This window comes from Pseudomonas sp. NPDC090752, from assembly GCF_055584805.1.
The window spans coordinates 1-57,406 of the sequence record NZ_JBVJLI010000024.1; the positions used below are offsets into that span (position 1 = coordinate 1).

Below are 57,406 nucleotides of genomic sequence, written 5' to 3' on the forward strand. Positions count from 1 at the left end.
CGCGCTCACGGCCCATCCATGGGCCGAAGCGCTTGACGGGCTCCTGCCCGTCACCTCCCTCCGCAAGACCTCCGTTCGGCCTCCTGAAGTCGCAATTTGCGTCGTCTGAACTATCGCGCGCTTAAAAGCAAAAAGCCGAGCAAGAGCAAGAGCAGGAGCAAGAGCAAGAGCAAGAGCAGCTACGTTCAGGGGCGGCGGCCTATTTCCGCTACCTGCGCAGTCCATGGCCTGACCTGCTCACTCAGCGACAACCCCAACCCCGGCCGGGTCGGTACCAGCATCCGCCCATCACGGGTTTCCAGCCGTTCATTGAACAGCGGTTCCAACCACTCGAAATGCTCGACCCAAGGCTCGGTCGGATAGGTCGCGGCGAGGTGCACATGCAACTCCATGGCAAAGTGCGGAGCAATCATCACGCCCGCCTGCTCGGCCAGCGCTGCCACTTTCAGGTACGGCGTGATACCACCCACCCGCGGCGCATCCGGCATCAGGTAGTCGGCACCGCGCAATCTGATGAACTCTGCATGCTCAGCCACGCTGGTCAGCATCTCGCCCGTGGCGATCGGCGTATCGAACTGTTGTGCCAGCGCCGCATGGCCCTCCGCGTCATAGCAGTCCAGCGGCTCCTCGATCCACACCAGGTTGAATTCCTCGAAACGTCGGCACATTCGCTGGGCAGTCGGGCGGTCCCATTGCTGGTTGGCATCGACCATCAGCGGGAAGCTGTCACCCAAGTGTTTGCGCACCGTGCTGACCCGATGCAAATCGACCGCGCAATCGGGCTGGCCGACCTTGAGCTTGATGCCGCCAATCCCCTTCTCGCGGGACAGGTCCGTGTTCTTCAGCAACTGCTCCAGCGGCGTGTGCAGGAAACCGCCCGAGGTGTTGTAGCACCGCACCGAATCACGCTGCGCACCGAGTAACCGCGCCAGCGACAGGTTGGCGCGCTTGGCCTTGAGATCCCAGAGGGCCACGTCGAACGCACCAATGGCCTGGGTCGACAAGCCACTGCGGCCGACCGAGGCACCTGCCCAGCACAGTTTGGTCCAGAGCTTGGCGATATCGCTGGGGTTCTCACCGATCAAGGCCGGGGCGATCTCCTTGGCATGGGCGAACTGGCCCGGGCCACCCGCGCGTTTGGAGTAACTGAATCCCAGGCCTTTGTGGCCATCCTCGGTCTCGATCTCGGCAAACAGAATGGCGATCTCGGTCATCGGCTTTTGCCGACCGGTGAGTACCTTGGCGTCGCTGATCGGGTTGGCCAGCGGCAGGAACACCGAGGACACCTTCACATAAGCAATGCGGTCATTGTCGGCGGATGGGCGTTGTTGTTCTTGTACGAGCATGGAACTCTCCTGATGGACGAATTGGCAATTCGGCGCTACGAGCGGGTGGCAGCTGCCGGGGTGGATTCGGTAAGCGCGAGCGGGTCCTGCAAGCCGTCGACCTCGAGGCGCTTGAGCGGCCCGACGATGACCAGGTAGGCAAAGGCGCCGAGCAGGCCCATGGCAGCGACGTAGACCAGTGCGGCGTCGAACGAGCCCTGGGTGACCAGCAGGCCAATGGCAATCGGGGTGACGATGCTGGCGATGTTGCCGCAGAAGTTGAACATCGCACCGCTGATGCCCATGGCGCGCTTGGGCGATACATCACCGACGATGCACCAGCCCAGGTTGCCGACACCCTTGGCGAAGAAAGCGATCGACATCACCAGGATCACCAGCGCGATCGACTGGGTGTAGTTGGCCACCACGATGCTGCTCGACAGCAGCAGGCCACAGATGATCGGGGTCTTGCGTGCGGCGGTGAGGCTGAAGCCCTTCTTCAGCATCCAGTCTGACCAGACGCCGCCGATCATCCCTCCCAGGCACCCGGCAATCGGCGGAATCGCCGCCACCAGGCCGACCTTGAGCAAGGTCATGCCCTTGGCCTCGATCAGGTAGGTGGGGAACCAGGTGAGGAAAAACCAGGTGATCGAGGTGAGGCAGAACTGCCCCAGGTAGATGCCGACCATCATGCGATTGCCGGCAATGCCGCGCAGACGCGCCCAGCTGAACGGGGTCTTGATGTCGCCCATATCGGGCAGGCCACCACCGGCCTCGATATAAGCCAGTTCGGCCTGATTGACGCGCTTGTCACGGCGCGGCTCATGCACGCACTTGAACCACAGCAAGCCAATCAAGACGCCGGCCCCGCCGGTCCAGAAGAACACATGCTGCCAGCCGAAGCTGTTCAACAGTAGCACCATCAGCGGGGTGAATGCGGCCAGGGCGAAATACTGGGCCGATTGGAAGATTGCCGTGGCCAGGCCGCGCTCGTGCCGCGGAAACCACATCACCGTCAGGCGGTTGTTGGCCGGGAACGCCGGTGACTCGGCGACGCCCATCATGAAGCGCAATACGAACAGCGCCAGAAACGCCGAGCTGAACAAGTCGACGAAACCCTGCAAAAAGGTAAAGGTCGACCAGATGATCAGGCTCATGCCCAGCACCAGGCGCGAACCGAAGCGGTCGAGGATCACCCCGCCCGGCAGCTGCATCGCGGTATAGGCCCAACCGAAGGCGGAGAAGGCAATGCCCATGGTCACTGCGTCGAAACCGAGATCGGCGCGCATGGCGGGTGCGGCGATCGACAGCGTGGCGCGGTCGACGTAGTTGAACACGGTGACGATGAAGATCATCGCCAGGATCAGGTAGCGGACGTTGGTCCGCCCTACCTCGTTCGTTGAAGTGATCACTGTTGTTTTCCTTGTTGTGATGTTCGGCATCGAATCTGACCGAGGCAATGATTGCGCAATCATCACAAGGTCAAAAAAACAGCCATCAGCAATAAGGCAGCAGTTGGCTGTGCACTTGATCTTACAATGATTGCGCAATCATTCAAGCGTCAGTTTGTCGGCCAGGTAAAAAATCTCAGGTGCTCTGACGATCGATCAGTGTGAAGCCGGTGTCGACCCGCACCGGGTCCGCGCTGCCCGCGGGATAGCGAAAGCGTTGGAGCAGTGCTTGGGCGATTTCCTCGCCAATGCGCGTCCCGTCGACGCGCACGGTAGACAAAGGAGGATGCACCTGCGCTGCGCTGCTCAGGTCACCGAAGCCCATGACGGCCAGGTCCTCGGGAACACGTAGGCCGCGACTGGCCGCTTCGGCCAGCACACCCTGGGCGATGGTATCGGAGCTGCACACTACCACTTCAGGCAGGTGGCCCTGGTCGAGCAATTGGCGCAGGCCAGCGCGTCCGACTTCGAGCGTCGCCGGCGGGGTCAGAATTTGCGTGGGGATGCCGTCGCAGCCATGCCTGGCCAGTTCCGCCACCAGGCTGTTGCAGCGGCGCAGCCCGCGAGGGTCGCCAATGCTGACCACGGCATAGCGCTGGTAGCCCTTGCCCAGCAGATGCCGGGCGATGGCCTCGCCGACCGCTTCATGGGAAAAACCCACCAGCATGTCCAGCGGATCCTCGCTGAGATCCCACGACTCCACCACCGGGATACCCGATTGCGCCAGGCGCTGGCGACTGGCTTCAGTGTGCAGGGTGCCAGTCAGGACGATGCCGTCAGGGCGCCTGCCGAGCAGGGCCTCGATGAGCTTTTCTTCCTGTTCGGCGGAGTAGCCAGTCAGGCCCAGCAGGGTCTGGTAGCCCGCGGCAGTCAGGCGATCCATCAGCGCCTGCACGGTGTCGGCGAAGATCGAGTTGGCGATGGTGGGCAACAGGATCGCCACCAGCCGGCTTTTGTTGCTGGCCAGGCTGCCGGCGAGCATGTTGGACACGTAGCCGACCTCGCGCACGGCGGCCAGCACCTTCTCCCGCGCGGCCTTGCTGACCACCTCGGGCCGGTGCAAGGCACGCGATACGGTGATCGGCGAGACACCCGCGACCTTGGCCACATCAATCAGGGTCGGGCTGGACTTGTGGTTGGCATCCTGCGACGAGGAAGTACCGGGCTTTTTCGGCATGCTGTTTCCAGGTAGTGGGCGTTGGGGCAGCGGTAGAATTTAGCAAAGATCCGCTATCCTCAGCACTCCTGCATCCTGGACGCCCTCATGGAACTGCACATCCGCCTGGAAGGCCGCAAAGGCTTGGCCGACCAGCTCTACCAACAGCTGCGTGCCGGCATCGACAGCGGCCATCTGGCCGCCGGCACTCAATTGCCCCCTACCCGCTTGCTCGCCGAACAACTGGGCGTATCGCGCAAGACCGTAGCCGAAGCCTATTCGCGCCTGACCTACGACAACCTGCTCAGCGGCGTAGTCGGCCGTGGCACCTTCATTACCCCTCGCCAGCCGGTGCGCAATGACGAGGCGCAAACCGTGCCGCTGGCCGCCGCCGCGTCGCTGGACCGCTGGCAGCAACGCGCCACGGTACTGGCCAGGCGCACGCAGGAAGCCCCGTCACGCTATGACTTCGTCGGCGGTGCCTCGATCAAGTCGCAATTCCCGTTCGACCATTGGCGCAGTTGCCTGAACTACGCCCTGCGCCGCAGCCAGCGACACCCCGAACGGCAGTTCCCGGCCCAGGGCCTGCCCGAGCTGCGTGAAGCCATCGCTCACCACATCGCCTTCGCCCGGGGCGTGCATTGCAGCGCTGCGGATATCCTGGTGTGCAATGGTGCCCAGCAGGCCTTGGACCTGATCGCCCGGGTGTTGATCGAGCCCGGCTGCCCGGTGGCCATGGAAGACCCTGGATACCCACCCGCCCGCCAGCTGTTTCTGGCACTGGGCGCACGCCTGCAGTCGGTACCGGTGGATGAGCAAGGCCTGTGCGTCGAGCAGATCGCCGACGGCACCCGGCTGATCTATGTGACACCCTCGCACCAGTTCCCGCTCGGCATGCCGATGAGCGAAGCGCGCCGCCAGGCGCTGCTGGCCAGGGCCGCCGAGCTCGGGGCGCTGATCATCGAAGACGACTACGACTGTGAATTCCGCTACCAGGGCCCGGCCTCAGACGCCCTGCAGCGCCTCGACCGGCATGGCCTGGTGGCCTATGTCGGTACCTTCTCCAAAACCTTGCTGGCGGAACTGCGCCTGGGTTATGCAGTGCTGCCCCCGGCCGTGCTGAACGCCGCCTGCGTGGCCAAGCATCTGAGCGACTGGCACAGCCCGACGCTGCTGCAGTGGGCCCTTGCGCGGTTCATCAGCGAAGGGCACTTGAGCAAGCACATCCGCCGCTGCCATGACATCTACGGCGCCCGCCGCGCGCGTATCCTGGCGCGGCTGGAAGGCGACCTCGCGCCATGGTTCAGCGTGGTGCCGGCCAGTGCGGGCTTTCACCTCAGCGCACTGGCGCAGCCAGGCGTCGACATCGAGCTGTTGGCCAGCCTCGCCCGCAAGGTGGAAGTCGGCCTCTACTCGCTGGCACCGTTTTTCAGCGAGGCACCTGTGCGCCCAGGGCTGGTGTTCGGCTTTGGCGCCATCGAACTGCTGGACATCGACCCGGCACTGGACCGCGTGCGCGATACCCTGCAGCGCCTTAGCTGACAGTCGCCGCCTGGCCCGCTTGCCGTGGCCGGGCGATGGCAGCGGCATAACCCCGTGGCGCGAAGCGCGTGGTAACCAGTAGCATGGCCAGCACAGTGATGGTCAAGAGCGTCCACGACGCCTGGAAGTCACCCGTGACATCGCGCAGCCAACCGGTAACATACGGCACGGTGCCCGTGATGATGAAGCCGATCCCCTGTACGAAGGCTGCCAGGCTGCCCGCTTCGCCGGGAGTTTTCAGATGCTCCAGGGTCAAGGTCAGGCTCAGGCTGAAGCACGCCCCCAGGCCAAGACCGATCATCGCTACCCACACGCCCATGGCCAGCGACGGCGCCAGCAGCAAGCCGAGAAAACCTGCCAATTGGATCGACAACGCCAGCCACAAGCCAGGGCGGCGGTCGGCCAAGCGTCGCAGCAACAAGGGCAGACCCAGCGCGCCAGCCACCTGGAAAATAGTCATCAGGCCGACCAGGTCGCCACCGCCCTGGGCCGTGCCGCCATGCTCCAGATGGTAGGCTGGCAGCCAGGCCACCATGCTGGTGTAGCCACCATTGATCAGGCCGAAATACAGCGCCAGCAACCAGGCTCGGCGCGTACCGAACCAATGCCCCTCGGCAGCCCCCGCCAATTTCGGCACCGCGTCACGCGGGCGCAGCACGGCCCAGGCGAGCACCGCCAGCAGTGCCGGTATCGCCCACAGTCCGAGGCCGGCCTGCCAATGGCCGAAATACCCGCTCATATGTGGCCCGAGTACCGCAGCCAGGCCGCCACCGCTCATCAAGGCCGCCGAGTAAAGGCCCATGGTCCCAGCCAGGCGGGTGGGGAACCAACGATTGACCAACCCCGGCATCATGCCTTGCACCACCGCCACGCCCAGCCCCGCCAGTACCGCACTGGCGATCAGCGCCCAGGCGCTGTCCAATTGCAGCCGCCACAGGCACGCCAGGGCAATGGCCGCGAGGCCACCGAGCATGCCGCCATGCTCACTGAGCCAGCGACGCAGCCAGGGCTGCAGCAAGGGCACCAGGCCCATGCACAACACCGGTAACGCGGTCAGTAGCGCGGCCTGTTGGTAACCCAGGCCGGTACTGGCGCGCATGGGTTCGAGCAACGGACCGATGCTGGTCAGGATCGGCCGCAGGTTCAGCGCCAGCAGCATTACCAGCAACAGATTCAACGCGCCCCTCATGGTCGGCTCGCCGGCTTGCATTGCTTGAAGCGTTCGTTACACATCGATCAGCTCTCATGTTCAAGACCGCACCATTATCCCGCCTCGCCAGGCCGGGCTGAAATGAAGAGATTGGATGCTTGCCAGTGGGCACCTGAATGATGCAATTGGCCTCCCGGCAATGTGCAGCATTGGCTATCGGGCAAAGCGGCTGGCGGCGCTAAGGTAGCGCCATGTCCACCCCACCTTCTTTGGAGATCGCCATGCACAACCGTATCGAATGGGCCAAGCACTCACCTGAGGCCTACAAAGCCATGGTCGGCCTGGAACAGGCTCTGGCCAAGAGCGGCCTGGAAAATTCCCTGCTGGAACTGGTGCGCCTGCGCGCTTCGCAAATCAACGGCTGCGCGTATTGCGTGAACATGCACGCCAACGATGCACGCAAGGCTGGCGAAACCGAAGCGCGCCTGCAGACGCTGAGCGTGTGGCAGGAAACCCAGTACTTCACGCCCCGTGAGCGTGCAGCGCTGGCGTGGGTCGAGAGCCTCACCCGCCTGCCCGAGCGTGGCGCGCCGCAGCCAGAGTACGAAGCGCTGCAGGCGCATTTCGAGCCAGCTGAAGTTGTCAACCTGACCCTGGCCATCGCCACCATCAATGCCTGGAACCGGTTTGGGGTAGGGTTTGCCATGGTGCCGGCATGAAGCAGTAGCGGAAAAGATCCCACAAAACTTGGTGATCTTTCTGACTGCACGCTGCAGGCGGCCTCACTAGCATCGGTTTTCATTCAAAAACCGTGAGCTACTTCTAATGCCACTCACCCGCCTGACCTCGCCTGCTTGCGTCCTGTTATGCACCACGCTGTTATCGAGCCCCTTGTTGCAAGCCCAGCCCCTGACCCGTGACAACGGCGCGCCCGTAGGTGAAAACCAGCATTCGCAGACCGCGGGCGCGGCGGGGCCAGCCCTGCTGCAGGATGTGCAACTGATTCAGAAACTCCAGCGCTTCGACCGCGAGCGCGTTCCGGAGCGTGTGGTGCATGCCCGCGGCACCGGTGCCCACGGTGAATTTACCGCTTCTGAAGACCTTTCCGCACTGACCGTGACGCCGCTGTTCACCCCGGGGCAGAAAACGCCGGTGTTCGTCCGTTTCTCCTCAGTGGTGCATGGCCTGCACTCGCCCGAAACGTTGCGTGACCCGCGTGGTTTCGCCACACGTTTCTACTCCAGCACCGGCAACTGGGACCTGGTTGGCAACAACTTCCCGACCTTCTTCATTCGCGACGCGATCAAATTCCCGGACATGGTGCACGCGTTCAAGCCCGACCCGCGCAGCAACCTGGGTAACGATGCCAGACGTTTCGATCTGTTTTCACACATGCCGGAAGCCACGCGTACCCTGACGCTGCTCTACTCCAACGAGGGGACGCCAAAGAGCTATCGGCACATGGACGGCAATAGCGTCCACGCCTACAAGTTCGTCAACAAAAAAGGCGAAGCCACTTACGTGAAGTTCCACTGGAAGAGCCTGCAGGGCCAGGAAAACCTTGATCCCAAGGCTGTCGAGCAGATCCAGGGCAAGAATTTCAGCCATATGACCGAGGACTTGGTCAGTTCCATCCGTCGAGGTGACTACCCCAAGTGGGACCTTTACATTCAAACCTTGCGCCCGGATCAGCTGACAACGTTCGATTTCGACCCACTGGATGCCACCAAGATCTGGCCTGACGTGCCCAAGCGCCGGGTCGGCCAGATGGTCCTCAACCGCAACGTTGGCAACTTCTTCCAGGAAACCGAGCAGGTCGCCCTGGCGCCTTCGAACCTTGTCCCAGGGATCGAGCCATCTGAGGACCGCTTGCTACAAGGCCGGCTGTTCTCCTACGCCGATACCCAGATGTACCGGGTAGGTGCCAATGTCAACAACCTACCCATCAACCAACCGCGGGCGGCTGTCAACAATGGCAACCAGGACGGCGCCCTCAACCCCAACCGAACCCGCAGCATGGTCAACTATGAGCCCAGCCGCGTGGAGCCACGCTCCAGCACCGAATCGGCACGCTACAGCCAATTGCCGTTGGGCGGGACCACCCAGCAGCAGGGGATTGCCAAGCAACAGAACTTCAAGCAGGCCGGTGAGTTGTACCGCGCCTACAGCAAGCGCGAGCAACGCGACCTGGTGAACAGCTTTGGTCAGGCGCTCGCGGCAGCCGACGATGAAAGCAAGCACATCATCCTGTCATTCCTGTACAAGGCTGATGCCCAGTATGGCGCGGGGGTAGCCAAGGTAGCCAAGGGCGACTTGACGCGGGTCAAAGCCTTGGCTGCAAAACTGGAGGACTGAGTGCTGAGTGGCTATCGGGCGATTATCTTCGCCCGATAGCTTCCCGGGCTCTGCCCCGTCCATTTCTTGAAAGCCCGGTGAAATGCACTGGGTTCTTGAAAGCCGGCCTGCTCGGCAATCTCAGCCACGCTCATCACGCCCTCACGCAAGCGCTCGAAGGCCATCGCCCGGCGCACTTCGTCCTTGATCTGCTGATACGAACGCCCTTCGCGCTCCAACTGCCGGCGAAAGGTGCTGGCGCTGACGCCGTGCAGCTTCGCCAAGGCCTCCAGGGTCGGCCATTGCCCGTAGCGACGCGCGCGCAAATGGCGGTAGACACCGGCCACCACGCCATGCTGGTTGCGAAACCGGATCACCAGCCCCTGCGGCGCACTGCGCAGAAACGTCTTCAGGCTGCTGAGGCTCTGCACCACCGGCAAGCGCAAACAGGCGCTATCGAACTCAACCTCCGTGCGACCACTGCCCAGGCGAACGTCGGGCCCCCACAGCAGCATGTCGTCTTCCTGGGCCGGACGTGCCAGGGCAAGCTCGGTACGGTCGATGGCAATGCGTCGTCCAGCCAGCCAGCAAAGCAGACCAATCACCAGCACCAGATAGGTTTCTTCGGCGTAGACTCGGGTCAAGGGGTCGGCGATTTCCGACTGCACGCTTATCACGGCGCGGCCACCACGCACCGTCAGGCTGCCGCGCAGGTCGCGCAGAAACAGGCTGAAATTGCCCATGCATTGGCGTAGGGCCCTGTCCAGGTTCGGTTCCTGGATCAGGCCACGGCAGATCAGCGCGAAGCTGCCCAGTGGCATGCCATGGCTATCCAGGCAAAAGAATTCGTCATCCAGCAGATGAATAAGCGCCAGCCACAGCTGAGCGAAGGCCTTGGCCGGCACGCGGGCCTGCGGCTGCCCGAGCAGCGCCGGGTCGATACCGACCTTGCGCAAGTGCTCATCACGCACGTCGGGCCTGCCACGCAGGGCATGCAGCATGGCATTGAGAAAGTACACGGCGACCGTATCGCTCTCGCGCATGGCGTCATTCGCTGTCTATGCTGAGTGGCAAAAAGTGCCAGGTTGACTGAACAGATCCGGCATAGGCTGCAACAGAGCCTTTGCCTAGACTCGGACCCCATCCGGGATCGCCGGCCATTCTCGCAGAGCATGGCCCGCTCCCGCCATGCCTTAGCAATCGGAGCCATCATGAGCAGCACAGAAATCTACGTCGTCAGTGCCGTCCGTTCCGCCATCGGTGGTTTTGGCGGTTCGCTCAAGGACCTGCCCCTGGCCGACCTCGCCACTGCCCTTACCCGCGCCGCCATCGAGCGTTCGGGCGTGGCTGCCGAACAGATCGGCCACGTGGTCATGGGCAGCGTCATTCCCACCGAGCCACGCGATGCCTACCTGGCCCGGGTGGCGGCGATGAACGCCGGGATCCCCAAGGAAACTCCGGCGTTCAACGTCAACCGCCTGTGCGGTTCGGGCTTGCAGGCCATCGTATCGGCCACCCAGTGCCTGTTGCTTGGTGACACCGACGTGGCCCTGGCGGCCGGTGCCGAATCCATGAGCCGCGGCCCGTACCTGCTGCCGCAAGCGCGCTGGGGCGCACGCATGGGCGACCTGCAGGGCATCGACTATACCGTCGGCGTTCTGCAAGACCCGTTTGAACATTTCCACATGGGCATCACAGCGGAAAATGTCGCCGCCGAGCACGGCATCACCCGCGAAATGCAGGATGAACTGGCCCTGACCAGCCAGCGCCGCGCCGCTCGCGCCCAGGCCGAAGGCCGTTTCGACGGTCAGATCGTGCCGCTGCAATTGAAAACCCGCAAAGGCACCATCGAGTTCGCGGTGGACGAACACGTGCGCGGTGATGTGACGGCCGAACAACTGGCCGGCATGAAGACCGTGTTCAAGAAAGACGGCACCGTCACTGCCGGCAACGCCAGCGGCATCAATGACGGTGCTGCCGGCCTGGTGCTGGCCACCGGTGACGCCGTGCGCCGCCTGGGCCTCAAGCCGCTGGCACGCTTGGTAGGCTATGCCCACGCCGGGGTCGAGCCGCACCTGATGGGCCTGGGGCCAATCCCGGCCACACGCAAAGTGCTGGAAAAAACCGGCCTGAAGGTCAGCGACCTCGATGTGATCGAGTCCAATGAAGCCTTCGCCGCCCAGGCCTGCGCCGTGGCCCGGGCCCTGGACTTCGACCCGGAGAAGGTCAACCCGAACGGCTCGGGCATCTCCCTGGGCCACCCGGTCGGCGCTACCGGGGCGATCATCGCCACCAAGGCCATTCATGAGCTGCAGCGCATCCAGGGCCGCTACGCGCTGGCCACCATGTGCATCGGCGGCGGCCAAGGCATCGCCGTGGTCTTCGAGCGCGTTTGAGGGGATCAGCGACATGAGCATTGAACAGATCGCCGTGATCGGCGCCGGCACCATGGGCAACGGCATCGCGCAAGTGTGCGCGGTGGCGGGCTATCAGGTGCTTCTGGTGGACGTTTCCGATGCTGCGCTGGAGCGCGGCGTGGCCACCCTGAACAAAAATCTGGAGCGTCAGGTCAACAAGGGCACGCTCGACAGCGAACGTGCCGAGGCTGCGAAATCACGTATCCGCACCAGCACCGACTACACCCAGTTCAACACCGCGCAGTTGGTAATCGAGGCGGCCACCGAAAACCTGCAACTCAAACAGCGCATCCTGCAGCAGGTGGCGGCCAATGTTGCAACTGACTGCCTGATCGCCACCAACACCTCGTCGCTGTCAGTCACACAGTTGGCGGCCAGCATCGCGCACCCCGAGCGGTTCATTGGCGTGCACTTCTTCAACCCAGTGCCAATGATGGCCCTGGTCGAGATCATCCGTGGCCTGCAGACCAGCGACAGCACCTACGCCCAGGCGCTGCTGGTCACCGAAAAGCTCGGCAAGACCCCGATCACCGCCGGCAACCGCCCAGGCTTCGTGGTCAACCGCATCCTCGTGCCGATGATCAATGAAGCGATCTTCGTGCGCCAGGAAGGCCTGGCCAGTGCCGAGGACATCGACACCGGCATGCGCCTGGGCTGCAACCAGCCGATCGGCCCGCTGGCCCTGGCCGACCTGATCGGCCTGGACACCTTGCTGGCGATCATGGACGCCTTCCACGAGGGCTTCAACGACAGCAAGTACCGCCCTGCTCCGCTGCTCAAGGAAATGGTCGCGGCGGGTTGGCTGGGGCGCAAGAGCGGCCGTGGTTTCTTCACTTACTGAGGGGCTAACAGCATGCCGTCGGTCAATGCTGAAGTGCGCTGCGCCAACTTCGAAGAGCGACGTGACCGTGCCATGGCGCTGTTCGCCGAAAAAGGCTTCGGCCAGGTCAGCATGCGCGAACTGGCGGCGCATGTGGGGTTGACGGCGGGGTCGCTGTATCACCATTTTCCCAGCAAGCAGGACTTGCTGTACGACTTGATCGAAGAGTTGTACGAGGAATTGCAGGCAACCCTGGACCTGGGCCGCCGCGCCATGGCCCGTGGCAGCTCGGCATTGTCGTGCCTGATCGCGGCCCATTGGCAGTTGCACGCCGAGCGGCCGCTGCAGTTTCGTTTGGCAGAGCGCGATTTCTGTTGCCTGAGCGAAGATCAGCAGGCGCGCCTGGCGTCGTTGCGCAAGCATTACGAAACGGGATTGCTGCGGTTGATTGCTCCGCAGGCGACATTACCGAGCCAGACGTTGCTAGCCACCACGCAGGTGCTGGCGACGTTGCTGAACCGGTTGCCGGGGATGCTTGACGCAGTGCCTGCGGAGCAAGGGGTGAAGTTGATGGAGGATATGCTAGTGGGTGGCATCGAGCGCGCGTTGCGCTAGGGCATTCTGGCATTTTGCGGGTCATTTGATTGGGTAGGCCAATAGGCGTTCCCACCTTGAGGACGCGCCTATCGCCTGGTTTACTACAGGAAGACCATCGGGTGGCTGGCCCGGTTCGTCTATCGCAGGAGGGATTTGGGTTTCAACGCATCCTTCTCCCTCTGACTTACATACGCCTTCGGGTTGGCGCCCAGAACGCTGTTGTTATCCGTGAGACTCACGGCGACGTAATGCCTTTCGCCATTAAAGGTAACTTCATAGATCGGTCGTCCCTGCTTCCTTGCAGTTTGACCTTGCATACCCACGATCTGACCGTTGACCACAGCCTGCATCACCAACTTGAGGATATCTTGATCAGTATTAATCCCGTCCTTTTGAAAATCTTCACGGTGTTCCTTGAGTATGTGCTTGAGGCCTTGATCGCCGGTGCGCTGGTTGATTAAACCCAATTCCAAGAAAACGATTTCTGATTTCCCTGTCTTCTCGTTAGGCCGTTGGCCAATGGCCTTAATTTGCTCCGAGCCCTTCACATCGGTAGGCAACCTTGATCTCAACCTGTCAAAAACCTCTGGATTGTGATCGGGTGTACCAAATTCTCTAACAGGTGCGACCGGCGCCTTTCTAACTTGCGGCTTTTGTTTCGACGACTTGACGGGAGTCAACTCAGCCTGCAACTCTTTGTCCCTCTGTTTTTTTGCCTTGCGCGCCTCATTGCGTTTGCGGTTGCGGGCACTCGCGGCAAACTTGCTCACCACCTCATCCTCGGAGTCGGAGGCGGGTGACTCTGCTGCGGGGGCCTGATCGACAGAGCTTTTAGAGCCTGGACTCGTCGCAGATGAAATGGACGGTTGCGGGGAGGCATCAGGCTCAACCTCGCTCTGCACCGGTTGCGCTGCCGGTGCCTCCGGGGCGGACTGGGATTCGCCCAAACCTAACATTGAAGCCATGCGGCTCAACATCAACCCCTGCTCGTCCACCATCGTCATCGGGTTATTGCGTACCATCGAGAACAGGTTCAAGCCATCCACCGCTCCTGCTGGGTCCGCACTCAACCAACGGCCTAGCCAAGGCTGATAATAGCGGTACCCGTAGTAGTACAAACCGGTGGTGTCACGCTCTTTACCAGAGTAACGAACGAACTTGTAGGCCCCTTGCACTTCGCTTTCAGCCTTCCAGACCGCGGTTCCCCCATAGGGGTAGTACATCTCCTGACTGATGACAGCACCGCTGCCATCGACCTCCAGGCAGCCGCTGTTGAACGGGTCGGCATAGCTGTAACGCAACTGCCCGTCCGGCAGCGTCGGCGGTTTGCCTGCCGTCCAGTGCAGGGCTCGTACCTGGGCGTGCCCGTCAGCGCCGGCGTTCACCACCTCCAGCGCCTGCGCCAGCGTGTCGCCCTGCAGGGTACAGCGCAGCTCCAAGCCTGGCAGGTACTGCACACGTTGCGTGCGCTGGCTGCTTGCGGTTTTGCTGGTACTGACCTTGAGCTGGCGCTGGCTACTGATGTCGTAGCGGTAGTGTTCACAATCGTCCGCCGCGGCCTCGCGCATCACCGGGGTAACCGTGTGCAATTCACCGCTGGGTGTCCACGTCAGCTGCTGGCCCGGCAAAAAGGTCTTTTGCTGCCCACTGGCGTCGAACAAGGCCTCGACGGCAGCCGGGTCCCGTGTAAGGGAACTCTCCACCGCCCGATTGCTGCGGTCACTGACGGTGATGTCGGTGGTGTAGTTGTGATTGCTGGCCGGCGCTTCGTGGCGGATGCGTGTCAGGTTGCCCGCCATGTCGTAGCTGTACGTGCGGCTGTAACGGGTGTAGGTGACATTGTCCAGGTTCGCCAGGACAGGCAGCTTGACGCCTTGCTGACCGGCATTGGCCATCTCTCGCCCACTGGCGCTGACCAGCTGGTACAAGCTGTCGTATACGTAGGTGCATTGCGGTTCGACTTTCTGGTTACGCCAGAAGCGGGTTTGCTCAGCCTCGTCGCGCACACTCACCACGTTGCCGACCCGGTCGTAGGCATAGCGAAGATCCTGAAGTACCCTGGCGCCCTTCGCATGCCCTGAGGGTCGCTCGGTGCGAACGGCAGCCAGGCGCTGGTTGCGCGGGTCGTAGCGATAGAGGGTGATCAGGCCATTGCCATGCACTTCACGCTGTTTTTGACCGGCCGCCGAATAGCTCAGGCTGTCGAGAACGACCTGCTCACGCCCGCCTGCCAGCGTTATCCAACTGCCCGTGAGCTGGCCCAAAACATCATACACTTGGCGACGCCGGTGCCCGGCAGCATCGCGCAAGGTGAGCAACGCACCGGTTGCATCCACCGTGCTCAACGTCAGGCTGGCCTCGGTATGCGATTGAAGCTGAGCCTCCCACTGGTCAGGTTGGTCACCGCCCCAGTCGGCCTTCGCCTGCAGGTCGTCGGCCCTGGCCAGCAAGCGTTGCGCGGTCGAAATGGGCACACCCGTCAAGCTGACGCTATGGGTGCTCATCAAGCCGGCCGTGTGGTAGTGCAAGTGCGCTTGGCCGGCCAGGTTGTGAGCTTTTTCAGCCGCGCTGTTTCCGGCGTAGACCAGCCTCTTCAATCGACGAGGCGCAAGGCCGTTGACCTGCTCGCTATGGCCCAACAGGCGCCCAGGCAGGGTGGCATTTTCGTAGTGCCAGGTACGGGTGATCGCCTCGCTGCGATCGTACTCACCGTCCTCATCAATCGCGATACGGGTCACGGCCAACAGCGGCCGCCCGGCAGCGTCGGCAAGGTTGATCGACACGCCCGCGTCGACACTTTGGGTGCACACTTGACTACCCGCCAAGTCGCTCAGCCAGGTGAAGTTGACTCTGCTGCGGGCATGCAGGCGCGGGTCGCTGCTATGGACCAGCAAGCCCCTGGCGTCATGGTGCTGGCGAGTGATCCGTGGCGCTGTCAACGACGGGCTGTCCGGGTGGCGGTGGTAGCTGATGCTCCGGGCAACCAGGCCACGATTGTCCACCACGGTGACGGTGGGTGTATTGCGGTGCAGTGCGTTATCAGTAGGAGCAGGCATCGCGTGCCTCCTGTGCTTGAAGTCTGCATAGAGGGGCCCGCCATGGCATGCATTGGTTCTGCATGCCATGGCAGAAGCATTCAGGCCATGTCGTTCTCGTCTTCAGCAACGGTGAACCAGGGGAAGTACTGGGTGCGCCGCTGCCAGCCTGACGCGGTAACTACCCGATGAACACGCCCGACGGGGTCGTACAAATGGGTATCGGCGAACAACCCGGCGCGGGCACTGTCGTCGTGGACATGACGCCAGTCATCGAGGTAGTACGGCAACCAGGTACGCACGGGCTGGCCTTTGTTGTCGTATTCGGTCTTACCGGAGACAGCCCAGCGCTGCTGCACGTGCCGCACCAGCGCTGCGCCCGTCGCGTCGTGCTCAAGGCTGCCCGTGGCAGTGCGCACAAACGCTTCACCGGGGGCTCCCAGCACGGAGGTTTGCAGCAGACGACCCGCGCCGTCGCTGTGGGTCACGCTCAAGCGCAGCTGCTGGTCAGGGTCGTCGTCGTAGCGGTCAGTCTGCAAACTGATGATATGCGGCGGCTCGCGTCCTTCGAGGTAGTGTTCGGCAGGCAGGTTGCCGGCCTTGACTAGGCGGCGTAGCGCCAGTTCGCCCATCCGCGACGCCAAGGGACGCCCTTGCCGATCGCGCGCGTAGGGCATCCAGCAATCGCTCACCACGCGATGCGCCGTGGCGACCGGAACCTCGCCACCTTTGAGTGCCAGGATGTCCGCCATGCTTGCCGGCAGAGTGAATGCCCTGCCGCTGCGGTAGCCGACTGGCTGGCCCTGCTCGGTACCCAGAAAATGGGTTTGCCTCACCCGCCCAAAAACGTCGAGGTCTACCTGACTCACGTTGTCGTTGGGATCGGTCAAAGTTACCGGCGTCAGAAACCGCCAATCATGTTGCAAGGTGGTTTCCAGGCCGGCGGCATCCGTCAGTTTGCGCACCTGGACTGCGTGAGGGCTCCAGTCGACAACAAGCGCGCCCATCAGCTCATTGGCACGCACTGTGGCAAGGCGATGGAACTGCTTCGGCCCGTGATAGCTCGCCAGCTCCTGACGGCTGACGAATACACGTTTGCCATCTTCTGGCAGGGCAACCAGATGATAGCCAGCGTCGGTGTGCCAATGCGCCAGCTCCTGCGGCGCGAGGTGATCCTCCAGTGCCGTCAGCATCGCGGGCTCAAGCATGGCGATTTCGCGGTAACTCACCAGCGCCTGGCGGCTGGGTAGCGGGATCGGCCGACCCTGCGCATCACACCACTGCACGCGTTGATAACCCGTCAACGTCGCGTCATCCAGGCTATCCAGCGGGCTGCCCAGCGCCAGCAGAGACTCGACAGAGAACCCACCATGCGGCACCACATTGTCTGGCACCGCCAGCACATCGCTGCGGGTCGCATCGATCAGCCCACAACGGTGTTCGTGCCCCCGCTCCAAGTGCCGTACTCGAAGGCGCCACAGCTGCAGCCAGAGGGTATCCTGCTGGGGGTCGCGAGCATCGGCCTCCAGCCCTTGGGGCAGGGTGTCGGGGTAAGGTGAGGGGAAAACAGCGCCACGGCGCGGGTAATGCACTTTCGCGCGTTGAAGGATATGGCCGTGCTTGTCTTGGTGCAGCACCAGCGATTGCGTGATGACGGGGTCCTCGGCGATGCGTTCGGTCGTGAACTCAATCGTCTCCACTGCCGTGACCAAGGCGGCCGGCCTGTCTGCGTGCGCCGTCTCATAAACACGTACCTGCCAGCGCTCGCGAAGAATGGTGTACGGCACATCGGCCCGCTCGTCGTTGTCCAGGCCGTAGATTTCGCTGCGTACCTGAGCGCCCCTCACGGCCCGAAGCAGCCATCGACGGGCGGCGCCCTGCGGTTCATAGGGCACCTCACGATCGCCTTCAAGTCGGGTGAAGCGCAAGGGGTGCCAGGCAAAATCAGACTCTGCACTGCGCGGCCCGGCAAAACCCTGTGGGAGGACGCTGTCTTGCTCTTCGAGCCCACTGAGAAACCAGCGCCGCGCCTGCGCCGGTGGTGATCGCTCGGCGGCCGTGCCTTGGGCATCGCTCATCGTGTCAGTTTGGAACACCTGCATGAAACCGCGAAATTCACGCTCCTGCGGGTCCCAGACGGCACCCCGATAGCGCAGGCCACTGACCGTGCGCAGGCCACTGATATCGTCCACCGTGGTCACTTGTGACAGGGTATGCACCGGGAAGGGCAAATGGCTGATCGCCGGTTTGCCCTGTCCCTCGCACTCGGTCTTTTCATCCAGCCAGGCCTGCGCTGAGCTGCGGTAGTCGAACAAGGTGCGGCTGCCCGTATTGGAGCACACTTCGGCGAGCAACCAAGGACGCCGGTCGTTGAAGCGGTACACCCAGCTGCGAGGCTGCGGGTGGGGCAGGCTCATTACCAGCTCTGCGGTGCCCTGGCCGCGCAAGTCGACCAACTGCAGCTTGCAGCTCGCATCCAGCATCACGCCTTCCGGGGGCGCGATGGATTCACCTTCGACGAAATAGTTGCCGTTCTGGCTGACAAAGACGCGTATGCGGTCATGTTCCACATAAAGCAGGTCCGTGGTGCCACTTCCGTCCGTGTCGCCGAGCAATACGCGCGAGGCGTTGAACTGCTCGATGGCAAAACCCGGCATGCTGACAGGCGCGGCAAAGCGACCATGGCCAAGCATCGGCCAATAGGTGACACCATTGCCGGTAACCTCGACCCATTGCTGCAAGCCAGTGCCCGCCAGGTCGGCAAAGGCCACGAGCCGGTGGTCGCCGCCTGCCAGGGGCAATGTGGGACCGGACGGGATCTCTTCTACCGGGCGCCAACCTGCCCCCCGTACCCGGGACGACAGGCGGACGCTGCGCGGCCCGATCATGACGACATCCAGGAGGCCGCCACCGTTGAGGTCGACCAGTTGCGCAGCACTGTGTGCCAGCTCGCTCGGCATCGCGTCGGCCGCGAGGAAATCACGCCACTGGCCGTCCGGGTTAAGGGTGAAGCTGCCGCGTAGCCCGGGCAAATTGACCAGCCACCGGGGCATGCCGTCACCGTCCAGGTCAGCCAGCACGCCTGTGCCTGATGTGGGAGCAGCCGGCAGTGGCTGCGCCTTGCTCCAGCTTACCGCATCCGGGCCTGCATCACTGTGTCGCTGCGGCGCGCGATACCACCAGGCTCCCGCTTCCTGATACAGCAAGCCGGGTAGCCCTTCCCCGTGCAAATCCGCCAACTGCCAGTGCGGTGCGCTGAAGCCATCAAGGTCGGGCAATGCATCCCAGCCTACCTGCTGGCCGCCAGGACGGCTCGGTTCGAACTCCGTCGGGGGTAGCGCTTGCGCTGTGCCATCCGCCCCATAGCCAACCTGTTGTGCCGCCACCAGCACCGACGCAACACCCGAGGCTTCATATTCGAGGTGCAATCGGGAGACCAGTTGGGGACGGGGGTCCGGCCGCCCTTCCAGCATGTGAACGCGATGCCAAAGCAGCATCCCGTGGCAGAGGCGTCGAACACGTTTGTCAAAGCCCCAGCGCCAGTATGAAAGACAGTCCTGACGTACCGGCCAAGCTGCCTGAACCTCGAACGCTGGCGGTGCGCTCAGGTCCACACCCCGCTCACCGTAATCCAGTTGCATCACGGTCATGAAATCGTCGGCATGAAAAGCCTGCTCCGGTATCAGCAGCGCCATGCGCGCGGTGGCATTCATGGCGTGCACTGCAACCAGATAGCTGCCGGTCCCCTGCGGATGCATGGCACGTTCGTGCGCATCGCAACCGGCATGGTCCTCGCTTTGGTAGCGGTAGATGATATGTTCACCGGTGGCACTGACAATCTCTTCGGCATACCAACAGGCAACATGCGTCGGTGCACCCGGCTCGACCAGGCGTGCGGAAGCCGACCAGCCAAACAGGGTGATACGGCCATCATCGTGGTACTGCAGCCAGAACCCGGGGGATTCAGGGTTGGCGAGCGCACGCCAGTGCTCGAGTCGTTGGTCACGACCACCACTACGCGGCACCCAGGCAGTGACCATATGAGCGGCCGGCACATCGGAGAACGGCAAGCTGGCGACCTGGCGCGGGGCGCCTTTGTCGAGCAGGATCTCCTCACCGTCGGGGCCGAGTATACGGTCACTGCTGGTGTAACGCGGGATACCCAAGCGGTCCATGCGGCAGATCGAAGGCGGGGCGCAGAGCCAACCGGCACCAAATGCACCGTTGCCCCCTGAAGAACGGTAGGTCAGGTTCAAGGATGGACTGAGCTCGCGCCCGACCGGCAATGGCAATGGCAATGTCCACCCAGCGGCGCCATCGGCGTTACCAGCAGACAGCATGCCGCCGCCCGCCGACACCGTGCCGCCGCCCTTGGGCAGAGAGGGTGGAGTGAACACAGGTTTACCGCTCGCCCCTGCGGGGCCGGCAGGCATATCGATCATGACATGGCTCCTTCACGACCCCTACGCGCTGGCGTAAAAGTCAAGAAACGGGAAGACAATGCGCCTCAGCGAAGGCACCTGGGTGCCTTCGCGCAAGCGCTCAACGAACGGTGAATTGCACGTGCAGAATGATGTCGCTCAGCCTTTCTAGCAGCGTCCGCTGCTCGCCCTGTGCGTGAGGGAAGTTCAAGGTCATCAGCGTCTGGTCTTCTTCATCATTCGCCTTGGCAATGTGCAGCCCTTCGAAGGGAAGCAACTGCGCTGCCTGGCGCAACGGCGGGTACCCGTTGAGTTGACTGAACAGGCCGTTGTCCTGTGTGGCATGCGAGATCTCGATCCGATCACAACCGGCAGGCAGGCCCCGGGCATCGGTCAGCAGCCGAGCATGGACATCCTGGTAAGGACCCATCACGGCTGGCATCGACACTGCGATGCTGCGGATGCGCCGCGACTCTGCGTCGTCGAAACCTGCCGCCAAGTTCAAGGATTTCAGGCTGAACTGGATCGACAGCACGCCGTCCATCGCCAGCGTCAATTTGGCGTCTGAAAGCGTAGAAACGACGTCCTTCTGGCGAAGGGTGGCCTTGATCGCATCGCTCAAGCTAACGGACTTGTCCTGCGCGGTGAGCTTGCCGTCGAGGAGCTTGGCCAGGGACACCGTGCGGGTCACTTCGCGTTCGCGCTTCTGCCACTTAACCCAGGCCGTTTCCATCTGCCCCAGCGCCAGCATCAGCCCTTCGCCACACAACAATCCCGCCCAAGCGCTGCTCCAGGTGCCGGTACGCAGGTAGGTGGCGGCATCGCCTTTCTCCCATTGCAACGCCTTTTGCGCCATCAGGCAGCGCGATACCGTGAGGTCGTAATAGGTGTAGAAAATGCTTGCCAGGCGTGAGCGCACCCAGCTGTACATGGCCTTGCCGGTGAATTTACCCTGGTAAAGGGCAAGTTGTGCCTGGGCATGTGCAGCTTGGGTCTGCAGGTGCGCGATGTGCATCTGCGCAGAGGTCTCACGTACGCCCAGAGCATCGAGTTGCGCCTGCACGGTATCCATCTGCTTTTGCGCCGATTCATATTGGAACTTCCAGTCAGCACGGCGGCGTGCATAGACTTCCTCCTGGCTAATCCGCGAAGCAGCGATGCCGAGCGCTTTCGACACCGTAGAAAAACCGTACGCCACTGCCTTCAAGGGATCTTCCGGATGTCCGCCACCATTGGCTAGCCCAAAGATCTTTGGAAACGCGGCAACGACGGCTGCCCCGGCCATGAACGCTGGTTCAGCAGCAGCGGCTATTTCCGACCCGGTTCTCAGACGCAGCGCCTGGCTTTCTCGGGCAGAAACATTGTCTTCGTACAACTCAAGGTAATGATCATGACTGGCCCTCGCCGCCGCGAGGGAACACTCCAATGTCGCGCGGTCGGCAGCCAATTCACTGAGTGTTTGCCTCAACAGCACTACATTGTTGTCGGCAAGCTCCGCGCCCTGGCTCACCAGCAGACCTGCCAACGCCTCGGCATCCTGGCGCTCGAGAATACCCTGCATCGTGCTGCCAAATTGAATGAGCTGGGCGGCCATGCTGCGGGCTCCATCAAGCAAGACGCTGAAGCGCAGCGCTGGCACTTCGGTGATAGGCATGAGCTCGCGCTCGCCCCCCGCCGCCGCTGCCACTGCCGCCGCCAGCAGCGCTCTAGGGTCGGCGGGTGTCGCATACAGCGGCAAATTCAGTGGCTGGCCATCGAGGGTGAGGTTGTGACGTAGGTTGTATTGACGGATGCGCAGCCCTTCCCAGTAACCGAGCATCGTCCGATTGACCTCCGGCCAGAACTGACTTTTCCCAGAAGCTGCGGCCTGCCCCAACACCGGTTCACCCCAGCCGGTGGACACTGGGGTCCACGGCGCATCACCCAGCAGGGTCAAGGCACGCTGGTACCAGACCTTCGCTTCGCTGAGGGTGTCGCGTTCGAGCTTGCGGTAGGCTGTATCGCCGCGGCCAATACAGATGTCCAGCAGGCGCATGAAGACATTAAGTTTGTAATGCATCGGGTTGTTCTGAGCGACGGCGTCCGGGTCAAGAGACTGCAACGGCTCGTCATTCCAGCTGCTGCTTTCCTCCAGCGGCCGTACATTCCACAGCCTTTGCGTGCTGATGCCGTCCTGGCTGTAACCTGCTGGATTAAAGATGCGCGACAGCCACTGTTCGGCGAGGTCAAAACGTTCCTCCTGCAGGAAGCGCTGCATCACCATCATCGGCGAGTAATAGAACAACTCCCAAAAGTACAACGCGTTGGCACCCGTGAAATCCATGCGTGTATTGGTGTTGCGCCTAAAGGCCTCGACCTTGAACACATTGTCCTTGGATAGCTTGATGCCACCGACCGAATTGGTTACAACGTCAGAATCTCGCAGGATTGCAAGGTTCGCCCTACTGATCATGATGCTGAAGCCGCCGACGGCGGTGTGGTGCACCGCGGGGTATTGTGTTTCCAGGTGGAAAGCTGTTTGACCTGAATAGACCTGCGATCGGTCGAACACCAGGTCGGCAACTGCCATGGCGGTGTGACTGAGCTGACCCTGCCAGAGCAAAAGCCGCTTACGCCCGGTGTTCAACCAGACCCTCGCCCAGCGTTCACTACCATGATAAGACGCCTTGTACTTCGGCAAGGTGAGACGTACCTGCACGCCAGTTTCCGGCTCGGGTATTTGCTGGGTGTCGTACGCCAGGATGGTGTCGATACCCAACACAGCCCTCACCGTCAGCTCCTTTGCGAACAACGTGTTGAGGCGAGTTACGTGTCCTCTGTGCGCCAGGTACTGAGCCCCTTGGCCGGTGGTACCGATAATGGCGGTTTTGAGCGCGTCGACATCCTTGTAGACTTTGACGCGGTACTCGCGAGTATTGCCGCTACCGAACTGGAGGACGACGCGATGCAGGGCCTCGTTTGCCCCGTTCCACTCGCTAATGTCACCCACCTCGGCAGTCAGGTTGAACAGTACCGTCCCTCCCCCCTGCCTCAAATCAAAGTCTCTGTATGCGCTCATGGTGGTCGAACGCTTACCATCAACGCTGTAGATCCGGCAAGACACCAGATCAGCAGGTACAGTGCTTCTCAATACATTCTGATAGTCCTGAATTTCAATGTTTTCTTCCACAAGGCCATTCGGGTAGTCCAGTAAAGTTATGACACTTGTGCGCGCAAGCGAACCCTGTTGCGATTTGAAATCCACGGTGTATAACAGGGGCGAAGCAGTACCGTGTTTTAATTTGTAACGCCCCACCTGTGCAGGGCCTAGCGCACCACTTACTCTTTTCCAACTCGCCGATTGCGCGCCAGACGCCCCATCCGCCACTGAATGAATATCGCTCACTTGCGAATTTGCAAAATAACGCCTCATACGCTCGCCGGAAACACACAAGTAAGCCCAATAGTCAGAACCTTCCTTGCACACCAATAATGCACCATTGCGACTACGTAACAACGCCCGTATGGGCTGCCGCGGCTGCAGGAGTGTCGAGTATTCGGCAATCAATGCCTCTACCCATCTGTTATCGATGCGCGGGCGCCGGGCGGCGACTGTTAATAGGGTACGCAGGTGCAAGGCGTAGGTTGCTTCATTGCCTCCAACCTTATTGACGACCTTGGCTTCCTTTAGTTGAGCATCAAATTTAGTAAAGACTGAGGGTATTTGATTGTTGGGGACCACTGACAAGCGCTCTTCCGCATTCACCTCTCCCAGCCCTTCAAAGATTGCGCTAATGCCTAGGTGGTGGCGGGTATCCAACCAGTGTGGAACATGCTTCAAGTGGTCGTCGAGCGTCGTCAGCGTCTCGCTGCTGAGGTTTTCAGTAATGCACAAGCCGGTAACGGCGGAGATTGTGTCCCCTTCAGCATTGCCGAGGGTATACACTCCCATCAGCAACCCATCGCGCTCTGGCCACGCGCAGAGGATCAGGGAAAGGTTGTCCAGCTTATACGCTTGGGTTGCATCGACCTTCAGCGGGTAACCGACGGGCACACTCCATCTGCCATCGTAACGCAGCCAGGCAAGTTTGAACGACCACTTCTGTTCTTGTAGTAATGGCGTACCGTCGGCGTTGCGACTGATCACCTGCTCCTCGCACTCGACCCAGCCTAGATGCAACCGCCCACGGAACACTACAGGCCGTATCAAACGGCCTTGCACTTGTGGCGCCAACTCAATCTTCGTCCACGCCTTCCATGCATTGGCGGGCAGCACACCGTTCTTTGCGCGCTTGGCTTCATCCACCGTGCGCCACCAGTAGTGCCGAGGCTCGCCGCGGCTGCGGCCGACAAACCAGCATTTGCCCAGGATGGCATCGCGGCTGTCGTGGTAGGCACTGATGGTCTCGAGGTTGGCGACCTCCTCGAACGCACTGAGGTAACCCTGGAACGCGTCGCCCACCGTATCCTCGTTGATCTGAGCCTGCCCCAACGCCTGCAGCATGTCGTCCATCGCCTGGGTCTGCCCCAGACGAATCGTCGGGTCGATGTAATTCTCCGGGTAGTACGTGAGCATTTTCCCTGCCGCCCAAGTTGCGTAGGTGGCATTCCATCGCGTCCAATCCCGGAAGAACGGACGCTTCAGGGCCGCATGCTGAATAGCGTTTGAATCTTCCGGTGACGACAAGTTGCGGTGAATGAACTGCTGCAACGCCGCCATCGCTTCGGCGATACGGCTGCTGATCACGTGTTCGGAGTTCAGCACATCGATCAGCAGATGCTCATTCAAGGACTGGACAGTGTGGTTCTGCTTAGCCCCGAGTACGCCGGTAAGCGCCAGGCTGAGCGGACGCTCGGTGGCGGCATGCGCCAGTTTTGCCTGCGATGGCTTCAGGCCGGCATTGAACGCATCTGCCACCCGCCGCCAGCTGTCCCAGTCGGGGGCAGGGGCCAGGAGTTCTTCAAGCGTATCCGGCGTTACATTATAAGCTTTGGCCAGGGTCGCCCACTGCAGCAGCACTTCGATTTCCTGCCAGCTCTGCACCGTTTTCGGTGCCCGCAAGCTCCCTTTGCCATGGGCATGTACGGCCGCTTGCTCCAGTGCCGCCTGGGTAAAGCCAGAGGTCAACGCAAGTTGTGCCAAGGGAACGCCTTTGGCAAGCGCCCCTAACAGTGCACCGCCCATTCCGGACGGGTCCGGCAGTTTGGTCAGCCACGTGCTGAAGTTGCAGAGGTGGATGATGGTTGAGACATCACGTGACAAAACAGCACTGGCATGGTCTCCTGCGCCGGCCAACCGCTGCGGTTGATCTACAAACAGCTGCAATGCATCGCCTGTCAGGCCAGACCCATGAGCAATCATTGCCATCTGCGCGAGTCCGTAGGCAAAGTCAATGACGCTACGCGCATGTGCTGCGGGTGGCTGTGCCTTGCGCAGGTGGTCGCAGGCCCCTTCAAGCGTTAGCCCCCCTGGCTTTGCCTTGTCCGCCCAATTCAACAAGGCCTGCGCCAAGGTGTCACCACTCAGGTTGAACGTCGACGCGATCAAGGGTGAGACGAGACTGACGTAACCCTGCTCAGCGCTCTGTTCTAAGGGCTGCGCGGCACTCACGGTGGCCCGGATTGCGTCGAGCAGGTTGTTGATTTCGGTACTGGCCGGGATCGTGTTGACGCCACGCGTCATCATGTCCAAGTCCTGTACGCTCCAGCCGCGTGCCTTCAACCAGTCGGTGGTCCTGCGCAGGCGCTGCAACAACTGCCGCCAACCTTTGGGTTGCAACCTATGCATCCCGCGGGGCTCACCCATGATCTGTAATAACAGGCGCAACTCGCCGGGGATCAAACCATGATGCCGCGCCCACAGGCTCAGGGTATACAGTGCGGACAGCTGGGACAGATTGGCGTCGATGCCGACGGCTTCCAGCTCGTAGGCGCTGATCAGTCTGCCCAGCTCATACAACCCTTCATCGTCGGTACGGCATGCACGCTTCAGGGTTGCCTTGACCTGGGCGTGCTCGTTGGCGAACTTGGGATGAAGCAATAGCCGCACATTGGAGGGGTTTAAACCACCCTCAAGTAACGGTGGATCATTGAACAGACGATCGAACTGGCTTTTCTCACTTCCGGAGACCGTCAGGGATATCAAGCCCCTCGCCATGACCATCGCGTCTTGATGGTCCATACCGTAGCGCCTGACGGAATCGGCGGTAAGGTAAATAGTAGCCAGCGTCTCATCGGTAATCTGCGTGGGATTGACGCTTTGTATGATGTGGTGCAGTGCCTGCGCAGACAGCGCGGTGATCTTATGCAGGCGAATGTTTTTGTTGAGCGTCAGCATATAGGCGGCGGCCGAAGAACGCCCGTAGCTCACATTTACCGTATGAGTATGGGAACCGCCTCCATCGGCACGAGCCTTCCGCCAAAAGGTTTGCAAAACCGACGTTGGTGGTACACTTTGCCACTCGAATGTCTTCCGGTACTCGGTATTGGGCAAAAATACCGAAAGACCAAAATCACTGGGCGATATCGTCAGCGCCAGGTCCTGACTGACGCTAAAGTGCTCAACTTGCCAAACTTTTAAATTGAACGCCAACTGCCAAAGGTTGCCAGCCAACGGATATAATCGGACATAATTGATAAAAGCAGACGGTGCACTCAGGCTCACTTTGACGATTTCCTGGCCCACGCGCGTCGTCAGCGTTCGCTGTTGATACTCCGTGTTATCCAACGTACCCATGAAACTTTGCAGGTCTGCGTCCGACACGCTGAACCAACTGCGCAAACGTGAAGGCTGCAGCATCGATTCTGGCGTCATGCCCGGGAAGTACTTTGTGAACTTCTCATCGGCGTTGGCTTCATTGATCGCGTCCGTCAGCAACGCTCGCAGTGCCGGCGAAATAGCATAACGAAGGCAGGCCAGCGAGGTGTCATCCAGGTATTTGGCATACTGTGGCGCCGCCTGCAGATGCGAGAAATCCGAATCGTTGAGGGCAAAGGCCTGGCACAGACGACTGTGCTGAACATGATAGGGCGTGCCACTGGTACCCACCTCGGTAGCCAGCGCCTTGTGCACTTCATCATCGCTGAGCGTCGTTCTGTTGGAAGGGGCAAGCGCTTTGCTTGCGCTGCTGAGCAGTATTTCATTCGACAGGTTCAACGCGCTGATCGGCGTGTCAAGGTTCTCCTGACTTAACAGCAACTGCTTCAAGTCTGGGCGGCGATCGTCGATGTGAAAGGGGCTGCTTTCTGGATACAGACTCTTCGCCTGACGGTAGAGCTCGACGGCGTACGCTGCTGGCGAGAACATCGAGGATACCTGCCCAGGGGCGCTGAATTGTTTCGCGCCCGTGTCGCGCCAGTCGGGCTTGACGGAGAGAGATCTCGTCATTAACTGGGGTGCTTCTTGTACTTGACGAAGTGCAATGGGTACCAGTGGAGACACTTGGATGATAGCGTTTTTTCCATCAATCAACTGCGTGTCACACGCCTTGCGTACTTCTGCGTGCAACTGCTCGGCATCCTCTGCATCCATCGGAGTGCTCAGTTGTTCGTGCAGTTCGTCGAGCGAAAGCTCACCCAGCTGCGTCAAATAATTTTCGCCCTTGCCGGCAATCAAGGAATTGAGTCGATCAGAATACTGCTCAGCCATGACAACACCTCGTAAAAACTACGAACTCATAATGAGTTCAATTCACGTGAGCAGCCATGAACTATGACGCCCCCGTTCGTTTACAGCGAAAGTCATGGGAGACATCATTTAAGGAATGTTAGAGCGCGCCAATAGGGAAACTTATACCCCCGAAAAATACCGTGTAAGGTTAATCCAAACCCGGCTTCTTCTTTTTCAACAAAAGGTATGTATTAAGCCGCCAAGTTCTACTTGACGGCGAGTCTGTGCAAGCTGACAGCACAGTCGATGGATTCAGCGCAGAAGGGCCTGAATTTGCTGGTGCAGGGTATCCAGGTCAAACGGCTTGGCCAGAATTGGCGCCTTGCGGGCAATCGGGCTACCCGACTCCAGGATCTCTGCCGGGTACCCGCTGATGAAGATCACCTTCAAATCGGGGCGCAACTTGACTGCAGGCTCGGCGATCTCCACCCCGGAAATACCGCCCGGCAAGCGAAAATCGGTCACCATCAAATCCAGGTGCGGCTTGCTCGCCAGGATCGCAAACGCCTGTTCACCGTCTTCGGCCACCAGCACGTGGTACCCCTCGCCTGCCAGGTAATCCCGCAGGATCATACGAATCGCCGGTTCGTCCTCGACCACCAGCACCACATCTTGTGCATCTTCACTCATGACAACAACGCCTTGGAATTCATACAGTTGGCCATCTGACCCCCGGCTCAGGCAGAGGTTGCTCGCACCGGGTCTTTTTGTCCTTTCAACCGTGTCAACGGTAATTGCAGGCTGAACGTGGCGCCCTTGCCCTCTTCACTTTCGACCTGGATCTGCCCGCCGTGGGCCTGCACGATCTGCTCCGAAATATACAGACCCAACCCCAATCCACCACTGGCCTGTTGCGTGGCCACACGCTCGAACTGCTGGAAGATCCGCCGTTGGTTGGCTCCGCTGATGCCGATACCCTGGTCCTGGACTTGTACCCAAGCACTGCCCTGCTGCTCGAATACCCGTACCGCGACCGGCTGGCGTTCGCCATACCTCAATGCATTGGACAACAGATTGGCTACTACTTGTTCAATCCGGAATTCGTCCCATTCCCCCTGCAGTGGCTCGCAGGGTTGCAGCTCGATGTGGGTGTCCAGCGCCGTGGCCTGGGCGGCGAAGTTCTCCACCAGGCCGCGCACCAGTTGGCTGAGGTCGAACACTTTGGGCCGCAGCGACAATTTGCCGGTGCGGATGCGCGAGACATCAAGCATGTCCTCGATCAGCCGAATCAGGCTGTTGATCTGCCGCTCGTCACGCTCGACCATGGCCTGCAGCTTGTCGGCGCTGAACGCGTCGAGATTGCCGCGGGCCAGGTGCATCTTGCGCAGCTGGGTTTCCAGGATCAGGCCGTTGAGCGGCGTGCGCACCTCGTGCGAGACGATCGACATGAAGTCGTCGCGCATACGCACCGCATGTTCTAGTTCGCCGCGCGCCACTTGCAACTGGGTCAACAGCAGCTCCTGCTCCTGACGGCTGCGTTCCAGCGCCTGCAACTGGCGGTCGAGCACCTTGCGCTGGCGGTACAGGTCGACGAACACCGAGACCTTGCTCTTCACCGCCAGGGTCTCGAGCGGCTTGTGCAGGAAGTCCACCGCGCCGCTTTCGTAGCCTTTGAAGGCGTAGTTCATTTCTCGCCCGGCAGCGGTGACGAAAACGATGGGGATATTGCGGGTCTTTTCCGTGCCACGCATCAACTCGGCCAACTCGAAGCCGTTCATGCCAGGCATTTGCACGTCGAGGATCGCCAGGGCGAACTCGTGCTCCAGCAACAACGACAAGGCCGCTTCCGCAGACTGGGCCTGGTGCACCTCGCGGTCATCGCCCTGAATCAGGGCGCCGAGGGCCAGCAGGTTTTCCGGCAGGTCGTCGACGATCAGCAGTTTGGCGGGAGTGTGGCTTAGCATGCGCTGGATTCCAGGGTAGCGAGCAACTGCCCGATACCGCTCAGAGAAAGAATATGGTCGGGCTGGTGCAGGGCCAATGCGGCCTCCGGCATCAGCGCCACCTGGGCATCGCGGGGGTCCTGGACCACGGTCCGGCCGCCGCTGTTCTTGATATAGGCAAGGCCTTTGGCGCCGTCTTCATTGGCCCCGGTCAGCAAGATGCCAAGCAGGCCGTCACCGTACGCATCGGCCGCCGAGATGAACAGGAAATCGATTGCCGGGCGGGAGAAATGCACCGGTTCCTCCTGGCTCAAGGACAGGCGCAAATCCTGCTCCACCGACAAGTGATAACCCGGCGTCGCAACGTAGATCTGCCCTGAGGCAATGGCTTCCTTGTCGCAGGCCTCGCGCACGGGTCGGTGCAGGCGACGCGCCAGTACTTCGGCGAGGTGGCTATGGCGGTCATCCGGTAAGTGCAGCACGCACAGCACCGGCGTGGCAAATGCCGCTGGCAAGCTTCCGAGCACCTGGAACAGCGCCTGCACGCCGCCCGCCGAGGCACCGATCACCACCGCGCGTACGCCGTTCATGATTTTCGGTAGATCCGTTCAGGCTTGACCAGCGGCTCGAAGCGGTCGCTGTATGCCGAGAAATCCACCGACTCCTTGCTGCCCAACACCAGGAAGCCGCGGTGGCACAACGAGTCGTGGAACAGCCCCAAGGCCCGATCCTGCAGGTCCTTGTTGAAGTAGATCAGCACATTGCGGCACGACACCAACTGGGTTTCGGAGAACACGCTGTCGGTGGCCAGGCTGTGATCGGCAAAGGTCACGTTGTCGCGCAGGCTGCTGTCCATGATGGCGTTGCCGTACGCTGCGGTGAAGTACTCGGCAAAGTCGCGCCGCCCGCCGGCCAGACGGTAGTTCTCCTCATACTCGCGCATGCTCTGCATCGAGTAGATACCCTGCTTGGCCTTGTCCAGCGAGCGTGGGTTGATGTCGGTGGCGTATATGATGGTGCGTTCGAGCAGGCCTTCCTCGCGTAGCAGGATGGCCATTGAGTACACCTCCTCACCGGTGCTGCACCCGGCGATCCAGATCTTGATCGACGGCCAGGTGCGCAGCAGCGGCACCACCTCAACGCGCAGGGCGAGGAAATGGCTCGGGTCGCGAAACATCTCGCTGACCGGGATGGTCAGGAACTGCAACAACTGCATGAACATGCCCGGGTCGTGCAGCACCCGTTCCTGCAGGGCAGACACCGTCAGGCAGTCGAACTGGCGCAGGGCATGGAGGATCCGGCGCTTGATCGAAGCGCCGGAATAATTGCGGAAATCGTAGCTGTACTTGAGGTAGATCGCCTCGATCAGTAGCCGGATCTCGATGTCGGTGTTGCGCTCGCTAGTCAAATTCGCTCCAGTTGCGGTAGCCACACGCGGATCAACGAGAACAGACGGTCCAGGTCGATCGGTTTGGCCAGGTAATCATTGGCACCCGCCTGCAGGCAGCGCTGCTGGTCGTCCTTCATCGCCTTGGCGGTCACGGCAATGATCGGCAGCTTGCGCCAACGCGCTTGCTGGCGGATCAGGCGAGTGGCCTCGAAGCCGTCCATTTCCGGCATCATCACATCCATCAGCACCAGGTCGATGTCGTCATGCTGCTCCAGGCGCTCGATGGCCTCGCGCCCGTTGCGGCCGATCTCGACGATGGCGCCCTTGTGCTCCAGGGCACTGGTGAGGGCGAAGATATTACGCACATCGTCGTCGACCAGCAGTATCTTGCGGCCCTCGAACACCTTGTCGCGACTGCGTGCGGTCTTGAGCATGCGCTGGCGTTCATGGGACAACTGCGATTCGACTTTGTGCAGGAACAGCGTCACTTCGTCGAGCAGGCGTTCCGGCGAGCGAGCGCCCTTGATGATGATCGAGCGCGAATACTTGAGCAGGTCGGTCTCTTCTTCGCGGGTGAGGTTGCGCCCGGTGTAGACGATCACCGGCGGGAACGAGCGGATATCCTCGGCGGTCATGCGCTTGAGCAGCTCGTTACCGAGCATGTCGGGCAGCTTGAGGTCGATGATCATGCAGTCATAGATGTTCTCGCGCAACAGCGCCAGGGCATCCTGGGCCATGGCCACGGCGGTGATCTCGACATCGTCGTCACCGATCAGGCGGGCGATGCTCTCGCGCTGCAGGTCATCATCCTCCACCAGCAGGATATGCTTGAGCTTCTGCGTCAGCTTCGCTTCCAGGCGGGCGAATACTTCCTTGAGCTCTTCACGGCTGGTCGGTTTGACCGCGTAGCCCACCGCGCCCATGTGCATGGCCGCCTCGACGCGGTCTTCCACGGAAATGATGTGCACCGGAATATGCCGGGTGGCGGCCAGCTCTTTCAAGCGCTGTAGCACGGTCAGGCCGGAGTGGTCGGGCAGGCGCATGTCCAGCAGGATCGCATCGGGGATGAATTGTGCGGCCAGCGCAAAGCCCTCGTCCGCGCCCTGGGCCACCAGGCAGCTGTAGCCCAGCTCGTGGGCCAAGTCGAAGAGGATGCGGGCGAAGTTCGGCTCGTCCTCGATCACCAGGATGCACCGGTTGTTGAACGGCGCCCGCTCGCGGTCGTCGGCGAACGCCGGTGCCGCCAGTTTCGGCGCCACGGCCGTGGCGACCTTGGGGGCTGGTGGCAGGCTGTCTACTGCTGGGCGCAAGCTCAGGGCCTCGAATTCATCGGCCTCGGCCTCGTAACGCTCCGGAACGATCAGGCTGAACACGCTGCCCTGCCCCGGGCTGCTGTCGACGCTGATTTGCCCACCCAGCAAGTGCGCCAGGTCGCGGGAAATCGACAGGCCAAGGCCGGTACCGCCGTAGCGGCGGTTGCTGCTGCCGTCGACCTGGTGGAAGGCGCCGAAGATCGCCTGCTGCTGGTCGGCGGCAATGCCAATGCCCGAATCGCGGACGGCGAAGACGATGCCGGTGCCCGCTTGGTGGCTGATGTTAAGGCTAACCTGGCCGTGGTCGGTGAACTTGATGGCGTTGGACAGCAGATTCTTGAGAATCTGCTCCAGGCGCTGGCGGTCGGTGAACAGCGTGACGGGCACCTGCGGCTCGACCTTGACCTCGAAGCTCAGGCCCTTGTGTTCGGCCAACGGCAGGAACATGCCGCGCAGGCCTTCGACCAGGCGCTCCAGCTGAGTGGTTTCGGGGCGTACTTCAAGCTTGCCGGCCTCGACCTTGGCGATGTCGAGGATGTCGTTGATCAGGTTCAGCAGGTCGTTGCCGGCCGAGTAGATGGATTCGGCGAACTTGACCTGTTCGCCACTGAGGTTGCCCTCGCCGTTCTCGGCCAGCAGCTTGGCCAGGATCAGCGAGCTGTTGAGCGGGGTACGCAGCTCGTGGGACATGTTGGCGAGGAATTCGGACTTGTACTTGCTCGAACGCTGCAAGTCGTCGGCGCGGGCCTGCAGCTCTTCCTGGGCCTGGCTCAGTTCGTCGTTCTTGCGGTCCAGGGCATCGGTGCGCTCGGACAACTGCTCGTTGGTCTGCTCCAGCTCCGCCTGTTGGGTTTCCAGGTGGGCCTGGGACTCCTTGAGCACGCGCGACTGCTCTTCGAGCTCTTCGTTGGCGGTCTTGAGCTCTTCCTGCTGCACCTGCAGTTCTTCGTTGAGCTGTTGGGTTTCGGCCAGCACTTCCTGCAAGCGCTGGCGGTAGCGGGCGCTTTCGATGGACATGCCGAGGTTGCCGCCGACCCGCTCCAACAGCTCGTCGTCACGCACCTGCAGCGGGCGCAGGAAGCCCAGTTCGACAACGCCGTTGATCTGGCCGTCGTCGCTGGCTGGCATCAGCAGGGCGCTGCGCGGGAGCCCGTTGCCCAGGCCGGAGCTGAGGCGGTAATAATCCTCAGGCAAGTCGTCCAGACGCAACAGCCGGCCCTCACGCACCGCTTGGGCGAGCAGGCCATCGTGGGCCGCCAGCACCTGCTCGCGCGCCTGCTCTTCGGCGTCCAGGCCGTAGCTGGCCACCCGTACTAGACGGCCATGGCCATCGCGCACGTACACGGCGCCGACCACGCTGCCCAGGTAGCTGGCGAAGAAACGCAGGATGTTGTCGCCCAACATCGGCAGGGTCAACTGGCCCAGCACCTGCTCGGCCAGTTGGGTCTGGCCGTTGCGCAGCCAGGCCTGGTGCTCCAGGCGTTCGGCCGAGCGCTGTTGGGCCTTGAGGTTGTCGTCATAACTGCCCGACAGGGCCAGCAGATCACGCCGGCCCAAGTACGCCAGCAGTGCGCTGAGGCCGACGATGAGCAGCACGAAGGCGGTGATTGCGGTGACCGTGACTGAACTGACCTTTTCATTTCGGGTCATGCGCAATTGCTGTTCGGTACCGATCAGGTCGTCGAATTCCTTGCGGATCTCGTCGGTAATGCGCTTGCCACGGCCGTTGCTGACCGATTCACGGTAATCGCCACCGTTACGGCGCTGGTTGATCATTTCGCTGCCGAAATCATTCCAGGCCTGCTGCAAGGCAACCAGCCGATCAATGCGGTCGACCTGCTGCGGGTTGTCCTCGACCATGCCACGCAAACTGTTGAGGCTGCCCTGAATCTTTGGCTTGGCCACCTCGTAGGGGTCGAGGAAACGCTCGTCACCGGTGATCAGGAAACCGCGCATGCCAGTTTCCATGTCGATCGACAGTTTCACCGTCTCGTTGGCATTGCCGATCACCCGATCGGTGTGCTCGACCCATTGCATGGCCGAAAGCAGGTAGCTGATCACCGCGACAAAGGCCACGGCACCGAGCAGGCCCACCCCCAGGGGCAGGCCAATGTTGCGGCTCAACAGCTTGCGGAAGCTTTGCTGGTCCATCGAGGCTGCTTGAATCATGTGAAGACGCCCGAGCGAAAAAAGTCCATTGAACGGTGTGGCGGAAATTGTCTCTGCTGCATGCCGCCGCGCTCACCGGTTAACAAGCGAGTCTAACCAGCTTTGCCGGCTTCGGCAGGGCATTTAGCCAGTATTTGAAGACAGGGTTCGTCAATCGTTCCCTCCTTTTGCAACGATCGGTATCCTGAGGGAACTTCTGCCGCCGCCTGGCGCACAGAATAAAGACATTCTTCTGGTACAGGATCACACAATGCACCTCTTGGTAGTCGAAGATGACGACATCGTCCGTATGCTGATGGTCGAAGTGCTCGACGAACTGGGCTATACGGCCATCGAGGCGGACTGCGCCAATGCTGCACTGAAGATTCTAGAGGATGCCGACCAGCCCTTGGCGCTATTGATGACTGATGTCGGCCTGCCGGACATGCGCGGCGAGGAACTGGCCGCCAAGGCGCGTGAACTGCGGCCGCTGTTGCCAGTGCTGTTCGCCAGCGGCTATGCCGAGAGCCTCAATGTCCCCGCAGGGATGCACATGATCGGCAAACCGTTCAGCATCGATCAGTTGCGTGACAAGGTGGTCGGAATTCTGGGTACGGCCTGACAGCCATCCAGCTCTACAATTCCCGCCGCAACAGGTAGGTATCCATGATCCACCCTCTGCGTGCTCTCGCCTCTTCCCGCACCGCCATGATCCGGGCCTTGACCACTTGCAATGGCCCGGCAATCAACACCTCGTCATCCGTCCCCAGGTAAGCGCCCCAGTAGATCACCAGCGCTGGATCCTCGAGGGCGGCAAATGCGCACTGGCCATCGAGCATCACCACCACGTTGTCGAGCCTGCCCTGCTCCGCCAGGCGGCGGCCTGGCAGTACCAGTAGCGGCTCGCCAACGCGGTTGAGTGGCACTTGGTGTCGAGCTGCCAGGGCCTGCACACTGCTGATACCGGGGATGACCTCCAGGCGCAACGAGACGCCACGCTCGCGAACCAATTGGAGAATGCGCAAGGTGCTGTCATACAGGCCAGGCTCGCCCCACAACAGGAACGCGCCTATGTCCTCGGCGCCCAGCTCATCGAGAATGAACCGGGCATACAGCGCAGCTCGCTGGCGATGCCAGTCCTGGACCGCGGCCACATAATCGCTGGCCTCGACATCGCGCTGCGGGTCCGCTACCTGCACCAGGCGATAGCCACCTTCGGGCCGGTAGCGGTCGAGCATCGATGTGCGCAGGCGTACGAGTTCATCTTTGTCCGAGCCCTTGTCGAGTACGAAAAACACCGTGGCGCGGTGCAGCGCTTCGACCGCTTCATAGGTGACCTGACGCGGATCACCCGGGCCAATGCCTATCAACAGCAATTGTTTCATGGCACCGTCCGGTGTATCGGCTACAGAATAGAGAAGTTATAGCTGACAATAACCCGGGTCTCGTCCATGTCCCGCGCCCACTTCTCGTAGTTGCTGCGGTACGTGGAATTGCGCAGGCGCACGTTGACATCCTTGAACGTGCCGCTTTGCACCTGGTATTTGAACTCGGTGTCGCGCTCCCATTCCCTGCCCTCGGCGTTACTGCCCGGGACCTTGACGTGGTCACCGTTGATGTACCGGGTGAAAAAGGTCAAGCCATGCACGCCGAGGGCCTTGAAGTCATAGTCGTAACGCAGTTGCCAGGAGCGTTCCTGGGCGGCGGCGAAGTCGTTGACCTGGGCATAGTTGACCAGGTAGGGGTTGCTGCCGTCGAGGTACGGCATGGCGCTTTCGCCATACATGCGCTGCCAGCCTACGCTGAGCCTGTGGCCATCCAGACTGTAGCCGAGCATGCCGCTGAAGGCGCGGTGGTCGATTGCGCCCGCACGGGCATTGCCGATGTCGTCACTCTTGATCAGGCGCAGGTCGGCCGACAGGTTGCCGACCGACAGTGGCTGGCTGGCCACCAGGCCGAGAAAGTGCTGGCGATAGATGTTTTCCAGCTTGGCCACTTGGTACTGGGCACTGAGCCGGTCATTGAAGCGATAGTCGAGCCCGGCCAGGTCGAAGTGGTCGGCTTCGATATCGCAGGCATAGCGCTTGTTCTTGCAGTGCACGCGAATGTCCTGGCGATCAGTAGAATCGCGTGCGGTGTAGGTGTTCAGCCGGGCCAGGGTGAATTTCAGGTCACGCACTTCCTCAGAGGTGAGCATGGCGCCGTGAAACATCGTCGGCAACAAACGACCATCGTTGTACTTCACCAAGGGCAGGTCCGGCATCATCGAGCCGTATTTGAGCACGCTGTTGGACACCTTGACCTTGGCCGCCACGCCCACTTTTGCGTATTGGTCGGCGGAATGTCGCGGGTCATGCCCTGAAGACGGCAGCAAACCGCTGTTGCTGTCCGCAGGGCTGGAATCGAGTTTGAAACCGAACATGCCCAGCGCATCCACGCCAACGCCTACCGGGCCCTGGGTAAAACCGGACTGTACATTGAGAATGAAGCCTTGCGCCCATTCTTCCCGCTTGGACGCGCCCTGGCTGGAACTGCTGTGGCCGTCACGAAAATCCCGGTTGAAGTAGACATTGCGTGCTTCGACCGTGGCGCGGCTGTCTTCAAGAAAACCGGCGGCCTGGACTTGTGTGCCGGTGCACAACAGCAACAGGCCGGCAACACGGCGCCCGGAGGCGAGAGGAAAGGGGGCAAACATGCGAGGGAACATCCAAAGTAAGGCAAATAATCAAGACGTAACGAATCACTGTCACGCTGAGGCGACGCGGCCGAACAACACCCGGCCATCATCTGAAATGATCGCGCAAAGGCTCTGGCACAGGCCATTGGACCATGGTCTAGCGGCGCGAGAGTGCGCCGCTAAAAACGCTCGAAATTACCGCGCGAAAAACTTGCAAAGTTCCCGTATTACTTGGAAAAGTTTGCAGTTTACCCAACTGCTACTAATGTCTACACTCGATATCAGCGAACAGTTTCACCCACCCGCGTGGCCGGCGTTATTTGCCTTCAATGTTCGTCACGCCCCGCCACGGATGACGTACAGGAGTGATTACAGTGTCCAGACTTGCAGAGTTTCGTGCTGCCGAAAAAGCGCTCCAGGAACAGATGGCTCAACTGGAGGCGCTGAAAAAGGATGCCGGCCTAAAACGCGAAATCGAATTCGAGCAGAAACTAGTCGGCCTGATGAAAAGCTATGACAAAAGTCTGCGCGATATCATCGCCATCCTCGACCCCAAGGCCGTGACCCGAGGCGCAGCCAGTGCACCGAAACAACAGCGCCGACCGCGCGTGGTGAAAGTGTACGAGAACCCGCATACCGGTGAGCTGATAGAGACCAAAGGCGGTAACCACCGCGGCCTCAAGGCGTGGAAAGAACAGTATGGGGCGGGCACCGTGGAAAGTTGGCTGCGCTGATGAAACGTCAACGCGTGCTTCACACTTTTTTCACAAGGGCTGGCTCAATATCGAGACAGCTAAAGGATTAGCGACCCCATCACGCGCCCGCACATGCGGGCCTCTCTTCCAGCGCCCTGCCTTGTGCAGGGCGCTTTCATTTGCGCAATCGCTTCACTGCCGTATCATGGCTCGCCTGTCTTTTCTGCTGGCCCCGGTGCCAGCCTCGACTCTGGAGCACCCATGAGCCTGCACGATCTGCAAACACTACCAGGCGTCACAGCACAGCCTGACGTTGCCACCGCCAAATTCGTCTTCAACCACACCATGCTGCGGGTCAAGGACATCGAGAAATCGCTGGATTTCTATACCCGCGTGCTGGGTTTTCGCCTGGTCGACAAGCGTGATTTCCCGGAAGCGGCCTTCAGCCTCTACTTCCTGGCCCTGGTCGACCCAGCGCAGATTCCCGCCGACGACGCCGAACGCCACCAGTGGATGAAGTCCATCCCTGGCGTGCTGGAGCTGACCCACAACCACGGCACCGAAAACGATCCGGAATTCACCTACCACAACGGCAACACTGACCCGCGCGGTTTTGGTCATATCTGCATTTCCGTACCGGATGTACGCGTCGCCTGCGCCCGCTTCGAGGCATTGAACGTGCCGTTCCAGAAACGCCTGGCCGACGGCCGCATGAATCACCTGGCGTTCGTCAAGGATCCGGACGGTTACTGGGTCGAAGTGATCCAGCCAGCCGAGCTCAAGGGCTGATTCACCGGTACGCGCTCGTCGGGCCGGGAACTCCCGGCCCCTCGCTGTGGTATATGAAGGTAAGCGCTTCACTAGCCACAGCGAGGTAAGGACGATGCAATCTCTTCACTGTGAATACCGCGACCACACCATCACCGCCAGTGTGATGCCCCATCCCGACTGCCCCCTCCCCTATGCCGCCGGCTGCCTGATCACCGATCCGCAAGGCCACACCAGCAAGCGGATTTCAATGCCGATGAAGTTTTTCTCAGACCTTGAGAATGCGCAGCATGTCTCATTGGCCCATGGCCGCGCCTTGGTGGATGAACAGTTGGACAAGGGGCATAAAGCGTTTTGACGTGTTGTCGGTGCCGGCCTAGATATCGCGTGCGTAAGCCACTGCAGCGTCAACCTGTTCCTGCGTAGGCCGCACCCCGGTATAAAGTACGAATTGCTCCAGGGCTTGTAACGCAATGACCTCCAGCCCAGTGATCACCGACTTGTCCAACGCCTGTGCCCGGCGAATCAGCGGTGTATTCGCCGGCATCGCCACCACGTCGAATACCCACTCGGCCGCTGCAATGGCGTTTTCACTGAATGCCAGCGCTTCGGCCTCTGGCCCTCCCGCCATCCCAATCGGCGTCACGTTCACCAGCATCGGCGGGCACCGGTCCCCCAGCTCGGCGACCCATCTATAACCACAGGCATCCGCCAGTTGTCGCCCGGCCTGCTCGTTGCGGGCGACGATGATGCCTTCGCTGAATCCGGCATCACGCAGCGCGCTGGCGACTGCCTTGGCCATGCCGCCACTGCCGCGCAAGGCGAAAGCGGTGGCCGGATCGACCTCACGTTGTTCGAGCAACTGCCGTACCGCCAGGTAATCGGTGTTATAGGCCTTCAGATGACCATCACGATTGACCAGCGTGTTGACAGACTCGATGGCAGCAGCTGACGGATCAACCTCATCCACCAACGCCATGCAAGCTTCCTTGTAGGGCATCGATACCCCACAACCGCGAATGCCCAGCGCACGAATCCCCGCCACAGCGGCCGGCAAGTCATCGGTGCTCATCGCTTTGTAGTAATAGTCCAGACCCAACTGCTGATAGAGGTGGTTATGGAAGCGCACACCGAATGTCCCGGGCCGGCCGGCCAAGGAAATGCACAGTACCGTGTTTCTGCTGGGAGTTACCAACATAACCTGCTCCTAATCCATAACTGAATCGTTTATTCAGCGTATCAGACCGCACTGCTTGCTGCCCTTCAACCTTGGGTAACCGTTGATAAAGCTAATGAGCACTATTGAGCGAGTTGATTTCAAAGCCTGCTGGCTGCTGCGTAAGGTAGGGCCATGTTTTACAGGAGGTCCCCATGGCCACTATCCAGATCATGTCCGTCATCGGCAGCGCTGTTCCCCCTACCCTGCGTGAAAAAGGTTTGCTGGCTTGCTGGTACCTGATGCGCAACGGCGAAGCGGTGAGCGGCCCGCTGGCCACCCGAGCCTCTGCCCAGGCACTGGCCGAGCAATGGCGGGACAATCGCTTGATCGCCTGACCGAATTTGTTGTGCGTTGCTCCCTACGCGTGTTCTGACCCGCCCTTTGGCGGGTCTTTTTTTGCCGCCACAAACCGACGAACGGGACCGGACTAACCGTTACAGCATGAAGCTTTTTTCATTTCGAAGGGCAAGTACAACGAGCATTCGACAGCCGTTCGGCCATACTCCAGAATGCGAGCGGTTTAAAGGGGGAAACCCTCGCACAGCCAACGACATACCAACTTTTAGTGAGCCTCATTGTGAAAACATCCCTGTCCATCCTCAGCCTATTGCTGTTGCTCACAGGTACAGCGACCCTGCCGTCGACCGCTGCTGCACAACCCCCAGCCCAGAATCAACGCGACCCTGCCAAGCTGCATCTGGCCTCAGGCAGCGCCTTGCTGATCGACCTGAACACCAACCAGGAGCTGTATTCCAGTCACGCCGACCGTGTGGTGCCGATCGCCTCGGTGACCAAACTGATGACGGCGATGGTGGTGCTGGATGCCAAGCTGCCGATGGACGAGATGCTCACCATGACCATCGCTAACAATCCGGACATGAAAGGCGTCTATTCGCGTGTGCGCCTGGGCAGCGAGCTCAACCGCCGCGAGACTTTGCTGATCACCTTGATGTCGTCGGAAAACCGCGCCGCCACCGCCCTGGCCAACCACTACCCTGGCGGCTATCCGGCCTTCATCAAGGCGATGAACGCCAAGGCTCGCAGCCTGGGCATGGCGCATACCCGCTATGTCGAACCGACCGGCCTGTCGACGCAGAACGTTTCCAGCGCTCGCGATCTCGCCAAACTGCTGATGGCGTCGCGCAAGTACCCGATGCTGAGCGAGCTGTCGACCACCCGGGAAAAAACCGTGGCCTTCCGCAAGCCCAACTACACGCTGGGCTTCCGTAATACCGACCATCTGGTGAACAAGAGCAACTGGGACATCAAGCTGACCAAGACCGGGTTCACCAACGAGGCTGGCCATTGCCTGGTGCTGCTGACGCGCATGGACAACCGCCCGGTGGCCATGGTGATCCTCGACGCCTTCGGCAAGTACACCCATTTCGCCGATGCCAGCCGCATGCGCCAGTGGCTGGAGACCGGCGCGGCCAAGCCGGCGCCGGCGGTGGCGATGCAATACAAATCGGATCGGCAGAACAAGAGCCGCCTGGCCTCCGATTGAGGTGATCGCGCCATTCGCGGGTTACGCCGCGAATGGCCTGCACAAGCCACTCAAGCCTGCGTGCTGACCATCCCGCCAGCGCTGCTGCCACCAGTCTTTTGCAAGGCCTCGAGCAACTGAGCCGTCGCCTGCATGATTTCGCCATTGATTGTGGCAATGCTCGCCTGCTTGGCGCTGACCAGTACAGTCTTGGTGGTTTCTTCCATCTTCTGCGCCATCAGGTCGGCAAGTTGCTTTTGCTCTTCGGCCATCTGCTTCTGCAGCTTTTTGATCATCTCGCGCAATTGCGTGATATGCGCAGGCTCGGAGCTCCCGCCGCTTTCCTGAGCACCCTGCGCGCCGCCGCCTGCTTGGGCCTTGCTGGTGTCCGTCGATGCGGTCGACGACCCACTCTTCTGCGCATCCTCGGTCTTTTCCGTTTCGCTGCTGGCAGCCTGGGCGGTAGCCATTGATTGCGCCGACACGTTGTTGATGGTGATTGCCGCAATACCGGTCATGTTCTTTTCCTTGCTTTGAAAATGGGTCCATGCGTTAGCTTGCCTATCGGCCATTGCGCGTAAAGCTTGAACTCTCCAAGCGCATTCCCTGCGCCGCCCCTCAGTAAATTCCCCACAACGTGGCTCGTTCCCAACAATGTACTCGCGCAGGAGCCGGAGCACCGGCAGGCGCTCACATTCGACCATTATGGAATCGCAGCCATGAGCCAGTCTTCAAACCCGGAAACCATCAAGGATCTGATCGGCGTGGGCTTCGGCCCTTCCAACCTGGCCTTGGCCATCGCCCTGGAAGAGCTCGCCCAGACCAACGGCCACGCCCTCGATGCACTGTTCATCGACAAGCAGAAGGACTACCGCTGGCATGGCGAAACCCTGGCCACCCAGAGCGAACTGCAGATCTCGTTCCTCAAGGACCTGGTCTCGCTGCGCAACCCCACCAGCCCATACAGCTTCGTCAACTACCTGCACCAGAAACAACGCCTGGCCGACTTCATCAACCTCGGCACCTTCTACCCGTGCCGCCTGGAGTACAACGATTACCTGCGCTGGGCCGCCGATCATTTCGCCACCCAGTCCGTCTACGGTGAAGAGGTGCTGCGCATCGAGCCTGAGTTGAAAACCGGCCGTGTCGAGCATCTGCGCCTGGTATCGCGCGATACCCAAGGCCGTGAATACAGCCGCCGTGCCCGCTCGGTAGTGGTCGGCAGCGGCGGCACACCGAAAATTCCTGAAAAGTTCGGGGCGTTCAAGGACGATCCACGGGTCTTCCACCACTCCCAGTATCTGAGCAGCCTGAACAAGCTGCCGTGCGCCGAAGGCAAGCCGATGCGCATCGCGGTGATCGGCTCTGGCCAAAGCGCCGCCGAAGCGTTCATCGACCTCAACGACAGCTACCCATCGGTCAAGGTCGACATGGTGCTGCGCGGTTCCGCGCTCAAACCGGCCGACGACAGCCCGTTCGTCAACGAGATCTTCTCGCCGGATTACACCGACCTGGTGTACAACGAGCCGGCCGAGCAACGTGCCAAGCTGCTCGGTGAGTACCACAACACCAACTACTCGGTGGTCGACCTCGACCTGATCGAGCGCATCTACGGCATTCTCTATCGCCAGAAGGTCTCGCACCAGTTCCGCCACAACGTGCTCTGCCGCCGCCAGGTAGAAGCGGTAGTCGCCACCCGCGACGGCATCGAGCTGACCCTGCGCGACTTGGCCACCGACCAGCATCAAACCCATCGTTACGATGCGATCATCCTTGCCACCGGCTATGAGCGCCGCTCGCACCGCGACCTGCTGGCACCACTGGCGGGCTATCTGGAAGACTTCGCCGTCGACCGCAACTACCGGGTACTGGCCAGCCCAGACCTGCAAGCCTCGGTGTACCTGCAAGGCTTCTGCGAACACAGCCACGGCCTGAGCGACACCCTGCTGTCGGTGCTGCCGTCCCGCGCCGCTGAGATTGGCCAGGCGCTCTACCACGACCTGGCCCGCCAACAGGGCAAAGTGCAACCGGCCGTCGCCTTGACCAGCGCCTGACCCCTCTCCCTGCTCCACCAAAAGCCGGCAGGGTGCCAAGCGCGCCCTGCCGGCTTTGGGCTTTCTGAAACATTTGCTTGCATTTAAATTGGCAGGATTTCCATTCTCATTCGTCTTTATCAATGCAGCCACAATGGTTGGGCATATGCTCGACCCTCATTTTCAGAAGACCGACCGATGGCCAAATCAAGCAAAAAATCCAAGTCCAAACTGTGGTTCCTGGTACACAGCTGGCTCGCCCTGCCGATCTGGTTCTTCGTGCTGATCGTCTGCTTCACCGGCATGCTCGCTGTGGTCAGTCAGGAAATCGTATGGCTGGCCAACCCAGATGTGCGCGCCAGCCAGCCCAACGACAGCGCAGAGCGCCTAAGTTTCCAGCAAGTGCTGACTGCCCTGAACAAGGCTGAACCCGAGATGGTCGTGCGCTCCCTGAGCCAACCGGACGGGGACCACTTTGCCCTCAACGCGCGTGTCACCCTGCCAGACGGCACCACCCCGACCCTCTTCGTAAACCCATACACGGGTGCGATACAGGGCAAGGCACCCGACTTCAACTTCGAAGGCTTTACCCGCGCCCTGCACGGTTGGTGGCTGGTACCGTTCACCAGCGGATTCAGCTGGGGCTGGTACCTGGTATCGCTGCTGGGGCTACCGATGCTGGCGTCGCTGGTCACCGGCCTGGTGGTCTACAAGAAATTCTGGAAAGGCTTCTTCAAACCCATTCGCACAGGCCACGGTTCGCGCATCTTCTGGGGCGACCTGCATCGCCTGGCCGGCGTCTGGTCGATCTGGTTCATCGCCGTCATCTCGATTACCGGCACCTGGTTCCTGATCCAGGCGATCCTGTTCGATAACCACATCACCATCTCCAGCGAACCCATCGTGCCGGTCATCGCCCGTGAGCAGGTGCCGCTGAGCGCAGATGGCAGCCCGGTACCGCGCATCGACCTGGACGAAGCCGCGCGCATCGCCGGGCTGGCCATCCCAGGCCTGGACATCAGCTTCGTGTCGCTGCCGGCCACGGCCTATAGCCATATCGACATGGGCGGGCGCGGCTGGTACCCATTGATGTTCCAAAGTGCAGCGGTCAACCCCTACACCCGCAACGTGGACAGCCAGTTCCTGCTCAGCGACCGCAGCGCCCTGGAATTCGTCACCGAATCGATGCGACCCTTGCATACCGGCGACTTTGGCGGTTTGCCGATCAAGCTGATCTGGTTCTTCTTCGGCCTGATCCTGACCCTGATGGTGTTCAGCGGCTTGCTGATCTGGACCAAACGTACTGCCCAGGCCACCGCGGCGGCCCTCAAGCGCAGCGAACGTGTGCCCCGCGTGCGGGCCAGCGAAACCCCTGCGGAGATCCAATCATGAGTCAGGCTCAAGCTGTGTCCGCCACCCCGCTGAAGCAGTTCTGGCTGAAGTGGCGCTTCCACCTCAATATCCTGCTGATCCTCATCCCGTTGGGCTTCATGCCCAAGTATTTTGCCGACGCCAAGCTGTTTCGCGGCGACGCCGGGCTGGGTGTGAACCCGATCAGCAACATCCAGGTCGGGCCGTATAGCCTCGACCTGGCCGAAGTCAGGGATCAGGCCCCTCTGGCCGATGGCCCTGCCGGCTACTTCAAGAGTTTCAACGCCGCGTTGTGCAAGGCCTGCATCAATGAGGTCAAGGCTGTCTACCTGCGCATCGGCAAACCCCGCAGCCTGCGCGCTGCCGGCACCATCTTCTTCGGCGCGCCTTACCGCATGGCCACCAACCTGCCGATTCCGCCGCGCACCGCGCCGGACGCGCAGGTCTGGATCACCATTGAAGGCTGGGACGGCAGCATGCACCAGGCATCGGTCCCCCTCGCCAAAGCTTCGCCGGCCACCCTGGCCTGGCTCGAGAAACAAGGAGGCAAACGATGAAGTACCTGATTCGCAGGCTGGCCCTGCCCTTGCTGATCCTGGCTGCAGGCCCGGCCCTGGCCCACAACCCGATGTGCGAATGCGAAGAGATCGATGGCGGCCAGGTGAAATGCACCGGCGGCTTCTCGGACGGCAGCGGCGCCCCAGGCGTGACCCTGGACGTGATCGGCTACGATGAGCAGGTCCTGGTCGGTGGCAAGCTTGGCCAGGACTCGACCCTGACCTTCAAGCGCCCGGACGGTGAATTCTACGTCCTGTTCGACGCAGGCCCCGGCCACGTGGTCGAAGTCGACTACGCCGACATTGCGCAACCATGAGCAGCCCAGCCCACAGCCGCACCCAGGTGGTGCGCCCCGCCGGTGCCGGGCACGAAACCCTCTACGTGCTGCTGGTCAGCCTGCTGATCGTCATCGTTGCCGCCACGGTGGTGCTGCTGCGCGGCGAGCGTGAAGACGAACAGGCCATCGCCAGCCACCAGATCGACGCCCGTCGCGATTTGACGGCCGCCGAACAGGGTATCTTCACCGACTTGCGCGTAGCGTTCGACGAGATCCAGCTGCTGCGCGAAGAAGCCGCCGCCGTACCCGACGTGCAAGCCCTGGCCGATGAAGGCCTGCCACCGTTCGTGGTCGATGCCGGCAGCCAGAGCCGTGGCAGCCACCAGTGGCAATGGCTACCGGCCGGTGCCTACCTGGGCCGCAGCCAGGCACCGCAGGTCGCGGGCAGTTTCCTGCTGATATTGCCAGGCGACAGCAGCGGCGAGGCCGACGTCTGGCTGCGCCGCGACAGCGCCGCCGTGGTGCCGGACGATCTCGGCCAGGCCGCCCTGGTCGCCGCCGGTTGGCAGCAAGTGGTCAGCCATTACGACGCCGGGGTTACCCGCGAACACCGTCACTGAATCCAAGGAAATTTTCCATGTTCCGTTCCGCCTTCGCCCTGCTCCTGGCCCTCGCCCTGCCGGCCCTGGCCGTGGCCGACAGCGGCAAACCGCTGCGTATCGGCATCACCCTGCACCCTTACTACAGCTATGTGACCAACATCGTCGGTGACAAGGCCGAAGTGGTGCCGCTGATTCCGGCAGGTTTCAACCCGCATGCCTACGAACCCCGCGCCGAGGACATCAAGCGCATCGGCAGCCTGGACGTGGTGGTGCTCAATGGCGTCGGCCATGACGATTTCGCCGACCGCATGATCGCCGCCAGCGAAAAACCCGATATCAAGACCATCGAAGCCAACCAGAACGTGCCCCTGCTGGCAGCCACCGGGATCGCGGCGCGCGGCGCCGGCAAGGTGGTCAACCCGCACACGTTCCTGTCGATCAGCACCACCATCGCCCAGGTCAACAACATCGCCCGCGAACTGGGCAAGCTCGACCCGGACAACGCCAAGTTCTACACCCAGAACGCCCGCGCCTACGCCAAGCGCCTGCGCACCCTGCGTGCCGAGGCCCTGGCCAAGGTCACCGAGGCCCCTGGTGCCAACTTCCGTGTCGCTACCATCCACGCCGCCTACGACTACCTGGTACGCGATTTCGGCCTGGAAGTGACAGCGGTGGTCGAGCCGGCCCACGGCATCGAGCCAAGCCCCGCGCAACTGAAGAAGACCATTGACCAGCTGAAGGCGCTGGACGTCAAGGTGATCTTCTCGGAGATGGACTTCCCCTCGGCGTATGTCGAAACCATCCAGCGCGAGTCCGGCGTGCGCCTGTACCCGCTGACCCACATTTCCTATGGCGAATACACCAAGGAAAAATACGAAGTGGAAATGAAGCGCAACCTCGACACCGTGGTCCGTGCCATCCAGGAGAACCGCGCATGACCGCCGCCGCCAACCTCGTGGTGGCCGGCGGCCCGCGCATCGAATTCGCCGGCATCGACCTGACGCTCGGCCGCACGCGCATCCTTGAAGGGGTCGAATTCAACGTTGCCGCCGGCAGCGTGCACGCCATCGTCGGGCCCAATGGCGGCGGCAAGAGTTCGCTGATCAAGACCCTGCTGGGGCAGATGCCGCATCAGGGCCAGCTGACCCTGCACTGGCCGGGTGAGCAGCAGGTGATCGGCTACGTGCCGCAGGCGCTGGAATTCGACCGCGGCCTGCCAATGACCGTGGACGACTTCATGGCCGCGATGTGCCAACGGCGCCCGGCCTTCCTCGGCCTGTCGCGACGCGTGCAGCCGGCGATCGACGCGGCGCTGGCCCGGGTCGGCATGCTTGACAAGCGCAAGCGGCGCATGGGTGCGCTGTCTGGCGGCGAGCGCCAGCGCGTGCTGCTGGCCCAGGGCTTGATCCCTGAGCCTCAACTGCTGGTGCTCGACGAACCCATGTCGGCGCTCGATGAAGCCGGCATTCAGGTGTTCGAGCAACTGCTGCACGGCTGGCGCCAGGCCGGGACCACGGTGCTATGGATCGAACACGACCTGCAAGCCGTGCTGCGCCTGGCCGACCGGGTCACCGGCCTGAGCCGCCAGGTACTGTTCGACGCCCCACCGGCCCAGGCCCTGACTCCGGAGCGCCTGCTCAGCCTGTTCTCCGTCCACCCGCGCAGCGAGAGCCTCGCCTGATGAGCTATGAAGCATTCCGCCAACTGATCCAGGAATGGGCCGGCGCTGGCTATCTGCCGGAGGCGCTGGCCTACGGGTTCGTGATCAACGCATTGCTCGCCGGGCTGATGATCGGCCCGGTACTCGGCGGCCTGGGCACCTTGGTAGTGGTCAAGCGCTTTGCGTTCTTTTCCGAAGCGGTCGGCCATGCCGCCCTGACCGGTGTGGCCATCGGTATCCTGCTCGGCGAACCCTATACCGGCCCTTATGGCAGCCTGTTCGGCTACTGCCTGCTATTCGGCATCCTGCTCAACTTCCTGCGCAATCGCACCGGGCTGTCACCCGATACCTTGATCGGCGTGTTCCTGTCGGTGTCGCTGGCACTGGGTGCGAGCCTGCTGCTGATGCTGGCGGGCAAGATCAACGTGCATATTCTCGAAAACGTGCTGTTCGGTTCGGTGCTGACCGTCAGCGCGCACGATCTGGTGGTGCTTGGGGTCGTCGCCACGCTGGTGCTGGCTCTGGCCTTGCCGCTTTACAACCGCATCATGCTGGCCAGCTTCAATCCGCAGCTGGCAGCGGTGCGCGGGGTAGCGGTGAAGACCCTGGACTACCTGTTCGTGGTACTGGTGACACTGGTCACGGTGGCTTCGGTGAAGGTGATCGGGGCGATCCTGGTTGGGGCGCTGCTGGTGATTCCAGCCGCTGCCGCCCGCCTGGTCAGCCAGTCGCTCAAGGGCTTTTTCTTCATCTCGGTGCTGATCGCCACGCTGAGCACGCTGCTGGGCATTTTGCTGCCAATCGTCTTCGATCTGCCGGTGCCGTCGGGTGCTGCAATCATCCTGGTCGCCGGCATCTGCTTCGCCCTTGCCGCCCTGGCCCGCGCCCTCGTCCCACGCCTGCAAGGAAATCCGGCATGAACCTGAAACAGCTGACATTGGCACTGGCTATCGCAGGCCTGCCTTCGCTTTCATCTGCCACCGAAGTGTTGACCACTCTGCCGGTCACCCACAGCTTGGCCACGGCCTTGCTCGACGGCACCTCGGTGCAACTCAAGCGGGCCGCCCCGGCCAATTTGCCGGCCAGCCGCCAGCCTGCCTACTTCAGCAGCCGAGGCGGCGCCAGCCTGGCGAAAGCCGCGCAACAGGCCGATGCGGTGATCGGTGTGCGCTCCATCTGGCGCGACGACCCGCTGTATCCAATGGCCCGACGCAGCAATATCCGTATTGTCGAAATCGATGCCGCACGGCCGGTAGACGGCGCGCTGCCAGGTATCGCAGTGACCGGCGACGACGCCTACGCCGCCTACCCCTGGCTGAATCCGACCAACTTCGGGCGCATGGCCGATGTGCTGGCCAATGACCTTGAGCGTCTGGCGCCTGCCGACAAGGCGAAGATTCAGGGCAACCTGGCGGGGCTCAAGCGCCAGCTGCTGGAGTTGACCGCCAACAGCCAGACCCAACTGGCCAAAGCCGATAACCTGAGCGTGGTCAGCCTGTCCGAGCGTCTGGGCTATTTGGCCAGCGGGCTGAATCTGGATGTTGTGGAACAGGCGCTTCCAGCCGATGGCAAGTGGGATGAAGCGGCGCTCAAGGCACTGGGTGAAAACCTCAAGGAGCAGGACGTGGCGTTGGTGCTGGACCATCGCCAGCCTGATGCCGCTGTGGCCGAAGTGATCAAAGCCTCGGGGGCCAAGCTGTTGGTAGTGGAGAGTGACCCTGAAGATGCCGTGGCGGGGCTCAAGACCAGCGTTGATCAGGTGGTTGGGGCATTGAGCAAAGGGTGATATCGCCTGTACCGGCCTCTTCGCGGGGCAAGCCCGCTCCCACAGATTCTGTGTGGGAGCGGGCTTGCCCCGCGAAGCGGCCGGTACAGACAAAGCGAACTAGCGGTTCATGCACCGCTCATAACGCTCATCCACCCGCCCCGCAAACCACGCCGTGGTCAGCTTGCGGGTAATCTTCGGGCTCTTCAGCTCGATCCCCGGCAATCGCGCCCGCGGCACCGGTTTACCCGCCGCCGCGTCCGCCAAGGCAAACACCCCGCTGTACAGCTTGCTGTCCTCGAACGCCAGGCTGTCGCCCAGCGCCAGCTGGCTACGGATCTGCGGGTTGCGCAGCCCCAGCTTCACCCCTAACTTGCGCGCCGCCTGTTCGGTGGTGCCAGGCATGATCGCACCTGGGGCGATCAGGTCGCCATCAAGTGCCAATGCCACCCCCGTTACCTCGCTCAGCGCAGCCTGGAACGCAGCATTACGGCTGGCGTACCAACCGGCGTTGAAGTCGGCAAAGCGATAGAGCTGGCGCTCGTAATGCGCGGGGTAGCCCAACAGGTGGCCAATGCCGAAGTACATGCCACCCCGACGGCTGAACACTTCCTGGCGAATGGTGCCGTCGTAGGCGTAGGGGTAATCCTTGGCATGTTGCTCGGCGAACTCGACACTGACCTGCATCGGCCCACCGGTGTGCACCGGGTTGAGCCCGCCGAGCAAGGTCTTGCCCAGCGGCAGGCGGGCGATGAACTCGTCGTACAGCGCGCTCAGCTGCTTCTCGCTGCGCACTGCGAGCAGCCGTTGCTGGTACGTCTGGCCGTTGCCCGAGGGCGTGTTCAGTGCCCCGTCGACCAGCAAGCGTGGAACATGCAGGCCTGCCGCACGGCGGTCGATCTCGGTGCGGGCGATGCGCCCCAGGTTGGGCACTTGCGGGTCGGCATTGAATGTTGATTCCTGCTCGGTCACCGCCAGCACCGCACACAGGTTGCGTTTGCTCGGCGCGATGCGCTGGGCCTCGAACGCGACTTGGATATCTTTGGCCCAACCCTCGCGGTCCTTGGTCTGAGCAGGCAGCAGACGCATGAGCTGGGCGCGCACCTTGGCGGGGTCGGCTTCAGGCTCTTCCTCGCGGCGCCCCGCGCAACCCTGCAGCAGTGCCAAGGCCATCAATCCGGTCGCTAGTAACCGACCGTTCAGGGCTGGTCACCGACCATGTAGGTCTTGCTGATATGGCGGAACTGCGGATGGCTGGCGCTGCCCATCAGCTCGAACAGGACCATCTCGCGCGTGACGATGTGCGCTCCGGCCTGGCGCATGCGCGCAAGCCCCGCTGCCTTGTTCGCCGGGGTGCGGCTGTCGCAGGCGTCTTCGACCACAAATACCAGCTTGCCCAGGCCCAGCAAACCGAGCACGGTCTGCAGCACGCAGACGTGGGTTTCCATGCCGCACACGATCACCTGCTCGCGGGCCATCAGGCTGGCAGGTAGGCACTGGGCGGCCACGCAGGAGAAATGGTTCTTCTCCACCACCTCGGCCGCCGGTGCTGCGGCGATCAGTTCAGGCAAGGTCGGGCCCAGGCCTTTGGGGTACTGTTCGGAGATCACCACCGGCAGCTCCAGCTCGGCACTGGCGGCCAACAACCAGCGCGCACGGGTGCGGGTGCCCTCGGGGTCGCTCATGGCGCCAATGAGTTTTTCCTGGATATCGATGGCCAGCAGTGTGGCCTTGTGAGGATCGATCAGCATGGTCTGCCTCTTGCCTGGGGAAAGGCCTAGCCTCCCCCAGGCAAGCGGTGACGTCAATCAGGCGCAGAGACGATGTGGCTCCAGCGACGCGGCCAGAGCAGCGAGGACGCGGTCCTCCTGCTCATGGATGAAGAAGTGGCTGCCAGGGAACATGCGCAACGTGAACTCACCCTGAGTTTCCTTGCCCCAGGCCACCAGCTGCCCCTCGTTGGCCCGGTCGTCTTCACCCCCGAACACGTGCAGCGGGCACGCCAAGGCCGGCCGTTGGCGGTAGGCATAACGGCCACACAGCAGGAAGTCGGCACGCAGAATCGGCAACGTCAGACTCATCAGCTCTTCATTGGCCAGCACCTCTTCCGGGGTGCCGTTGAGCTCGCGCAACTCAAGCTTAAGCTCGTCGTCGGTCTTGGGGTCACGCCAGTTCTTGCCGTCGTAGTCTTCACGCCGGGTGGGCGCTGCGGTACCACAGGCAATCAGCGCCAGCGGTGGCGGGCAGGCCAGCGCCTGCAACTCGTGGGCGAGTTCGAATGCCAGCAGCGCGCCCAGGCTATGGCCAAGCAATGCATACGGCGCGGCGGCTGCGTGGCGCTGCTCTGCCGCCAGTTGCCGGGCCAGGGCTTGCATGTCGGTCTGCAGCGGCTCGCCCATGCGCGCACCGCGCCCCGGCAGCTCAACCGGGCGCAGCTGCAGCCAGCCTGGCAGCTTGCGCCGCCAGCGGCTGTAGACCATGGCACTGGCCCCGGAATACGGCAGGCACAGCAGGTTGAGTGCGGTCACTGTGCGGCAGCGTCAGCCATCTTCTGACGCAGGCTGAGCGGGCGCATGTCGGTCCAGACCTCATCGATGTAAGCCAGGCAGTCCTTCTTCGGGCCGCTTTTGCCCACGGCGCGCCAGCCGTTGGGGATCGCCTTGTAGTCGGGCCAGATGGAATATTGCTCTTCGTGGTTGACCACTACCTGGAACTGGATATCGTCGCGGTCGAAAACGGAAGTCATTGCCTGTCTCCTTGAATGAGGGATGCCGTTACGCGCTTGGCGCAGGGCGGCTTTCAAGTAGACGTTGGACACTTGCGGAAAATTAGGGATCGATTGCCAGAGCACTGAAGCGTCAGGCATCCCTGAGCAGATCATGCGCATCCAGCAGGCGGAACGCCACCTGCGGATTGCGCTCCAGACCCCGTCGAATAGCCGCCGGAATGGCTTGCCGGGTCTTGCGGCACAGGCCCGGCTGGGCGTCGAGTTGGATGACGATGCCGCGCATGGTACGCACTTCATTGAAACCGGGGGCAACGTGCACGCGTATGCCGAGGTTCTCGAACATCCTTGTTTGCAGGCGCTGAAGGTCTTCCAGATCCTTGAGGTTCTCCAGGCGTTCGAGCAGGCGCTTCTCTTCCTGTCGATTTAGCAACAGGATGCGCTGCGCAGCTGGCGGATGCTCATCCAGCCGTTCGCGGCCGCAGTCACAAGCGCCAGGGGGGCAAGGTTGGCGGAGGGCAGGTGGTGTGCTCATGGGCCTAGCATAGCCCGAAGCGGGCCGTTTGCAGACCCTTGCAACCCTGCAAAAAGTTTCCTGCCAGGATAAAAAATTTCACAAACCGCTAGACCGTGACCCTGCTTTTCGCCTATAAATCGCCAAAAGGAAATTTATATTCCTAACAAGAAACACCATTTCGCCCTTGTGCCCGACCTGCCCCACTCCATCACGAGGCCCCGACATGCATCCCGCTCCCGATCACCTCATCCTGCGCGTCAGTTGCCCGGCCGTGTCCGGCATCGTCGCCGCAGTGACCACCTACCTGGCCGAGCACGGTTGCTACATCAGCGAGATGGCGCAGTTCGATGATGAAGACAATGGCCGTTTCTTCATGCGCGCGGTGTTCCGCTACAACACCGAAGTCAGCGCCGACACCGCGCAACTGCAAGCGGGCTTCACCGATGTGGCCCAGCGCTTCGAAATGGACTGGAGCCTGCACAGCAGCGCCCGGCCGATGCGCGTCCTGTTGATGGTCAGCAAGTTCGACCACTGCCTGTCCGACCTGCTCTACCGCCACGCCAAGGGTGAGTTGGACATGCACATCACTGCCGTGGTCTCCAACCACCTGGACCTGCGCCCCATGGCCGAGCGCCAGGGCATCCGATTCGTCTACTTGCCGGTGACCCAGGACACCAAGGCCGAGCAAGAAGCCGCGCTGATGCGCATCGTCGAGGACAGCGACACCGAACTGGTAGTGCTGGCGCGCTACATGCAGATCCTCTCCGACGACCTTTGCCGCCAGCTGTCAGGCCGGGCGATCAATATCCACCACTCGTTCCTGCCGGGGTTCAAGGGTGCCAAGCCCTATCACCAAGCCTACCAGCGCGGAGTCAAGCTGATCGGCGCCACCGCCCACTACGTCACCAGCGACCTCGACGAGGGGCCGATCATCGAGCAGGAAGTGCAGCGCGTCGACCACGCCTACGGCCCCGAAAACCTGGTGGCGATCGGCCGGGACACTGAAACCATCGCCCTGTCGCGCGCGGTCAAATTTCACCTCGAACACCGGGTGTTCCTCAACCACGACCGCACGGTGATCTTCAAATGAACGTCATCCCCAATATCAAGCTGATCGACGGCAGGGCGGCCGCAGCGCGGGTGCTAGCCGAAGTGCGTGAGCAGGTGCAGACCTTGCGCCAGGGCGGCGTGCAGCCGGGCCTTGCGGTGGTGCTGGTGGGCGCCGACGCCGCCAGCCAGGTGTACGTGCGCAACAAGGTGCTGCGCGCCGAGGAAGTAGGCATCCGCTCCCTGGAGCATCGCCTCCCCGCCGAGACCAGCCAAGCCCACCTGCTGACCCTGATCGATCGCCTCAACCGCGACAGTGCAGTCAACGGCATCCTCGTGCAGCTGCCGCTTCCGGCACATATCGACGAACACTGCGTATTGCAAGCCATCAGCCCGCTGAAGGACGTGGATGGCTTTCACAGCGAAAACGTCGGCGGGTTGGCCCAGGGCCGCGACGTCCTAACCCCGTGCACGCCCAGTGGTTGCATGCGCCTGCTGCACGATGCCTGCGGCGAGCTGCGCGGCAAGCATGCGGTGGTGATCGGCCGCTCGAATATCGTCGGCAAGCCCATGGCTGCACTGCTGTTGCAAGCCGACTGCACGGTGACCGTGGTGCACTCGCGCAGCCAGGACTTGCCCGCCCTGTGCCGCCAGGCCGACATCCTGGTGGCAGCGATCGGCAAGCCACGTCTGATCGGTGCCGGCTGGCTCAAACCCGGCGCAGTGGTAATCGACGTCGGCATCAATCGCATCGACGAACAAGGCCGCAGTCGCCTGGTGGGTGACGTCGATTTTTCCGCTGCACTGCCCCAGGTCGCTGCCATAACGCCAGTCCCCGGCGGGGTCGGCCCGATGACCATCGCCTACCTGATGAAAAACACCCTGCTCGCCCTCGACCTGCAGCAGCAGGCCGCCCAACAGGAGCGCACCGCATGCCTTTCGCCCTGCTGAAATACGGCCTGAGCGCCGACTACCCGGTGGAAGTCGACCTCCCTGCGCCATGCGAACTCAAGCCGCGCTATGACGTGGTGATCATCGGCGGCGGCGGCCACGGCCTGGCCATTGCCTACTACCTGGCCAAGTACCACGGCATCACCAACGTCGCGGTGCTGGAAAAGGCCTACCTGGGCGGCGGCAATACCGCACGAAATACGGCGGTGATCCGCTCCAACTACCTCACCAGCGAAGGCGTGCGCTTTTACGCAGAGTCGGTGCGGATGTTCCAGAACCTGTCCAACGAGTTCGACTTCAACATCATGTATTCCGAGCGCGGCCAGCTGACCCTGGCGCACACCGACGCCACCGTGCGTGCATTCCGCCAGCGGGCCGAGGTGAACAAGCACTTCGGCGGGCGCACCGAGATGATCGACCGCCAGCAGATCCGCGAGCTGGTGCCGAGCCTGAACCTCGACCCCGGCCACCTGCCGGTGCTGGCCGGCCTGTGGCACATCGACGGCGCCACCGCGCGCCACGACGCCGTGGCCTGGGGCTACGCCAAGCAGGCGGCCAAGCGGGGTGTGGAAATTCATCAGCTGACCGAGGTGCAGGACCTGCTGATTCGCAATGGCCGCATCGAAGCGGTCAAGACCAACCGTGGCACCGTGCAGTGCGGTTGCGTGGTGCAGGCGGTGGCCGGCGCCAGTTCGCAGCTGCTAGCCAAGGCTGGCATCCGCGCGCCGATCCACACCTACCCCCTGCAGGCCATGGTCACCCAACCGTTCAAACCGTTTCTCGATCCACTGGTCAGTTCCTCGGCGCTGCACTGCTACGTGCAGCAGACCAGTCGCGGCGAGATCGTCTTCGGCGGCGGCTCCGACCCCTATCCGCTGTACAACACCCGCTCCACCCTCGACCTCAAGGAAAGCCTGCTGGCCCACGCCATCGAGATGTTCCCGTTCATGGCCAACGCCAAGCTGATGCGCCAGTGGGCCGGGATCACCGACATGACCCCGGACTACAGCCCGATCATGGGCCTGTCGCCGGTCGACAACTATTACCTGGACGCCGGTTGGGGCACCTGGGGCTTCAAGGCCACGCCCATCTGCGGCAAGACCATGGCCGAGCTGGTCGCCAGCAGCGGCAAGGTGCCGCCGATGATCGCGCCCTTCGCCCTGGAGCGCTTCAGCCGCTTCCAGCAAGTCAACGAAATGGGCGCCACCGCAGCCAGCCACTAGAGGAAAGCACGATGAAGATCCTGACCTGCCCCTTGAACGGCCCGCGCAACATCAGCGAGTTCACCTACGGCGGCGAGTTCAAGCCGATGCCCGACCCGGCCGCCTGCAGCGACATCGAATGGGCCGACTACGTGTTCAACAGCGACAACCACGCCGGTGTGGTCACCGAGTGGTGGCTGCACAACGCTTCCAGTTACTGGTTTTTGGCAGAGCGTCACACGGTCAGCGACCAGGTGCTGCGCACCTTCGACCCTAAAGCAGTGTTCGACCACCGGGTCGACTTCACCCCCGCCGCCACCCCGGAGATCGCCGGATGAACAGCCTCACTCGCCTCCCCGCGCCCATGGGCCTGCTGATCGACCGCGAGCGACCACTGCGTTTCGTCTTCGATGGCCAGGCCTGCCCGGGCTTCGCCGGTGACAGCATCGTCAGTGCCCTGCTCGGCGACGGCCGCTGGTTGCTGTCGCGCTCATTCAAGTACCACCGCCCGCGCGGGCCACTGAGCCTCGCCGGGCAGGATGCCAATACCCTGGTGCAACTGCCCGACGAGCCCAACGTGCTGGCCGACCTGCACGCAGCCTGCGATGGACTGGTGGTCGAAGGGCAGAACTTCAATGGCAGCCTGGAGCACGACCGTGACGCCTACCTGGGCACGTTTTCGCGGTTCATGCCGGTCGGTTTCTACTACCGCTCGTTCTACAAGCCCAAGGGCATGTGGAAGGTCTGGGAGCCGCTGATCCGCAAGAAGGCCGGACTCGGCGTGCTCGAACAAGGCTTCAAGCCGCAGTACCACGACAAGGCCTACCTGTTCGTTGACCTGGCCGTGATTGGCGGCGGCCCCGCGGGCCTGCGCGCGGCGTTGGACGCCGCCAATGCCGGGGCCAAGGTGCTGCTGGTCGAGCAGCAGACCGTGCTGGGCGGCTCGCTTACCTATGCCCGCTTCGACATCGCCGGCACTCGCGCGGCCAGCCTGCGCCAGGAGCTGCTAGGCGCCGTCGAATGCCACCCGAATATCCAGGTGCTGCTGCAGGCCACCTGCAATGGTTGGTTCACCGACAACTACCTGCCGGTGATCCAGCACCGTCGCATGTACAAGGTTCGCGCCACGCGCTGCCTGGTGGCTGCAGGTTCGTTCGACCAGCCGGTGGTGTTCCGCAACAACGACCTGCCCGGGGTCATGCTGACCAGTGCCGCGCAACGGCTGA

The 57,406-nt window shown here is 61.9% G+C and carries 48 protein-coding genes (1 of these 48 cut by a window edge); 26 read left to right on the forward strand and 22 right to left on the reverse strand.

The genetic code is table 11. From position 1 onward, the window contains the following. Positions 1-185: 185 nt before the first annotated feature. From ACZ6YA_RS23665 to ACZ6YA_RS23675, 3 genes are all read right to left on the reverse strand, one after another. Entirely contained in the window at positions 186-1,346 is a 1,161-nt protein-coding gene (locus ACZ6YA_RS23665) for an L-talarate/galactarate dehydratase (protein ID WP_465899938.1), read from the reverse strand. Positions 1,347-1,381: 35 nt separating this feature from the next. Next, complete coding sequence (locus tag ACZ6YA_RS23670) at positions 1,382-2,767, reverse strand: MFS transporter (protein ID WP_465899940.1); 1,386 nt, start codon at positions 2,765-2,767, stop codon at positions 1,382-1,384. A gap of 145 nt (positions 2,768-2,912) precedes the next feature. Further along, positions 2,913-3,953: a LacI family DNA-binding transcriptional regulator gene (locus tag ACZ6YA_RS23675; RefSeq protein ID WP_465899942.1), complete on the reverse strand. Its 1,041-nt coding sequence runs from the start codon at positions 3,951-3,953 to the stop codon at positions 2,913-2,915. An 87-nt stretch (positions 3,954-4,040) separates the two neighbouring features. On the opposite strand from ACZ6YA_RS23675, the gene pdxR reads away from it, so the two are divergent. Continuing rightward, positions 4,041-5,474 carry a MocR-like pyridoxine biosynthesis transcription factor PdxR gene (gene pdxR, locus ACZ6YA_RS23680; RefSeq protein ID WP_465899944.1) on the forward strand — a complete coding sequence of 478 codons (1,434 nt, stop codon included), beginning with the start codon at positions 4,041-4,043 and terminating at the stop codon, positions 5,472-5,474. Here pdxR and ACZ6YA_RS23685 read toward each other — a convergent pair. Then, on the reverse strand, positions 5,467-6,663 hold the full coding sequence (locus ACZ6YA_RS23685; RefSeq protein ID WP_465899946.1) for a cyanate transporter: 1,197 nt from the start codon (positions 6,661-6,663) through the stop codon (positions 5,467-5,469). The genes pdxR and ACZ6YA_RS23685 overlap by 8 nt on opposite strands. A gap of 242 nt (positions 6,664-6,905) precedes the next feature. On the opposite strand from ACZ6YA_RS23685, the gene ACZ6YA_RS23690 reads away from it, so the two are divergent. Together ACZ6YA_RS23690 and ACZ6YA_RS23695 are read left to right on the forward strand one after the other, a co-directional pair. After that, complete coding sequence (locus tag ACZ6YA_RS23690) at positions 6,906-7,343, forward strand: carboxymuconolactone decarboxylase family protein (protein WP_465900024.1); 438 nt, start codon at positions 6,906-6,908, stop codon at positions 7,341-7,343. A 106-nt stretch (positions 7,344-7,449) separates the two neighbouring features. Then, positions 7,450-8,979: a catalase gene (locus tag ACZ6YA_RS23695; RefSeq protein ID WP_465899948.1), complete on the forward strand. Its 1,530-nt coding sequence runs from the start codon at positions 7,450-7,452 to the stop codon at positions 8,977-8,979. Positions 8,980-8,990: 11 nt separating this feature from the next. Here ACZ6YA_RS23695 and ACZ6YA_RS23700 read toward each other — a convergent pair whose 3' ends face one another. Then, positions 8,991-10,001 (reverse strand): AraC family transcriptional regulator, encoded by a 1,011-nt coding sequence (locus tag ACZ6YA_RS23700; RefSeq protein ID WP_465899950.1) that lies wholly within the window; start codon positions 9,999-10,001, stop codon positions 8,991-8,993. 168 nt (positions 10,002-10,169) lie between these two features. Between ACZ6YA_RS23700 and ACZ6YA_RS23705 the strand changes: the two genes are divergently transcribed. Genes ACZ6YA_RS23705 through ACZ6YA_RS23715 form a run of 3 tightly spaced genes read left to right on the forward strand, consistent with a single transcriptional unit; the run spans position 10,170 to position 12,810 of the window. Further along, positions 10,170-11,354 carry an acetyl-CoA C-acyltransferase family protein gene (locus tag ACZ6YA_RS23705; RefSeq protein WP_465899952.1) on the forward strand — a complete coding sequence of 395 codons (1,185 nt, stop codon included), beginning with the start codon at positions 10,170-10,172 and terminating at the stop codon, positions 11,352-11,354. 13 nt (positions 11,355-11,367) lie between these two features. Beyond that, on the forward strand, positions 11,368-12,216 hold the full coding sequence (locus ACZ6YA_RS23710) for a 3-hydroxybutyryl-CoA dehydrogenase (RefSeq protein WP_465899954.1): 849 nt from the start codon (positions 11,368-11,370) through the stop codon (positions 12,214-12,216). Positions 12,217-12,228: 12 nt separating this feature from the next. Continuing rightward, entirely contained in the window at positions 12,229-12,810 is a 582-nt protein-coding gene (locus tag ACZ6YA_RS23715; RefSeq protein ID WP_465899956.1) for a TetR/AcrR family transcriptional regulator, read from the forward strand. A gap of 119 nt (positions 12,811-12,929) precedes the next feature. On the opposite strand, the gene ACZ6YA_RS23720 is transcribed toward ACZ6YA_RS23715, so the two are convergent. The 8 genes from ACZ6YA_RS23720 to ACZ6YA_RS23755 form a co-directional block, all read right to left on the reverse strand. After that, positions 12,930-15,848, reverse strand: coding sequence for an RHS repeat-associated core domain-containing protein (locus tag ACZ6YA_RS23720; protein WP_465899958.1), 2,919 nt, complete (start codon positions 15,846-15,848; stop codon positions 12,930-12,932). A gap of 80 nt (positions 15,849-15,928) precedes the next feature. After that, the gene (locus tag ACZ6YA_RS23725) at positions 15,929-20,269 is read right to left on the reverse strand and encodes a SpvB/TcaC N-terminal domain-containing protein (RefSeq protein ID WP_465899960.1); all 4,341 of its coding nucleotides are present in this window, start codon (positions 20,267-20,269) and stop codon (positions 15,929-15,931) included. 100 nt (positions 20,270-20,369) lie between these two features. Continuing rightward, the gene (locus ACZ6YA_RS23730) at positions 20,370-27,875 is read right to left on the reverse strand and encodes a Tc toxin subunit A-related protein (RefSeq protein WP_465899962.1); all 7,506 of its coding nucleotides are present in this window, start codon (positions 27,873-27,875) and stop codon (positions 20,370-20,372) included. Between the two features lie 273 nt (positions 27,876-28,148). After that, the gene (locus tag ACZ6YA_RS23735; RefSeq protein ID WP_401077337.1) at positions 28,149-28,526 is read right to left on the reverse strand and encodes a response regulator; all 378 of its coding nucleotides are present in this window, start codon (positions 28,524-28,526) and stop codon (positions 28,149-28,151) included. Between the two features lie 47 nt (positions 28,527-28,573). Continuing rightward, complete coding sequence (locus tag ACZ6YA_RS23740; protein WP_465899964.1) at positions 28,574-29,800, reverse strand: hybrid sensor histidine kinase/response regulator; 1,227 nt, start codon at positions 29,798-29,800, stop codon at positions 28,574-28,576. Further along, complete coding sequence (locus ACZ6YA_RS23745) at positions 29,794-30,369, reverse strand: chemotaxis protein CheB (RefSeq protein ID WP_465899965.1); 576 nt, start codon at positions 30,367-30,369, stop codon at positions 29,794-29,796. Before ACZ6YA_RS23745 ends, ACZ6YA_RS23740 begins: the two co-directional genes overlap by 7 nt. Continuing rightward, positions 30,366-31,187, reverse strand: a complete 822-nt coding sequence (locus ACZ6YA_RS23750) for a CheR family methyltransferase (protein WP_465899967.1) — start codon at positions 31,185-31,187, stop codon at positions 30,366-30,368. Before ACZ6YA_RS23750 ends, ACZ6YA_RS23745 begins: the two co-directional genes overlap by 4 nt. Further along, on the reverse strand, positions 31,184-34,651 hold the full coding sequence (locus ACZ6YA_RS23755) for a response regulator (protein ID WP_465899969.1): 3,468 nt from the start codon (positions 34,649-34,651) through the stop codon (positions 31,184-31,186). The genes ACZ6YA_RS23750 and ACZ6YA_RS23755 overlap by 4 nt, the downstream gene beginning before the upstream one ends. A gap of 250 nt (positions 34,652-34,901) precedes the next feature. On the opposite strand from ACZ6YA_RS23755, the gene ACZ6YA_RS23760 reads away from it, so the two are divergent. Next, a complete protein-coding gene (locus tag ACZ6YA_RS23760; protein ID WP_465899971.1) occupies positions 34,902-35,252 on the forward strand; it encodes a response regulator in 351 nt (116 codons plus the stop codon). Positions 35,253-35,265: 13 nt separating this feature from the next. On the opposite strand, the gene cobF is transcribed toward ACZ6YA_RS23760, so the two are convergent. Both cobF and ACZ6YA_RS23770 read right to left on the reverse strand, forming a co-directional pair. Beyond that, entirely contained in the window at positions 35,266-36,015 is a 750-nt protein-coding gene (gene cobF, locus ACZ6YA_RS23765; protein ID WP_465899973.1) for a precorrin-6A synthase (deacetylating), read from the reverse strand. A 20-nt stretch (positions 36,016-36,035) separates the two neighbouring features. After that, the gene (locus ACZ6YA_RS23770; RefSeq protein WP_465899975.1) at positions 36,036-37,325 is read right to left on the reverse strand and encodes an OprD family porin; all 1,290 of its coding nucleotides are present in this window, start codon (positions 37,323-37,325) and stop codon (positions 36,036-36,038) included. Positions 37,326-37,681: 356 nt separating this feature from the next. Between ACZ6YA_RS23770 and ACZ6YA_RS23775 the strand changes: the two genes are divergently transcribed. The 3 genes from ACZ6YA_RS23775 (at position 37,682) to ACZ6YA_RS23785 (ending at position 39,128) form a co-directional block, all read left to right on the forward strand. Further along, positions 37,682-38,041 (forward strand): histone-like nucleoid-structuring protein, MvaT/MvaU family, encoded by a 360-nt coding sequence (locus ACZ6YA_RS23775; protein ID WP_465899977.1) that lies wholly within the window; start codon positions 37,682-37,684, stop codon positions 38,039-38,041. 222 nt (positions 38,042-38,263) lie between these two features. Further along, on the forward strand, positions 38,264-38,791 hold the full coding sequence (gene gloA, locus ACZ6YA_RS23780) for a lactoylglutathione lyase (protein WP_465899979.1): 528 nt from the start codon (positions 38,264-38,266) through the stop codon (positions 38,789-38,791). 94 nt (positions 38,792-38,885) lie between these two features. After that, positions 38,886-39,128 carry a hypothetical protein gene (locus tag ACZ6YA_RS23785; protein ID WP_403129613.1) on the forward strand — a complete coding sequence of 81 codons (243 nt, stop codon included), beginning with the start codon at positions 38,886-38,888 and terminating at the stop codon, positions 39,126-39,128. 18 nt (positions 39,129-39,146) lie between these two features. Here the strand turns inward: ACZ6YA_RS23785 and ACZ6YA_RS23790 are convergent, their stop codons facing one another. Further along, positions 39,147-39,968, reverse strand: coding sequence for a shikimate 5-dehydrogenase (locus ACZ6YA_RS23790; RefSeq protein ID WP_465899981.1), 822 nt, complete (start codon positions 39,966-39,968; stop codon positions 39,147-39,149). 173 nt (positions 39,969-40,141) lie between these two features. Between ACZ6YA_RS23790 and ACZ6YA_RS23795 the strand changes: the two genes are divergently transcribed. Continuing rightward, entirely contained in the window at positions 40,142-40,324 is a 183-nt protein-coding gene (locus tag ACZ6YA_RS23795) for a hypothetical protein (RefSeq protein ID WP_465899982.1), read from the forward strand. Between the two features lie 242 nt (positions 40,325-40,566). Beyond that, positions 40,567-41,493, forward strand: a complete 927-nt coding sequence (gene pbpG, locus ACZ6YA_RS23800; RefSeq protein WP_465899984.1) for a D-alanyl-D-alanine endopeptidase — start codon at positions 40,567-40,569, stop codon at positions 41,491-41,493. A gap of 50 nt (positions 41,494-41,543) precedes the next feature. On the opposite strand, the gene ACZ6YA_RS23805 is transcribed toward pbpG, so the two are convergent. Continuing rightward, positions 41,544-41,990 carry a hypothetical protein gene (locus ACZ6YA_RS23805; RefSeq protein ID WP_465899986.1) on the reverse strand — a complete coding sequence of 149 codons (447 nt, stop codon included), beginning with the start codon at positions 41,988-41,990 and terminating at the stop codon, positions 41,544-41,546. A gap of 201 nt (positions 41,991-42,191) precedes the next feature. On the opposite strand from ACZ6YA_RS23805, the gene ACZ6YA_RS23810 reads away from it, so the two are divergent. From ACZ6YA_RS23810 to ACZ6YA_RS23850, 9 genes are all read left to right on the forward strand, one after another. Continuing rightward, positions 42,192-43,526, forward strand: coding sequence for a lysine N(6)-hydroxylase/L-ornithine N(5)-oxygenase family protein (locus tag ACZ6YA_RS23810; protein WP_465899987.1), 1,335 nt, complete (start codon positions 42,192-42,194; stop codon positions 43,524-43,526). Between the two features lie 177 nt (positions 43,527-43,703). After that, positions 43,704-44,897, forward strand: coding sequence for a PepSY-associated TM helix domain-containing protein (locus ACZ6YA_RS23815; protein WP_465899989.1), 1,194 nt, complete (start codon positions 43,704-43,706; stop codon positions 44,895-44,897). Beyond that, positions 44,894-45,433: a thiamine pyrophosphate-binding protein gene (locus tag ACZ6YA_RS23820; RefSeq protein WP_465899991.1), complete on the forward strand. Its 540-nt coding sequence runs from the start codon at positions 44,894-44,896 to the stop codon at positions 45,431-45,433. Before ACZ6YA_RS23815 ends, ACZ6YA_RS23820 begins: the two co-directional genes overlap by 4 nt. Beyond that, positions 45,430-45,750 (forward strand): hypothetical protein, encoded by a 321-nt coding sequence (locus tag ACZ6YA_RS23825; RefSeq protein WP_465899993.1) that lies wholly within the window; start codon positions 45,430-45,432, stop codon positions 45,748-45,750. The genes ACZ6YA_RS23820 and ACZ6YA_RS23825 overlap by 4 nt, the downstream gene beginning before the upstream one ends. Then, on the forward strand, positions 45,747-46,331 hold the full coding sequence (locus ACZ6YA_RS23830; RefSeq protein ID WP_465899994.1) for a DUF6162 family protein: 585 nt from the start codon (positions 45,747-45,749) through the stop codon (positions 46,329-46,331). The genes ACZ6YA_RS23825 and ACZ6YA_RS23830 overlap by 4 nt, the downstream gene beginning before the upstream one ends. Positions 46,332-46,348: 17 nt before the next feature. Continuing rightward, the gene (locus tag ACZ6YA_RS23835) at positions 46,349-47,251 is read left to right on the forward strand and encodes a metal ABC transporter substrate-binding protein (protein WP_400802211.1); all 903 of its coding nucleotides are present in this window, start codon (positions 46,349-46,351) and stop codon (positions 47,249-47,251) included. Continuing rightward, positions 47,248-47,994, forward strand: a complete 747-nt coding sequence (locus ACZ6YA_RS23840) for a metal ABC transporter ATP-binding protein (protein WP_465899997.1) — start codon at positions 47,248-47,250, stop codon at positions 47,992-47,994. Before ACZ6YA_RS23835 ends, ACZ6YA_RS23840 begins: the two co-directional genes overlap by 4 nt. Further along, positions 47,994-48,893, forward strand: a complete 900-nt coding sequence (locus ACZ6YA_RS23845) for a metal ABC transporter permease (protein ID WP_465899998.1) — start codon at positions 47,994-47,996, stop codon at positions 48,891-48,893. Before ACZ6YA_RS23840 ends, ACZ6YA_RS23845 begins: the two co-directional genes overlap by 1 nt. Further along, positions 48,890-49,759, forward strand: a complete 870-nt coding sequence (locus ACZ6YA_RS23850; protein WP_465900000.1) for a metal ABC transporter substrate-binding protein — start codon at positions 48,890-48,892, stop codon at positions 49,757-49,759. Before ACZ6YA_RS23845 ends, ACZ6YA_RS23850 begins: the two co-directional genes overlap by 4 nt. A gap of 99 nt (positions 49,760-49,858) precedes the next feature. Here ACZ6YA_RS23850 and ACZ6YA_RS23855 read toward each other — a convergent pair whose 3' ends face one another. The 5 genes from ACZ6YA_RS23855 to ACZ6YA_RS23875 form a co-directional block, all read right to left on the reverse strand. After that, positions 49,859-50,911 (reverse strand): DUF1615 domain-containing protein, encoded by a 1,053-nt coding sequence (locus ACZ6YA_RS23855; RefSeq protein ID WP_465900002.1) that lies wholly within the window; start codon positions 50,909-50,911, stop codon positions 49,859-49,861. Between the two features lie 26 nt (positions 50,912-50,937). Next, entirely contained in the window at positions 50,938-51,489 is a 552-nt protein-coding gene (locus ACZ6YA_RS23860; protein ID WP_465900004.1) for a hydrolase, read from the reverse strand. 57 nt (positions 51,490-51,546) lie between these two features. Next, on the reverse strand, positions 51,547-52,266 hold the full coding sequence (locus ACZ6YA_RS23865; protein WP_465900006.1) for a thioesterase II family protein: 720 nt from the start codon (positions 52,264-52,266) through the stop codon (positions 51,547-51,549). Beyond that, positions 52,263-52,484, reverse strand: coding sequence for an MbtH family protein (locus ACZ6YA_RS23870; protein WP_465900008.1), 222 nt, complete (start codon positions 52,482-52,484; stop codon positions 52,263-52,265). Before ACZ6YA_RS23870 ends, ACZ6YA_RS23865 begins: the two co-directional genes overlap by 4 nt. Before the next feature lie 112 nt (positions 52,485-52,596). Beyond that, complete coding sequence (locus ACZ6YA_RS23875) at positions 52,597-52,998, reverse strand: hypothetical protein (protein ID WP_465900010.1); 402 nt, start codon at positions 52,996-52,998, stop codon at positions 52,597-52,599. 205 nt (positions 52,999-53,203) lie between these two features. Between ACZ6YA_RS23875 and purU the strand changes: the two genes are divergently transcribed. The 5 genes in view from purU to ACZ6YA_RS23900 are tightly spaced (at most 11 nt apart) and all read left to right on the forward strand, a layout consistent with a single transcriptional unit that may run on beyond the window. Next, a complete protein-coding gene (gene purU / locus ACZ6YA_RS23880) occupies positions 53,204-54,070 on the forward strand; it encodes a formyltetrahydrofolate deformylase (protein ID WP_465900012.1) in 867 nt (288 codons plus the stop codon). Further along, positions 54,067-54,978 (forward strand): bifunctional methylenetetrahydrofolate dehydrogenase/methenyltetrahydrofolate cyclohydrolase FolD, encoded by a 912-nt coding sequence (folD, locus tag ACZ6YA_RS23885; RefSeq protein ID WP_465900014.1) that lies wholly within the window; start codon positions 54,067-54,069, stop codon positions 54,976-54,978. Before purU ends, folD begins: the two co-directional genes overlap by 4 nt. Continuing rightward, positions 54,960-56,201: an FAD-dependent oxidoreductase gene (locus ACZ6YA_RS23890; protein WP_465900015.1), complete on the forward strand. Its 1,242-nt coding sequence runs from the start codon at positions 54,960-54,962 to the stop codon at positions 56,199-56,201. Before folD ends, ACZ6YA_RS23890 begins: the two co-directional genes overlap by 19 nt. Before the next feature lie 11 nt (positions 56,202-56,212). After that, positions 56,213-56,518: a sarcosine oxidase subunit delta gene (locus tag ACZ6YA_RS23895; protein ID WP_465900016.1), complete on the forward strand. Its 306-nt coding sequence runs from the start codon at positions 56,213-56,215 to the stop codon at positions 56,516-56,518. After that, a protein-coding gene (locus ACZ6YA_RS23900) for a 2Fe-2S iron-sulfur cluster-binding protein (protein WP_465900017.1) crosses the window boundary here: on the forward strand, positions 56,515-57,406 show its beginning. Its footprint extends 2,012 nt past the window's final position; the window shows 892 of its 2,904 coding nt (coding positions 1-892); it begins with the start codon at positions 56,515-56,517; its stop codon lies off the right edge, out of view. The genes ACZ6YA_RS23895 and ACZ6YA_RS23900 overlap by 4 nt, the downstream gene beginning before the upstream one ends.

Bases quoted from the DNA above. Each gene is read 5' to 3' on its own strand.
- ACZ6YA_RS23840 (WP_465899997.1), top strand. From the start codon at position 47,248: ATGACCGCCGCCGCCAACCTCGTGGTGGCCGGCGGCCCGCGCATCGAA.
- ACZ6YA_RS23870 (WP_465900008.1), bottom strand. From the start codon at position 52,484: ATGACTTCCGTTTTCGACCGCGACGATATCCAGTTCCAGGTAGTGGTC.
- ACZ6YA_RS23690 (WP_465900024.1), top strand. From the start codon at position 6,906: ATGCACAACCGTATCGAATGGGCCAAGCACTCACCTGAGGCCTACAAA.
- ACZ6YA_RS23670 (WP_465899940.1), bottom strand. From the start codon at position 2,767: ATGCCGAACATCACAACAAGGAAAACAACAGTGATCACTTCAACGAAC.
- ACZ6YA_RS23795 (WP_465899982.1), top strand. From the start codon at position 40,142: ATGGCCACTATCCAGATCATGTCCGTCATCGGCAGCGCTGTTCCCCCT.
- ACZ6YA_RS23720 (WP_465899958.1), bottom strand. From the start codon at position 15,848: ATGCCTGCTCCTACTGATAACGCACTGCACCGCAATACACCCACCGTC.
- ACZ6YA_RS23830 (WP_465899994.1), top strand. From the start codon at position 45,747: ATGAGCAGCCCAGCCCACAGCCGCACCCAGGTGGTGCGCCCCGCCGGT.
- ACZ6YA_RS23715 (WP_465899956.1), top strand. From the start codon at position 12,229: ATGCCGTCGGTCAATGCTGAAGTGCGCTGCGCCAACTTCGAAGAGCGA.
- ACZ6YA_RS23685 (WP_465899946.1), bottom strand. From the start codon at position 6,663: ATGAGGGGCGCGTTGAATCTGTTGCTGGTAATGCTGCTGGCGCTGAAC.
- ACZ6YA_RS23820 (WP_465899991.1), top strand. From the start codon at position 44,894: ATGAGTCAGGCTCAAGCTGTGTCCGCCACCCCGCTGAAGCAGTTCTGG.
- ACZ6YA_RS23700 (WP_465899950.1), bottom strand. From the start codon at position 10,001: ATGCGCGAGAGCGATACGGTCGCCGTGTACTTTCTCAATGCCATGCTG.
- purU (WP_465900012.1), top strand. From the start codon at position 53,204: ATGCATCCCGCTCCCGATCACCTCATCCTGCGCGTCAGTTGCCCGGCC.
- folD (WP_465900014.1), top strand. From the start codon at position 54,067: ATGAACGTCATCCCCAATATCAAGCTGATCGACGGCAGGGCGGCCGCA.
- ACZ6YA_RS23755 (WP_465899969.1), bottom strand. From the start codon at position 34,651: ATGATTCAAGCAGCCTCGATGGACCAGCAAAGCTTCCGCAAGCTGTTG.
- ACZ6YA_RS23855 (WP_465900002.1), bottom strand. From the start codon at position 50,911: ATGGCCTTGGCACTGCTGCAGGGTTGCGCGGGGCGCCGCGAGGAAGAG.
- ACZ6YA_RS23785 (WP_403129613.1), top strand. From the start codon at position 38,886: ATGCAATCTCTTCACTGTGAATACCGCGACCACACCATCACCGCCAGT.
- ACZ6YA_RS23675 (WP_465899942.1), bottom strand. From the start codon at position 3,953: ATGCCGAAAAAGCCCGGTACTTCCTCGTCGCAGGATGCCAACCACAAG.
- ACZ6YA_RS23810 (WP_465899987.1), top strand. From the start codon at position 42,192: ATGAGCCAGTCTTCAAACCCGGAAACCATCAAGGATCTGATCGGCGTG.
- ACZ6YA_RS23805 (WP_465899986.1), bottom strand. From the start codon at position 41,990: ATGACCGGTATTGCGGCAATCACCATCAACAACGTGTCGGCGCAATCA.
- ACZ6YA_RS23735 (WP_401077337.1), bottom strand. From the start codon at position 28,526: ATGAGTGAAGATGCACAAGATGTGGTGCTGGTGGTCGAGGACGAACCG.
- ACZ6YA_RS23740 (WP_465899964.1), bottom strand. From the start codon at position 29,800: ATGCTAAGCCACACTCCCGCCAAACTGCTGATCGTCGACGACCTGCCG.
- ACZ6YA_RS23850 (WP_465900000.1), top strand. From the start codon at position 48,890: ATGAACCTGAAACAGCTGACATTGGCACTGGCTATCGCAGGCCTGCCT.
- ACZ6YA_RS23825 (WP_465899993.1), top strand. From the start codon at position 45,430: ATGAAGTACCTGATTCGCAGGCTGGCCCTGCCCTTGCTGATCCTGGCT.
- ACZ6YA_RS23745 (WP_465899965.1), bottom strand. From the start codon at position 30,369: ATGAACGGCGTACGCGCGGTGGTGATCGGTGCCTCGGCGGGCGGCGTG.
- ACZ6YA_RS23835 (WP_400802211.1), top strand. From the start codon at position 46,349: ATGTTCCGTTCCGCCTTCGCCCTGCTCCTGGCCCTCGCCCTGCCGGCC.
- gloA (WP_465899979.1), top strand. From the start codon at position 38,264: ATGAGCCTGCACGATCTGCAAACACTACCAGGCGTCACAGCACAGCCT.
- cobF (WP_465899973.1), bottom strand. From the start codon at position 36,015: ATGAAACAATTGCTGTTGATAGGCATTGGCCCGGGTGATCCGCGTCAG.
- ACZ6YA_RS23730 (WP_465899962.1), bottom strand. From the start codon at position 27,875: ATGGCTGAGCAGTATTCTGATCGACTCAATTCCTTGATTGCCGGCAAG.
- ACZ6YA_RS23710 (WP_465899954.1), top strand. From the start codon at position 11,368: ATGAGCATTGAACAGATCGCCGTGATCGGCGCCGGCACCATGGGCAAC.
- ACZ6YA_RS23815 (WP_465899989.1), top strand. From the start codon at position 43,704: ATGGCCAAATCAAGCAAAAAATCCAAGTCCAAACTGTGGTTCCTGGTA.
- ACZ6YA_RS23845 (WP_465899998.1), top strand. From the start codon at position 47,994: ATGAGCTATGAAGCATTCCGCCAACTGATCCAGGAATGGGCCGGCGCT.
- pdxR (WP_465899944.1), top strand. From the start codon at position 4,041: ATGGAACTGCACATCCGCCTGGAAGGCCGCAAAGGCTTGGCCGACCAG.
- ACZ6YA_RS23705 (WP_465899952.1), top strand. From the start codon at position 10,170: ATGAGCAGCACAGAAATCTACGTCGTCAGTGCCGTCCGTTCCGCCATC.
- ACZ6YA_RS23725 (WP_465899960.1), bottom strand. From the start codon at position 20,269: ATGATCGATATGCCTGCCGGCCCCGCAGGGGCGAGCGGTAAACCTGTG.
- ACZ6YA_RS23665 (WP_465899938.1), bottom strand. From the start codon at position 1,346: ATGCTCGTACAAGAACAACAACGCCCATCCGCCGACAATGACCGCATT.
- ACZ6YA_RS23760 (WP_465899971.1), top strand. From the start codon at position 34,902: ATGCACCTCTTGGTAGTCGAAGATGACGACATCGTCCGTATGCTGATG.
- ACZ6YA_RS23770 (WP_465899975.1), bottom strand. From the start codon at position 37,325: ATGTTTGCCCCCTTTCCTCTCGCCTCCGGGCGCCGTGTTGCCGGCCTG.
- ACZ6YA_RS23890 (WP_465900015.1), top strand. From the start codon at position 54,960: ATGCCTTTCGCCCTGCTGAAATACGGCCTGAGCGCCGACTACCCGGTG.
- ACZ6YA_RS23790 (WP_465899981.1), bottom strand. From the start codon at position 39,968: ATGTTGGTAACTCCCAGCAGAAACACGGTACTGTGCATTTCCTTGGCC.
- ACZ6YA_RS23895 (WP_465900016.1), top strand. From the start codon at position 56,213: ATGAAGATCCTGACCTGCCCCTTGAACGGCCCGCGCAACATCAGCGAG.
- ACZ6YA_RS23860 (WP_465900004.1), bottom strand. From the start codon at position 51,489: ATGCTGATCGATCCTCACAAGGCCACACTGCTGGCCATCGATATCCAG.
- ACZ6YA_RS23875 (WP_465900010.1), bottom strand. From the start codon at position 52,998: ATGAGCACACCACCTGCCCTCCGCCAACCTTGCCCCCCTGGCGCTTGT.
- ACZ6YA_RS23695 (WP_465899948.1), top strand. From the start codon at position 7,450: ATGCCACTCACCCGCCTGACCTCGCCTGCTTGCGTCCTGTTATGCACC.